Origin of the sequence: Paenibacillus sp. HWE-109, assembly GCF_022163125.1 — a bacterium.
In the GTDB taxonomy this organism is placed as follows: domain Bacteria; phylum Bacillota; class Bacilli; order Paenibacillales; family NBRC-103111; genus Paenibacillus_E.
This window is the reverse complement of the sequence record NZ_CP091881.1, coordinates 3,633,302-3,690,972: the sequence shown is the minus strand read 5'-3', so window position 1 is coordinate 3,690,972 and position 57,671 is coordinate 3,633,302. Positions and strand designations below refer to the sequence as shown.

Annotated in this window: 54 protein-coding genes and 1 other annotated feature (2 of these 55 running past the window's edge); of the genes, 45 read left to right on the top strand and 9 right to left on the bottom strand. The window is 46.3% G+C overall.

Features of this window, described 5'->3' with window-relative positions; genetic code table 11:
- Both LOZ80_RS15720 and LOZ80_RS15715 read left to right on the top strand, forming a co-directional pair.
- A protein-coding gene (locus LOZ80_RS15720; protein ID WP_238172271.1) for a hypothetical protein crosses the window boundary here: on the top strand, positions 1 to 215 show its 3' portion. It extends 79 nt beyond the left edge of the window; 215 of the gene's 294 nt are visible here — the last part of the coding sequence; the start codon falls outside the window, past its left edge; its stop codon occupies positions 213 to 215.
- Between the two features lie 186 nt (positions 216 to 401).
- Positions 402 to 548, top strand: coding sequence for a hypothetical protein (locus tag LOZ80_RS15715; RefSeq protein ID WP_238172270.1), 147 nt, complete (start codon positions 402 to 404; stop codon positions 546 to 548).
- Between the two features lie 43 nt (positions 549 to 591).
- Here the strand turns inward: LOZ80_RS15715 and LOZ80_RS15710 are convergent, their stop codons facing one another.
- Complete coding sequence (locus tag LOZ80_RS15710; protein WP_238172269.1) at positions 592 to 1,137, bottom strand: YhcN/YlaJ family sporulation lipoprotein; 546 nt, start codon at positions 1,135 to 1,137, stop codon at positions 592 to 594.
- Between the two features lie 112 nt (positions 1,138 to 1,249).
- On the opposite strand from LOZ80_RS15710, the gene LOZ80_RS15705 reads away from it, so the two are divergent.
- Positions 1,250 to 2,581 carry a PhoH family protein gene (locus LOZ80_RS15705; protein WP_238172268.1) on the top strand — a complete coding sequence of 444 codons (1,332 nt, stop codon included), beginning with the start codon at positions 1,250 to 1,252 and terminating at the stop codon, positions 2,579 to 2,581.
- Positions 2,582 to 2,627: 46 nt separating this feature from the next.
- Here LOZ80_RS15705 and LOZ80_RS15700 read toward each other — a convergent pair whose 3' ends face one another.
- The 3 genes from LOZ80_RS15700 to LOZ80_RS15690 all read right to left on the bottom strand — a co-directional run bounded on the left by LOZ80_RS15700 (position 2,628) and on the right by LOZ80_RS15690 (position 5,317).
- Positions 2,628 to 3,119 carry a hypothetical protein gene (locus tag LOZ80_RS15700; protein WP_238172267.1) on the bottom strand — a complete coding sequence of 164 codons (492 nt, stop codon included), beginning with the start codon at positions 3,117 to 3,119 and terminating at the stop codon, positions 2,628 to 2,630.
- A 37-nt stretch (positions 3,120 to 3,156) separates the two neighbouring features.
- Entirely contained in the window at positions 3,157 to 4,251 is a 1,095-nt protein-coding gene (locus tag LOZ80_RS15695; protein WP_238172266.1) for a coiled-coil domain-containing protein, read from the bottom strand.
- Positions 4,252 to 4,351: 100 nt separating this feature from the next.
- Positions 4,352 to 5,317: a hypothetical protein gene (locus LOZ80_RS15690; protein WP_238172265.1), complete on the bottom strand. Its 966-nt coding sequence runs from the start codon at positions 5,315 to 5,317 to the stop codon at positions 4,352 to 4,354.
- A 93-nt stretch (positions 5,318 to 5,410) separates the two neighbouring features.
- Here LOZ80_RS15690 and LOZ80_RS15685 point away from each other — a divergent pair, with 93 nt between their 5' ends.
- On the top strand, positions 5,411 to 6,535 hold the full coding sequence (locus LOZ80_RS15685) for a class I SAM-dependent methyltransferase (RefSeq protein WP_238173000.1): 1,125 nt from the start codon (positions 5,411 to 5,413) through the stop codon (positions 6,533 to 6,535).
- A 51-nt stretch (positions 6,536 to 6,586) separates the two neighbouring features.
- Here the strand turns inward: LOZ80_RS15685 and LOZ80_RS15680 are convergent, their stop codons facing one another.
- Positions 6,587 to 6,817: a DUF2626 domain-containing protein gene (locus LOZ80_RS15680; RefSeq protein ID WP_028558057.1), complete on the bottom strand. Its 231-nt coding sequence runs from the start codon at positions 6,815 to 6,817 to the stop codon at positions 6,587 to 6,589.
- 318 nt (positions 6,818 to 7,135) lie between these two features.
- Between LOZ80_RS15680 and LOZ80_RS15675 the strand changes: the two genes are divergently transcribed.
- From LOZ80_RS15675 to ileS, 38 genes are all read left to right on the top strand, one after another.
- The gene (locus tag LOZ80_RS15675; RefSeq protein WP_238172264.1) at positions 7,136 to 7,789 is read left to right on the top strand and encodes an RsfA family transcriptional regulator; all 654 of its coding nucleotides are present in this window, start codon (positions 7,136 to 7,138) and stop codon (positions 7,787 to 7,789) included.
- Positions 7,790 to 7,899: 110 nt separating this feature from the next.
- Positions 7,900 to 8,853 carry a ketopantoate reductase family protein gene (locus tag LOZ80_RS15670; protein ID WP_238172263.1) on the top strand — a complete coding sequence of 318 codons (954 nt, stop codon included), beginning with the start codon at positions 7,900 to 7,902 and terminating at the stop codon, positions 8,851 to 8,853.
- 13 nt (positions 8,854 to 8,866) lie between these two features.
- On the top strand, positions 8,867 to 9,268 hold the full coding sequence (locus LOZ80_RS15665) for a DUF3397 domain-containing protein (RefSeq protein ID WP_238172262.1): 402 nt from the start codon (positions 8,867 to 8,869) through the stop codon (positions 9,266 to 9,268).
- Positions 9,269 to 9,668: 400 nt separating this feature from the next.
- Complete coding sequence (locus tag LOZ80_RS15660) at positions 9,669 to 11,351, top strand: peptide ABC transporter substrate-binding protein (protein WP_238172261.1); 1,683 nt, start codon at positions 9,669 to 9,671, stop codon at positions 11,349 to 11,351.
- 106 nt (positions 11,352 to 11,457) lie between these two features.
- The gene (locus LOZ80_RS15655; RefSeq protein WP_189006255.1) at positions 11,458 to 12,390 is read left to right on the top strand and encodes an ABC transporter permease; all 933 of its coding nucleotides are present in this window, start codon (positions 11,458 to 11,460) and stop codon (positions 12,388 to 12,390) included.
- A gap of 3 nt (positions 12,391 to 12,393) precedes the next feature.
- Positions 12,394 to 13,326 (top strand): ABC transporter permease, encoded by a 933-nt coding sequence (locus LOZ80_RS15650; protein WP_238172260.1) that lies wholly within the window; start codon positions 12,394 to 12,396, stop codon positions 13,324 to 13,326.
- Positions 13,327 to 13,339: 13 nt separating this feature from the next.
- Positions 13,340 to 14,380, top strand: a complete 1,041-nt coding sequence (locus LOZ80_RS15645; protein ID WP_283214765.1) for an ABC transporter ATP-binding protein — start codon at positions 13,340 to 13,342, stop codon at positions 14,378 to 14,380.
- Entirely contained in the window at positions 14,370 to 15,326 is a 957-nt protein-coding gene (locus LOZ80_RS15640) for an ABC transporter ATP-binding protein (protein WP_238172259.1), read from the top strand. The genes LOZ80_RS15645 and LOZ80_RS15640 overlap by 11 nt, the downstream gene beginning before the upstream one ends.
- Positions 15,327 to 15,478: 152 nt before the next feature.
- Complete coding sequence (bshC, locus tag LOZ80_RS15635; RefSeq protein ID WP_238172258.1) at positions 15,479 to 17,113, top strand: bacillithiol biosynthesis cysteine-adding enzyme BshC; 1,635 nt, start codon at positions 15,479 to 15,481, stop codon at positions 17,111 to 17,113.
- Between the two features lie 12 nt (positions 17,114 to 17,125).
- Positions 17,126 to 18,388, top strand: coding sequence for an adenosylhomocysteinase (locus tag LOZ80_RS15630; RefSeq protein ID WP_238172257.1), 1,263 nt, complete (start codon positions 17,126 to 17,128; stop codon positions 18,386 to 18,388).
- A gap of 481 nt (positions 18,389 to 18,869) precedes the next feature.
- Positions 18,870 to 20,009, top strand: coding sequence for a DUF4349 domain-containing protein (locus LOZ80_RS15625; RefSeq protein WP_238172256.1), 1,140 nt, complete (start codon positions 18,870 to 18,872; stop codon positions 20,007 to 20,009).
- A 125-nt stretch (positions 20,010 to 20,134) separates the two neighbouring features.
- Entirely contained in the window at positions 20,135 to 20,572 is a 438-nt protein-coding gene (gene mraZ, locus LOZ80_RS15620; RefSeq protein WP_079420022.1) for a division/cell wall cluster transcriptional repressor MraZ, read from the top strand.
- 51 nt (positions 20,573 to 20,623) lie between these two features.
- Positions 20,624 to 21,574, top strand: a complete 951-nt coding sequence (gene rsmH, locus LOZ80_RS15615; protein ID WP_238172255.1) for a 16S rRNA (cytosine(1402)-N(4))-methyltransferase RsmH — start codon at positions 20,624 to 20,626, stop codon at positions 21,572 to 21,574.
- 21 nt (positions 21,575 to 21,595) lie between these two features.
- Entirely contained in the window at positions 21,596 to 22,027 is a 432-nt protein-coding gene (gene ftsL / locus LOZ80_RS15610) for a cell division protein FtsL (RefSeq protein ID WP_238172254.1), read from the top strand.
- Between the two features lie 15 nt (positions 22,028 to 22,042).
- Positions 22,043 to 24,325, top strand: coding sequence for a penicillin-binding transpeptidase domain-containing protein (locus LOZ80_RS15605; RefSeq protein WP_238172253.1), 2,283 nt, complete (start codon positions 22,043 to 22,045; stop codon positions 24,323 to 24,325).
- An 85-nt stretch (positions 24,326 to 24,410) separates the two neighbouring features.
- On the top strand, positions 24,411 to 26,339 hold the full coding sequence (locus tag LOZ80_RS15600) for a stage V sporulation protein D (protein ID WP_238172252.1): 1,929 nt from the start codon (positions 24,411 to 24,413) through the stop codon (positions 26,337 to 26,339).
- 109 nt (positions 26,340 to 26,448) lie between these two features.
- Positions 26,449 to 27,936 carry a UDP-N-acetylmuramoyl-L-alanyl-D-glutamate--2,6-diaminopimelate ligase gene (locus LOZ80_RS15595; RefSeq protein WP_238172251.1) on the top strand — a complete coding sequence of 496 codons (1,488 nt, stop codon included), beginning with the start codon at positions 26,449 to 26,451 and terminating at the stop codon, positions 27,934 to 27,936.
- Positions 27,933 to 29,312 (top strand): UDP-N-acetylmuramoyl-tripeptide--D-alanyl-D-alanine ligase, encoded by a 1,380-nt coding sequence (locus LOZ80_RS15590; RefSeq protein ID WP_238172250.1) that lies wholly within the window; start codon positions 27,933 to 27,935, stop codon positions 29,310 to 29,312. The genes LOZ80_RS15595 and LOZ80_RS15590 overlap by 4 nt, the downstream gene beginning before the upstream one ends.
- Before the next feature lie 98 nt (positions 29,313 to 29,410).
- Complete coding sequence (gene mraY / locus LOZ80_RS15585; RefSeq protein ID WP_238172998.1) at positions 29,411 to 30,346, top strand: phospho-N-acetylmuramoyl-pentapeptide-transferase; 936 nt, start codon at positions 29,411 to 29,413, stop codon at positions 30,344 to 30,346.
- Between the two features lie 3 nt (positions 30,347 to 30,349).
- On the top strand, positions 30,350 to 31,744 hold the full coding sequence (gene murD, locus LOZ80_RS15580) for a UDP-N-acetylmuramoyl-L-alanine--D-glutamate ligase (RefSeq protein WP_238172249.1): 1,395 nt from the start codon (positions 30,350 to 30,352) through the stop codon (positions 31,742 to 31,744).
- A gap of 95 nt (positions 31,745 to 31,839) precedes the next feature.
- Positions 31,840 to 32,937, top strand: coding sequence for a stage V sporulation protein E (gene spoVE, locus LOZ80_RS15575; RefSeq protein WP_238172248.1), 1,098 nt, complete (start codon positions 31,840 to 31,842; stop codon positions 32,935 to 32,937).
- A 5-nt stretch (positions 32,938 to 32,942) separates the two neighbouring features.
- Positions 32,943 to 34,013: an undecaprenyldiphospho-muramoylpentapeptide beta-N-acetylglucosaminyltransferase gene (locus LOZ80_RS15570; protein ID WP_238172247.1), complete on the top strand. Its 1,071-nt coding sequence runs from the start codon at positions 32,943 to 32,945 to the stop codon at positions 34,011 to 34,013.
- 206 nt (positions 34,014 to 34,219) lie between these two features.
- Positions 34,220 to 35,125 carry a UDP-N-acetylmuramate dehydrogenase gene (gene murB, locus LOZ80_RS15565; RefSeq protein ID WP_238172246.1) on the top strand — a complete coding sequence of 302 codons (906 nt, stop codon included), beginning with the start codon at positions 34,220 to 34,222 and terminating at the stop codon, positions 35,123 to 35,125.
- 15 nt (positions 35,126 to 35,140) lie between these two features.
- Positions 35,141 to 36,409 carry a UDP-N-acetylglucosamine 1-carboxyvinyltransferase gene (gene murA, locus LOZ80_RS15560; RefSeq protein ID WP_189006211.1) on the top strand — a complete coding sequence of 423 codons (1,269 nt, stop codon included), beginning with the start codon at positions 35,141 to 35,143 and terminating at the stop codon, positions 36,407 to 36,409.
- 124 nt (positions 36,410 to 36,533) lie between these two features.
- Positions 36,534 to 37,448: a cell division protein FtsQ/DivIB gene (locus LOZ80_RS15555; protein WP_238172245.1), complete on the top strand. Its 915-nt coding sequence runs from the start codon at positions 36,534 to 36,536 to the stop codon at positions 37,446 to 37,448.
- 273 nt (positions 37,449 to 37,721) lie between these two features.
- A complete protein-coding gene (ftsA, locus tag LOZ80_RS15550) occupies positions 37,722 to 38,969 on the top strand; it encodes a cell division protein FtsA (RefSeq protein ID WP_238172244.1) in 1,248 nt (415 codons plus the stop codon).
- Positions 38,970 to 38,999: 30 nt separating this feature from the next.
- Positions 39,000 to 40,124 carry a cell division protein FtsZ gene (ftsZ, locus tag LOZ80_RS15545; protein ID WP_238172243.1) on the top strand — a complete coding sequence of 375 codons (1,125 nt, stop codon included), beginning with the start codon at positions 39,000 to 39,002 and terminating at the stop codon, positions 40,122 to 40,124.
- A gap of 233 nt (positions 40,125 to 40,357) precedes the next feature.
- Entirely contained in the window at positions 40,358 to 41,281 is a 924-nt protein-coding gene (gene spoIIGA, locus LOZ80_RS15540) for a sigma-E processing peptidase SpoIIGA (RefSeq protein ID WP_238172242.1), read from the top strand.
- A gap of 92 nt (positions 41,282 to 41,373) precedes the next feature.
- Positions 41,374 to 42,096 (top strand): RNA polymerase sporulation sigma factor SigE, encoded by a 723-nt coding sequence (gene sigE, locus LOZ80_RS15535; protein ID WP_189006197.1) that lies wholly within the window; start codon positions 41,374 to 41,376, stop codon positions 42,094 to 42,096.
- Between the two features lie 216 nt (positions 42,097 to 42,312).
- Complete coding sequence (sigG, locus tag LOZ80_RS15530; protein WP_189006194.1) at positions 42,313 to 43,095, top strand: RNA polymerase sporulation sigma factor SigG; 783 nt, start codon at positions 42,313 to 42,315, stop codon at positions 43,093 to 43,095.
- 137 nt (positions 43,096 to 43,232) lie between these two features.
- Complete coding sequence (locus LOZ80_RS15525; RefSeq protein WP_238172241.1) at positions 43,233 to 43,532, top strand: YlmC/YmxH family sporulation protein; 300 nt, start codon at positions 43,233 to 43,235, stop codon at positions 43,530 to 43,532.
- 112 nt (positions 43,533 to 43,644) lie between these two features.
- Complete coding sequence (pgeF, locus tag LOZ80_RS15520; protein ID WP_238172240.1) at positions 43,645 to 44,490, top strand: peptidoglycan editing factor PgeF; 846 nt, start codon at positions 43,645 to 43,647, stop codon at positions 44,488 to 44,490.
- A gap of 42 nt (positions 44,491 to 44,532) precedes the next feature.
- Positions 44,533 to 45,219, top strand: a complete 687-nt coding sequence (locus tag LOZ80_RS15515; protein WP_238172239.1) for a YggS family pyridoxal phosphate-dependent enzyme — start codon at positions 44,533 to 44,535, stop codon at positions 45,217 to 45,219.
- Positions 45,220 to 45,260: 41 nt separating this feature from the next.
- Positions 45,261 to 45,683, top strand: a complete 423-nt coding sequence (locus LOZ80_RS15510; RefSeq protein ID WP_189006182.1) for a cell division protein SepF — start codon at positions 45,261 to 45,263, stop codon at positions 45,681 to 45,683.
- Between the two features lie 65 nt (positions 45,684 to 45,748).
- Complete coding sequence (locus LOZ80_RS15505) at positions 45,749 to 45,988, top strand: YggT family protein (RefSeq protein ID WP_189007025.1); 240 nt, start codon at positions 45,749 to 45,751, stop codon at positions 45,986 to 45,988.
- Between the two features lie 2 nt (positions 45,989 to 45,990).
- A complete protein-coding gene (locus LOZ80_RS15500) occupies positions 45,991 to 46,773 on the top strand; it encodes a YlmH family RNA-binding protein (RefSeq protein WP_443147035.1) in 783 nt (260 codons plus the stop codon).
- Between the two features lie 153 nt (positions 46,774 to 46,926).
- Positions 46,927 to 47,403, top strand: coding sequence for a DivIVA domain-containing protein (locus tag LOZ80_RS15495; protein WP_238172238.1), 477 nt, complete (start codon positions 46,927 to 46,929; stop codon positions 47,401 to 47,403).
- 73 nt (positions 47,404 to 47,476) lie between these two features.
- Positions 47,477 to 47,719 (top strand) — a binding site (T-box leader).
- Positions 47,720 to 47,787: 68 nt separating this feature from the next.
- Entirely contained in the window at positions 47,788 to 50,550 is a 2,763-nt protein-coding gene (gene ileS / locus LOZ80_RS15490; RefSeq protein ID WP_238172237.1) for an isoleucine--tRNA ligase, read from the top strand.
- A gap of 56 nt (positions 50,551 to 50,606) precedes the next feature.
- On the opposite strand, the gene LOZ80_RS15485 is transcribed toward ileS, so the two are convergent.
- Positions 50,607 to 51,350: a TraR/DksA C4-type zinc finger protein gene (locus tag LOZ80_RS15485; protein ID WP_238172236.1), complete on the bottom strand. Its 744-nt coding sequence runs from the start codon at positions 51,348 to 51,350 to the stop codon at positions 50,607 to 50,609.
- A 129-nt stretch (positions 51,351 to 51,479) separates the two neighbouring features.
- Between LOZ80_RS15485 and lspA the strand changes: the two genes are divergently transcribed.
- From lspA to LOZ80_RS15470, 3 genes are read left to right on the top strand one after another with little or no spacing between them, the layout of a single operon-like run.
- Entirely contained in the window at positions 51,480 to 51,998 is a 519-nt protein-coding gene (gene lspA, locus LOZ80_RS15480; RefSeq protein ID WP_238172235.1) for a signal peptidase II, read from the top strand.
- Positions 51,973 to 52,923, top strand: coding sequence for an RluA family pseudouridine synthase (locus LOZ80_RS15475; protein WP_238172234.1), 951 nt, complete (start codon positions 51,973 to 51,975; stop codon positions 52,921 to 52,923). Before lspA ends, LOZ80_RS15475 begins: the two co-directional genes overlap by 26 nt.
- Positions 52,924 to 52,955: 32 nt before the next feature.
- Positions 52,956 to 54,113, top strand: coding sequence for an aminotransferase A (locus tag LOZ80_RS15470; RefSeq protein WP_238172233.1), 1,158 nt, complete (start codon positions 52,956 to 52,958; stop codon positions 54,111 to 54,113).
- A 238-nt stretch (positions 54,114 to 54,351) separates the two neighbouring features.
- Here the strand turns inward: LOZ80_RS15470 and LOZ80_RS15465 are convergent, their stop codons facing one another.
- The 3 genes from LOZ80_RS15465 to LOZ80_RS15455 all read right to left on the bottom strand — a co-directional run.
- A complete protein-coding gene (locus LOZ80_RS15465) occupies positions 54,352 to 55,473 on the bottom strand; it encodes an N-acetyldiaminopimelate deacetylase (RefSeq protein ID WP_238172232.1) in 1,122 nt (373 codons plus the stop codon).
- 21 nt (positions 55,474 to 55,494) lie between these two features.
- Complete coding sequence (gene dapD / locus LOZ80_RS15460) at positions 55,495 to 56,205, bottom strand: 2,3,4,5-tetrahydropyridine-2,6-dicarboxylate N-acetyltransferase (RefSeq protein ID WP_238172231.1); 711 nt, start codon at positions 56,203 to 56,205, stop codon at positions 55,495 to 55,497.
- A 1,204-nt stretch (positions 56,206 to 57,409) separates the two neighbouring features.
- A protein-coding gene (locus LOZ80_RS15455; RefSeq protein WP_443147034.1) for an ABC transporter ATP-binding protein crosses the window boundary here: on the bottom strand, positions 57,410 to 57,671 show its end. The gene runs 1,622 nt beyond the window's last position; 262 of the gene's 1,884 nt are visible here — the last part of the coding sequence; its start codon lies beyond the right edge, outside the window; it ends in the stop codon at positions 57,410 to 57,412.

Genomic DNA, 57,671 nt, shown 5'->3' with positions numbered 1-57,671 from the left:
ATGAAGCAGCCAAAGAAACCCTGGATTTTTTTGCGCTTATTTTGCGCGAAGATCATGGGGTTCGTCAAATCCAATTTGTAAATGAAGAAGATCGCCGGAAAATTCACATTGCCTTTGAACGAGAAGGCGGTAGCCATACACAGAGCTTCGAACGAGAAGCCGCAGAAAAGCTGTTGGATGATATTAATTCAAATCCCATATACAATAATCAATAATAATCAATAAGTGGACAATGACTCATAACTTCTTGAATCAGACGTACAATAAGGTATATCTGGTAAGTAAAGGAGTGTTCCCATGCATTGAAAATAGATACATAAAGGTGGAACGCTTGCCACCGGCTATGCTATACTGTAAGTGTAAGCAGCGTTTTCAACCACCTAGTAGGAGGCGCAATCGATATGGCTGAACACATCCCAGCTTTACCGGAGCAAATGATTGTACGCGCCCACTTCATGATCATGACAGCTGAATATGAGAAAACTTGCGCAAGCCGAGTTCATGTATCTATACCCGGCCAAGTTTTTGATGCGATAAAAAAAGCCTAGATCTGCATGTTTGCAGTCAGGCTTTTTGTTATCTTACCGCGAATTAAGGGGTAGGATTACCTGCTGTATTCGCGTCATTAGTTCCATGATTATGGGTTGGATTGCGAATGTCGCGCGGCAGTTGTGGCATCACACGGCCTACGATATCCGCCATTTGTTCAGCGAACCCGGTAATGGGTCTACCTGCTTGGATGTTATCCCGAATGTTGCGCAGACGTTCGTCTAAGTCCAAATCGGCTGTAACGACCGCATTGACACCATAAGGGTCTTTTTTGAGGGCCTCAGCAACGGAGTATTTGACCGTTCCCACTTTGGCGCGATCCAAGTCCTTCTTGATATTAATGCCCACTACTGCCGTATTGCCGAAGACAACACAATGCGCGCTCTCGACCATAGGGATACTGGTGGCTAGCTGCTCCAAACGCTGCGCAACTGCTTTCGAATCTTTGATCTCGAGCTTTTGTGGAGCGATCTGTTGTACTTTCACTTGCCTTTGATTCGGATCTTGAGAGGGGGCACCACTTTTCGGCGCTTGACTACAGCCAACCGCGAGGGTCAGTACCAACAAAAATACGCACAATAGTCTCACTAGAATCGATCCTTTCCTCAATCTCGCGTTTAGTTTGTCCTGCACAGCTAGGTTGTATGTATCATCAAATATAACCAATGATCTAACGCCAAATCTGGGAGGGGACACACCAATGAAAAAAATTTACGTGTTAGATACCAATGTACTGCTTCAGGACCCTAATGCTTTATTCGCATTTGAAGACAATGAAGTAGTCATACCCGCCGTGGTGTTGGAGGAAATCGATTCGAAGAAACGGAATGCGGAGGAAATTGGCCGTAATGCCAGACATGTGTCGAGATTGCTTGACGGACTCAGAACCAAGGGTAATTTATCCGATGGGATCACACTCGAACATGGCGGCAGCATCAAAGTGGAGCTCAATCATCGCAGCTTTGCGAAGCTGCAAGATACATTTGCGGAATTAACGAATGATAATCGAATCCTGGCGGTCGCGCTCAATTACCATTTGGAAGAGCAGGAGAATGAAGCTCCTAGACCGGTTGTGATCGTAAGCAAAGATACATTAGTACGTATTAAAGCGGATGTTCTCGGTATTCCTGCACAGGACTACTTAACAGATCGCATTGTGGCGCAAACGGATATGTACACGGGTTACATCACCCTTTTTGTACATCCTTCTGTCATTGATGAATTCTACTCCTATCGTTTCTTGACGGTTACCTCGCTTAATCTGGGATACATGCTGCATCCCAATGAATTTGTTATTCTGCGGGATGAGCTTGGATCTTCCAAGTCAGCCTTGCTGAAAGTGACTACGGATGCCAAAAAACTGGAACCGCTCTATATGAGCAATGATCCCATTTGGGGAATTGCCGCGCGCAATGCGCAGCAACGCATGGCTCTTGAGCTCCTGCTCAATGACGATATCCCGCTCGTCACCCTGACTGGGAAAGCGGGTACAGGTAAGACGCTGCTGACATTAGCCGCAGGGCTAATGAAGATTGAGGATGATCGCAAGTACAAGAAGTTGTTGATTGCTCGGCCTGTTGTACCGATGGGGAAAGATATAGGTTACCTGCCTGGTGAAAAAGATGAAAAGCTGCGGCCATGGATGCAGCCGATCTACGATAATTTGGAGTACTTGTTCGACACCAAAAAACCCGGAGACATTGAGAAAATACTTGCCGGACTCGGCAGCATCCAAGTTGAGGCCTTGACGTACATTCGCGGACGTTCCATCCCTGGGCAATTCATTATCATTGATGAAGCCCAGAACTTATCCAAACACGAAGTGAAAACAATCGTTTCACGCGTGGGGGAAGGCAGTAAAATTGTTCTCCTAGGCGACCCAGATCAAATTGACCATCCATATTTGGATGCTTCCAGCAATGGTTTGACTTATGTTGTGGAACGATTTAAGCAAGAAGGAATCAGCGGACACATCACGCTCGAACGTGGTGAACGTTCACATCTGGCGCAATTAGCGGCCGATTTGCTCTGAAATAAGAAATCCCTCATCCCGGTAATCGGGGTGAGGGATTTCTTATTTAGGAAAGCATTTCGATGCGGCAGCGGTAAGCCTTGGCGATACCGTGCATCAATTCTCCGAGCTGCCGGTCCGCGATGAAGACTTCGCCGTTTTCTTCGTCTTGGTACTGAACGAGAAGGTGCTCTTCCATCTGAAGAGCCGCTTGATCGACTTCGGCCTGAGGGCTGCCTGGAGCAAAACGGAAGAAAATGACTAATTTATCGTAGAGGTAGTCGTTACCGGCGTGGCTTGTAAATCCGTAATCACTGAAGAGATCTGTTAGTTCCGCATCAGGTGGCAGCAGGCGAAGATCCATAAGGTCCGCTTCGATGCCCAACTCCTTGATAACGGCCAATACGGCTGTTTGTTGTTCCTTATTACTGACGATCAACATCTCGTTGTCATGATCGAATAAGGCCACGCTGCCAGCAAGCGCTTTGGTGATCTGTGCATAAAAACCGGGCAGTTTGCTTTCCGGCAAATCGATTAACAGGCCAATTTTTGATTCCATGGGAAGTCCTCACTTTGCTTTAGCATCCACTGCTAGTTTACAGGGATAGTTTAAGTTTCACTACGGCGACGCCATTTTTGGTTTCAACGCTAACAACATCGAGATAATTAACTATTTTCTTGGGAATAAAACCTAGCTGAAATTCTTTGGTAAAATCTTCGATTGTGGTATCCGGCAGAGTAAATCCGTTGAATTCCAGCTTCTCCACAACGAAGCGGACTTCATTCATATCGGGATTTTCTTTCAAAAGAAACTTGCCTTCCAACGTAACTTCGATGTTCTCTTTTTTGCCTTTGGCAATGATGTTTCCATCAGCAAATTTGAAATTGAGATTTTTCAGAAGGTCATTTTTGGTGTGAATATACGTATTGAAATCCGTATCACTGATGGTGATAACCGGGTTTTTAATGGATGACAGGTCCATAAATTTACTTTCGTTGGTTACGTATTGCGGCAATTCGCGGAAAGCTGTAGATAAGCTGTTCAAGTACTCGCGGAATAAAGGAACGCCTTCTTGTTTCCATTGCTCATTTAAGCTTTTGATTTGGCTCTCGATGACTTGTGCCTGGGCGCTGACAGCCAATTGTTTGTCCAATTCCTCTTGGAGCTTCACGAGGCGTTCGCGCTGTAAGAGAAACTTATCTTTCGTCTGCTGAAGCTCAGCCCGCGAGGTTTCCAGTTCTGTCTTGAGGCTCTTTAAGTTATTGAATGAGTCCGTAAAAGTGGATAAAGCGCGATGATCGTTTGTGATAATCATTTGCAGATATTCAAACATCCGCAGCGCATCTGCGAAGGAGCTGACGCTGAAGATCAGCATCCAGATAGAATCGCGGTCTCCCGTATAATAAGCTCTCATGACTTTGCCGGCGTGTTTGCGAGTGCTCTCAACATTGCTGTTCTGCTTGGCGATATCTTGTTCATTTTGCTGGATTTGAACAACTATTTTGGCGTCTTGTTCATTTAAACGGCTGACTTCTTTGTCGATTTCGAAAATGGTAAGTCCCTTCTGCACGAGTTCCTTAGCTTCATCCGTTGCAGGGCTCGTTTCAACGGCGAATGCCGGTTGGAAAGGAATGGTGAGTTGTGTAAGTAAAAAAGCAGTCATTAGGATAAGTATGATTTTATATTTCATTGAACGAATTCTCCCCCTATGAACAGATTATCATATTTCTATTAAATGAAGCACAAAAAAATACTTACCTCTGGGGAAGAGGTAAGTATTTGCCTTACATCTATTTCTTGGCCGGTGTGATTAATTTGAGAATATCATTGAAACTCTTTACATTTTTGGGCACTTCTTTGGTGAGCGGTGATGCTTGATTAATAGCCTCGTAGCTCTGATGAAGCAGGATGTGATTATCTTGTGCTTTGCCATCCGCTGTAACCGTAAAGTTGATATCGATTGTTTGATCGCGGATAAAACCTTTGTCATCGATAGCGACCACTAGCTTGCCGGGCGCTTTAAGCTGTAAGCCATTAAGCTGAGTTTTCTTGAACTGGTCAGCTTGTTCGGTTGTGAGGAAACCGTTCGTTTGCAGCGTACCAATAAATTCGGGCAGCTTGGCTTGCAGCGCGGTGTTGACTTCTTTTTCATTTTTGCTTGTGAGTTCTACGCTGATGGACTTGGCTGAAGAGCCATCCTTCAGTTTGGTTGGTTCTTTGGCTTCTTTGAACCATTTGGCATCCATGCCGCTAAATACAAGATTGCTAAGCGACGTTGACAATTGCGAAGTGTTTTTCAAGCTGTCCAGGGATAAAGGGCTTTTGCCAGTTTGGCTTAATTGCTGCATATCAATGGCATAGAACTCATCTGGTGTCTTATTTAATGCTGGCATATTAAAATACAATTTGCTATCTTTAATGAGAATTGGTATCTCAAAAGGCGATGTAGAGCCCTTGGGCGTTATTTTCAAGTCAGTTTGAAATTGGAGGGGCTCCACGTTGCTGATCCCTTTCCAATCGATCGTGCTTTCTTTGATAAGCGATAATAGGCCATTAGTTAAAGGGTTGGATGATTTCAACAAACCATCGCTGATTGATAACGTAGTACCCCCATCGAATGTGTACGATGTCATTTCTTTTTGTTTGCTAATTGCTTGATCCAAAGCCTCTTTTACTTTGTTGTTGTCTGTACAGGCAGTCAACGAAACAAGGCTGATCGCCGTTACTGCTGTTAAAGTTACCCACTTTTTTGACATGCTTTTCTGTCTCTCCTTCCATAATCCTACTTTATTATAATGGTTTCCTTTAGGTTTGTCTTTAAGTAAACAATTGGAGGTTACGCTGTGAACATGAAACAACAGTTGGGCCACCCTGAAGTGGTGAATGCTCTCATAGAAGCGATGGATTTAAATGATGATAAGGCCATACCTTTTCACGAGTATATGGCAATTTGCCTATACAGTGAACCTTACGGTTATTATCGCAATGAGAATCCTAAGATAGGTAAACAAGGCGATTTCTATACGAGCTCCTCCATTGGATCTGTGATGGGTGAAATGATAGCTGCTTTTGTAACGAAACAGGCAGCTTCGGCTTCTAGTGATCAGTTGGTCCTTCACCTTGTTGAATGGGGAGGAGGGTCTGGCCGGATGGCCTTTCATATTATGGAGGAAATAAAAAACACGAGCCCTGCCATATATGACCGGGTCCGCTACACATTGATTGAATCGAGTGCCTATCACCGGGAACTGCAACGAACTGCGCTGCAGGATCATGCTGCCAATATTGAGTTCGCGCAAGCGGGGGAGTGGCTTGCACAAGAACCTCAGGAGCATCTCTACGTGCTTGCTAACGAGCTTCTTGATGCCTTTCCTGTTCATCGTATTCGCTATAAAAACTCGGATTTTCAAGAATCTTATGTCCATTGGCGCCCCGAAGAGCAGGAATTTCAAGAAATCTGGCGTCCCATTCGCTCGGAACGTCTATTAGACTTCCTTGCACAAAGTAAAGTTCAATGGCTGGACGGGCAAATCGGCGAGATTAATCTTGAGGCCGAGGTATGGATCGCGGGAATTGCCAGTCGAATGGAAAACGGAAGTCTGCTTGTCATTGATTATGGAGATGTTGAAGCTGAACTATATGCTCCTCATCGCTATCAAGGCACTTTCATGTGTTATCGGCAGCATCAAGCTCACGATAACCCATGGATTCATCAAGGAGAACAAGACATGACTGCTCATATAGACTTTAGTTTTATTGAAAAGGTAGCACTCCAGAGCGGCTTTGCGGATGTCACGCTCCAGACGCAGCGGGAGTTCCTGGTCGAACAGGGGATTTTGCAAAAGCTGCAGGATCACTTCGATCCGAATCCATTCAGCGAGGTATCCAAAAGGAATCGTGCGATTCGTCAATTATTGCTCAGTGATCATATGAGTGAGCTGTTCAAAGTCTTAATTGCAACGAAAAAAAGGTGAGCCGCTGATTAAGCGGTCCACCTTTTTGCTTTGTTGTTAAGGTTGTGGGAATTAGATGGACATTTTGAAAAATGACCAGTACGTAAAGCCGCTGAAGGAAATAATCATATATCCCCAGAACAACAATATGTAAGTGCGTTCTGACAAGCGCATATAGCCTAGAATGACGAATACGGCTGTTTGAAAAAAGAAAATCAGAGACATAGGTATCATATCGCCTGCTAAGCTCATAAGCGCGATAACAAGTGTCCAAAAACCTAGAACCCGAAACATGCGATCCATTCTCGTTACATCCCCCTCTCGTACCACGTTGCACTTTAACTACAACACATTATACCTTTTGAACTGAGCGGTGTAAACCGTCAAACGGTGACGAAATTCAAAACATTTCATCAGATAGTAGTAGTATGTCTTTTTATCCGAATCCCATGTATGAGTGTCAAAAAATTTGGCAATACCATTTAGTATCAAATAGATTCTATGAACTCTAGTACGGGCATAGAAATAGTACTAATGGCACGAATCAATTTATACCTGTTATCTACGAATTGATTCTTCTTTTAACTGCATCTGTACATTATGATTGGGAGGTTTGACCATATGTCGGCAATTAGACAAGATGCTTGGAGCGATGAAGACGACTTGATCTTAGCGGAAGTGACACTGCGTCACATACGAGAAGGCAGCACACAATTATCTGCGTTTGAGGAAGTTGGAGAACGCATTGGACGTACAGCGGCGGCTTGTGGATTTCGCTGGAATAGCTTTGTCAGAAAGAAATATGAAGCGGCTATACAAATTGCCAAAGCGCAACGTCAAAAGAGAACGCAGCTCAAGAAGCATGCGGCAGTGTCCATCTCTGGCTCGACTTCCATAGGGCTATTGGATAATCCGGAGTTATCGCAGGGGAAATCAGAATCCTTTACAGAAGAAACGCTGTCGATTGACGCAGTGATCCGGTTCTTGCGACAGTGGAGAAGCACGTATCAAGATATGAATCGACATATTAAAAGCTTGGAGAAAGAGCTGCAGGACAAAGAGGATGAGTTAGATAGACTAGGCAGGGAAAACAACAAGTTGAACAAGCAAGTGAATGAAGTTGAAACGGATTATCGCGTCGTGAATGACGATTATAAAGCGTTGATTCAAATTATGGATCGAGCGCGCAAGATGGCCTTTTTAGTGGAAGAAGAGGAAGAAGAGAAGCCGCGGTTTAAGATGGATGCAAACGGCAATTTAGAAAGAGTAGACTAGTTAGCAACCTTCAACTTTACGATATGCCTAATATAGAAGCTTCGGAACAGGGTAAACCCTTGGACTGAAGCTTTTTTATTGTATAATAAGGTCTGTGAGGGGATGATTAGATGCGTATAATGATTGTCGGAGCAGGTTCTTTGGGCCTGTTGTATGCAGCGAAACTGGCGGCCTATTGTGAACGACTAACAGTAATTACGAGGACAAGAGCGCAAGCTGGGGAGTTGGCTGGGCAGGGGCTTGAGTTCAACGATGCAGATGGACGTCAAAAAATAAAACAAAATGAGAGCCTTGAATTCGGCTATTTTATAGAAGAAGTACAAACAGCGGCAGTTGCCGAAAACGGAAAACCTTATGATTATATCTTTCTTATGGTGAAACAGCCTGCGATTACGAAAGAACTTGTCGATTACCTGGATAATCACATGGATGAACGGACTTATCTAATCTGTTTTCAAAATGGCGTGGGTCATGAAGAAATGCTGGGTGAAGTGATTGATTCGCATCGTTTACTGCTCGCTGTGACTACGGAAGGGGCAAGACGAGATGGGTTCACACGGGTTTCGCATACGGGTCATGGCGTAACCTACATAGGGACCATGCAGCATTCTGAAGAAATAGATCCTTCTGCACATTTTTTGTTAGTAGAACTGCTTGGGAAGGCAGGATTTCAATCGGAGATGTCGAAGAACATGGATGTAAGAATATGGAGCAAGTTGATTATCAATGCCGTTATCAACCCGCTTACGGCTATTATGCGTGTGACGAACGGTGAATTGCTGCGCACGGCTTCGTCAATGTCTTTGATGGAAGCTTTGTATCAAGAAGCATGTGCGGTGGCACTAGCACAAGGCGTAGCGCTTCCAGATCGCTTGTGGGAAAGTCTGCTGGGAGTCTGCACAGCTACAAGTCAAAATCATTCATCGATGCTTCAAGATATTGAGAATTCCCGACCTACAGAGATAGATCGTATTAACGGAAGCTTATTGGCAATAGCGAATAAGTTGAATATGAAGCTTCCAACGCACGAGACCGTGTATCTTCTCGTTAAAGCTCTAGAATAAGAAGGTGATTTCGATGTGGAACATGATAGCCAGTTGGTTAATGAACTTATATGCTGTATTGACAGTGGCGCCTTTTATTACGTTTGCGATACTGTGGTTTTTGGCTTATGTTTTTCTGCGTGATAAAAAAATGACAACAAGACTAACGATGGATGTTACAACCTTGTTTTTACTTGGCTCTGTTTCTGTCATGTGGAATAAGTTGTTTCATACCCAATTTGGCTTTTGGCTGATTACCCTAGTGCTGCTGATTGCTTTCGGCATTATTGGAGGTTATCAAACGCATATTAAAGGACAAACTGATTTGTTGAGGGTGAGCAGGGTCGTTTGGAGATTAGGTTTTCTGGGTTTATCGGCTTTATATATCCTGTTGTTTTTTTTGCACGTCGGAAAAAATTACATTTTTTCGACGTAGCAAGTTGTTTGATATGCCGGATTCGTAAGAAAAATTCTTTTTTTTATTGATATTTTGTAATATTTATTTCAGTTTTGTAGAAAATAACAATGAAATTCGTCTAGATTTTATTGACCGTTGGTTGTATAATTAGAAACCGTGAGACTCATTTTCTCACTCTTTTATTATAACATTATTCTTCCAAAGGTAAATTAATTGTGGACAAAGTTTGGTTATATGTTATAATTCCTTGCGTAGACTCTAGTAAATTTTTTTACCAGAGATTTGAGTTAGATATTATAACATTGATGAAGCGGTTACATGGTGATGTTGGTAAATGGTGTGATGTTTATGTGAGTAAACTTATCGAAACACCTAACCATAGATGTCTAGACATACATAATTTTAGAGGAGGAGTTTTATGAAAGCGACAAAGTGGGTTTCAACAGCAGTAGCATTAACCCTGATGGGTAGCGTAGCAATTGGTTGTGCGAAAAGTGAGGAAAGTCCTTCAACATCTCCTACTGGGGATACAAAAGGTACAGCAGCTCCAGCATCTAACAAACCACAAGAGATGAAAATTAACTTTACAGCTGAGCCGCCTGTAATGGATAGCTCCAAAACAACGGCAAATGCAGCGTTCACATTCCTTGGCGCATTTAACGAAGGACTTTATCGTACAGATAAAGATGGTAAAGCAACACCAGCACTTGCCAAAGATTTCCCTAAAATTTCAGCTGATGGTTTGACATACACATTCGATATTCGTGACAATGCGAACTGGTCCGATGGACAACCTGTAAAAGCACAGGATTTCGTTTATTCTTTCAAACGTACTCTTGATCCTACTACTAAAGCTCAATACAGCTTCATCGTTGCTTGGATTAAAGGTGGAGAAGCTGTTACCAAAGCAAAAACGCCGGATGAAATCAAAGCAGCACAAGATGCTCTAGGTGTAAAAGCAATTAATGATAAACAACTTGAAGTTAAGCTTGAAAAACCGGTAGCGTTCTTTACACAATTGCTTGCATTCGCAACATTCTTCCCGCAAAGAGAAGATTTCGTTACGAAAGCCGGTGACAAATACGGCGCTGAAGTTGATAAAGTTATTGGTGCGGGTCCGTTCGTTCTGAGCAAATGGGATCACGGCCAAACGCTTGAACTTGTTAAAAACGATAAATATTGGGACGCAGCTAACGTGAAGCTTACAAAAGTTACAGCTAACATCGTTAAAGATTCCAATACAGGTCTTAACTTATATGAAACAGATGCAGCTGATTTGACAGAAATCAACCGCGATCAACTGACGCTTTACAAAGGTAAACCGGACAACCTGCCAAAACCAGAGTTGACGAACTCCTACTTGATGTACCAAACGAAAAAAGTTCCAGCTCTAGGCAACAAGAAAATTCGTCAAGCATTAGGTCTGGCGATTGACCGTCAAGCTTATGTAGATACAGTTCTTGCTAATGGTTCTGTTGCATCCACAGGTCTAGTGCCTGGTGGTACTTCTGATGGCGCCGGCGGAGATTTCCGTAAATCTGCTGGTGAAACACAACCTAAGTTCGACGCGGCGAAAGCTAAGCAATTGCTTGCTGAAGGTTTGAAAGAGCTAGGCTTAACTGAGCTTCCAAAAATGAAAGTGAATGCAGATGATACAGAAACTGCGAAAAAATCACTTGAGTTCATCTTAGCGCAATGGAAACAAAACCTTGGTTATGATGCTGTAGCGAACCCAGTTCCACATGCTCTGCGTATCGAGCTTTCCTCCAAAAAAGATTTCGATATCGTATTGTCCCTATGGGGTGCTGATTACAACGATCCAATGACGTTCTTGGATATGTGGGTAACAGGCGGAGAATTTGACGAAGGCGACTACAGCAATCCAGAATACGATAAATTGATTAAATCCGCTCAAACAGAAGTTGATGCTTCCAAGCGTTCCAAAGCATTGATCGATGCTGAGAAAATCCTGATGGATGATCAAGGTGTAGCGCCGCTGTACTTCCGTACTCGTGCTTACTTGAAGAAAGAAAATGTTACTGGCCTGATCCTGCCTGCCTTTGGACAAGAGTGGGAATTGAAATGGGCTTCTATCAAGTAAGGTAAGTTTTGAATAGCAAGTCTTGTCAAGAAGAGGCCGTTCGCACCTCGTGGGAGCGGCCTCTTCTAAATTTCTCGATTGTTAATTTTAATAAAGGAGGAGCAATATGGTTAAGTTCATTCTTCGCCGTTTCTTATATGCGCTTATCACGTTATGGCTAATTGCATCATTTACATTCGTATTGATGAAAAACTTACCAGGTAATCCACTTGGAGAAGGCGCCGAACGGATTCCGAAAGCTACGAAAGAGATGTTGCTGAAGCAATACGGTTTGGATAAGCCATTGTGGGAACAGTACTTGACATTCATGAACAATATCATCCATGGCGATCTAGGAGCTTCCTTTCAATTTCCTGCTCACAAAGTTACGGATATTATCAAGCAAGCATTCCCGTCTTCCCTTAAACTTGGCTTGATTGCCATTGTTATTGCTATCGTAGTTGGTTTGACGCTTGGTATCATCGCAGCCTTGAAACATAATAAAGCAGGCGATTATACAGCTATGTTCATTGCTATTTTGGGTGTATCCATTCCATCCTTCGTATTAGGACCGCTGTTATCTTATTATGTCGGGGTCAAATGGGGCATACTTCCAGCTGGTTTATGGAAAGGTCCCAAATATGTGATCTTACCGTCACTCGCGTTATCTTTCGGTACGATTGCGATTCTGGCTCGTTTAATGCGTACCTCCATGCTGGATGTACTGAATCAAGACTACATCAAAACAGCGAAATCGAAAGGGTTAACCAACTTTTCAGTCGTTGTAAAGCATACGATTCGCAATGCGATCTTACCGGTTATCACGATTATCGGCCCAATATTTGTAAACGTCATCACAGGCACACTCGTGGTAGAACAAATTTTCTCCGTGCCAGGTTTGGGTAAACACTTTGTTTCATCGGTTTATTCCAATGATTACACCATGATTTCTGGATTAACTATTTTCTATTCGGCCATCCTTATTTTGGTAATCTTCATCACAGACATTGTGTATGGCTTTGTAGACCCTAGAATTCGTCTTGGGAAAGGCGGGAAATAACGCATGCAAACTCCAAATAACACATCAGAGGCTAACTTCAAGTTTGCTCCCGTATCAAATAAATCTATAGCTGGCGATAGAATTGTAAGACCTTCGCTCAATTATTGGCAGGACGCATGGAGACGACTTAAGAAAAATAGACTGGCTATGGCTGGCTTAATTATATTGGTAGCATTAATTCTGTTATCGGTTATTGCACCTCTGGTCTCAAGCTATGATTATCAGACGCAGAATTTGAAGTTGAAAAATGCTTGGCCAAGTGCTGATCATTGGTTTGGAACGGATGATTTCGGTCGCGATTTATGGACGCGTGTCTGGATTGGTACGCGAATCTCCCTTTTCATTGGTATTACGGCTGCTTTGATTGATTTGGTGGTCGGCGTTATCTATGGCGGGATTTCTGCCTACTATGGCGGTAAAGTTGATGAGTTCATGCAGCGTGCCATTGAGATTGTCTATGCGATTCCATTTTTGCTGATCGCCATTCTTTTGATCATGGTAATCGGTTCAGGGATTTCCTCGATTATCTTGGCTTATAGTATTACAGGGTGGGTGCCGATGGCACGCTTAGTGCGTGGTCAGATGCTAACTCTGAAAGAACAGGAATTCGTACTTGCTTCCCGTACATTAGGTGCTTCTCCGATGAGAATCATCATGCGTAGTCTGATCCCGAATGCACTCGGAATCATTATTGTACAGATTACGTTCGTTGTACCTTCTGCGATCTTCACGGAAGCTTTCCTAAGCTTTATTGGACTAGGTGTCAGACCGCCACTGGCCTCACTCGGCAATTTGTTATCTGATGGAGCAAACGTCATCCGTTTATACGCATATCGCTTGCTTATTCCAACGGCGATTTTCAGTTTGATCCTAATCAGCTTCAATACGCTGGGCGACGGGCTTCGCGACGCGCTTGATCCAAAAATGCGCAAGTAAGAAGGGGTGAATAATGATGAGCATCAAAGACAATTTGCTTGAAGTTAAAGATTTGCGAGTTTCTTTCCAAACGTATGCGGGGGAAGTTCAAGCTGTTCGCGGCGTATCTTTTTCTTTGAAAAAAGGTGAAGTGTTGGCGATTGTAGGTGAGTCCGGCTGCGGGAAATCCGTTACGGCACAAACGCTCATGCGTTTAATTCCTACTCCGCCTAGCTATATAAAAAGCGGTTCTATCCTGTTTGATGGGAAAATGGACATTACCAAACTTTCCAATAAACAAATGGAGAAAATCCGCGGATCCGAAATCGGGATGATTTTCCAAGATCCGATGACGTCGCTGAACCCGACGATGAAAGTCGGCGATCAAATTACAGAAGGCTTGATCAAGCACGAAGGTTTGAGCAAGAAAGCGGCAACGGAGAAGGCGATCGAGATTCTCAAACTGGTGGGCATCAACTCGCCGGAGGGGCGTATTCATCAATATCCGCATGAGCTTTCCGGCGGTATGCGTCAACGTGTGATGATTGCCATCGCGCTGGCTTGTTCGCCTAAGCTGCTTATCGCAGATGAACCAACAACGGCTTTGGATGTTACGATTCAAGCCCAAATCATTGATTTGATGAAGACGATTTCCGAAAAAACGGATTCCTCCATTATATTAATTACTCATGATCTCGGCGTTGTAGCTGATATGGCTAGAAGAGTTGTCGTAATGTATGCAGGTAAAATTGTCGAGCAAGGGACTGTGGATGAAATTTTCTACGATCCACAGCATCCGTATACATGGGGCTTGCTTCGCTCGGTGCCTCGTTTGGATACGAATAGCAATGAGGAGCTTGTACCGATTCCGGGCACGCCGCCAGATCTATTCGCACCGCCAAAAGGGTGTGCTTTTGCAGCCAGATGTCCATATGCCATGAATCATTGCTTGGAAGAGGATCCGGAACATACGACGCTTTCGGAGACACATAGTTCGGCATGTTGGCTGTTGCATCCTGATGCACCGAAAGTTGAACGTCCTGTAGGAGTGGGAGGTCATCAACATGTCCAATAAACCTATTTTGCAAATTCGCAATATGAAGAAGCATTTTAATCTTGGCAACGGCAAGATTCTTAAAGCTGTTGACAATTTCTCCATAGAAATCAACCGCGGTGAAACGTTTGGTCTTGTAGGGGAATCCGGCTGTGGGAAATCTACCGCTGGCCGGACGATTATCAATCTCTATGACGCTACCGAAGGCGAAGTCATCTTCGACGGCGAGAACGTTCATAAGATGAAGGGCAAGAAGTTAAAGGATTTTAACCGCAATATGCAAATGGTATTCCAGGATCCTTACGCTTCCTTGAACCCGCGTATGACGGTAGGCAACATCATTGCCGAGGGTATCGACATCCATGGTCTCTACAAAGGGGCCAAACGCAAAGAACGCGTGATGGAACTGCTGCGCGCGGTAGGTCTGAATGATGAGCACGCGAACCGCTTTCCGCATGAGTTCTCCGGCGGCCAACGCCAACGTATCGGGATTGCCCGCGCGCTTGCGATTGAACCTAAGTTTATTATTGCGGATGAGCCGATCTCGGCATTGGACGTTTCGGTTCAAGCACAAGTGGTCAATTTGTTCAAACGTCTGCAAAAAGAAATGGGTTTGACGTATTTATTCATTGCGCATGACTTGGCGATGGTCAAGCATATTTCCGACCGCATTGGCGTTATGTATTTGGGCAATTTGGTTGAAGTAACAACTTCGGATGATCTTTATGCCAAACCGCTGCATCCTTATACGCAGTCGTTGCTGTCTGCGATTCCGATTCCAGATCCGGAAATTGAGCGTACGCGTGAGCGCATCATCCTTCAAGGTGATGTTCCGAGTCCGTTGAACCCGCCTAGCGGCTGTCCATTCCGTACGCGCTGTCCGCAAGCGATGGCGAAGTGCGCAGATTCGATGCCGCCTAGCAAAGAAGTGGAACCGAACCATTTTGTAGCTTGCCATCTGTATTAAATGTTTGCTGGCCGTCCCATTAGGGGCGGCTTTTTAGCGTATCGCTGATCAATTGTAATTATTTAAAATACAGTTTTGACGATTGCTGGCCTTACGTGTACAATCAGAACATAGTTGTTTTATTTGTTGTGAAAAGGAGACACAAGTCGCATATGCAAATGGAAACTTTTCATTGGAAGAAAAATCAGATTCTGGCTGAGGACTACATCGTTCAAGCTGATCAAGCACAAACGTTATTTCCCTATCATTTCGGGAACACAGATGACTGGCAGTCCCGTGTACAGTGGCTGGAGAGAGGCAATCATCCATTAATCGCTGATCGTGGCCAATTGGTTGGAGTTTTGCAAGCCTACAATGAACGTATTGGCAATTCGCAGGCTGCGCTGGATCAAGTTGCCGCTCTTTCTGATAAAAAAGCGTTGGCCGTCGTTGGCGGACAGCAAGCGGGATTGTTTGGCGGTTCGCTCCTGGTATTGTATAAAGCGATAACCCTGATTCAATCGGCTCGTCAGTGGAGTGCCAAATTGGCAAGGCCGGTAGTTCCTGTTTTCTGGATTGCTGGCGAAGACCATGATTTTGATGAGGTAAACCATATATATACACTGACACAAGCGCAGCAGATTGACAAAATCAAGATCGATCATCCCACAGGGATTCGCACATCGGTCAGTAAGCTGCCTATTGCTCCTGAAACGTGGAGAGAAGCGCTGGAAGCCTTGGATCAATCCCTCATGGATACAGAGTTCAAAGCGTCCTTGCTGGCCAAGCTGGAACAGGCTGCGGTAGGCGGAGCCTCTTTGTCCGATGCCTTTGCGCGCTGGATGGCAGTTATTTTTGGTGAATACGGACTTGTCCTTATCGATTCGGATGAGCCGGCGCTGCGCGCGTTGGAATCGTCCATGTTCGAACAAATTGTTCTTCAGAATGAAGCATTGACAGCTTCGCTGCTGAAAAGTCAAGACGAGGTCAAGCAGGCTGGCTATCAAGTTCAGGCAGATGTTGCGGAGGACGGAGCCAATATTTTCGTGTTTGCCGGAGGACAGCGTCTGCTCTTGCGACGTGAAGGAGAGTTTTTTACCGATAAGAAGAATGACTTTCAGTATACCAAAGAACAGCTGCATGATATCGCGGTGACTACGCCGGAACAACTGAGCAACAACGTTATGTCGCGCCCTTTGATGCAAGAATTTCTGTTCCCTGTTCTCGCGACGGTGTTGGGGCCAGGTGAAATTGCTTACTGGGCTTTGACGAAACAGGCTTTTGAGCAATTTGGAATGAAAATGCCGATCATCGTGCCGCGTTTAGAATTCACCCTCATTGAAGGTACGGTTCAGAAGCAAATGAATAAGTACGATTTTGCATTAGAGGACGTGCTTGAGCGTTTTGAGGAAAAGAAACAGGCGTGGTTGGATGCACAGGATACTTTGCAATTGAACGAGCGTTTCGATGCTGTGAAAAAGGATTTCCGTGATAGTTATGCGCCAATAGTCGAGTCGTTAGCTGTTATTAATCCCGGTGTCAAAAAGCTGGGGGATACGAATCTGCTAAAAATACTTGAGCAAATCGACTATTTGCAAAATAAAGCTGGTGATGCGTACAAAACACAATTTGACGCCGCGCTGAGACAGTTGGAACGAATTCGACTTACGATCTTTCCGTTAGCAAAGCCGCAAGAAAGAGTGTATAATGGGTGTGCTTATATGAATCGATATGGGAATGATTGGCTTCGTGATTTAGTGGAGACTTCAATACCTGTAGATGGCTTGCATCGCGTTTATTATTTATAGGAGGAAACATACATGACAACCGTAGCAAAAAGCATTGTAACTGATATGGCGTTAGCGCCAGAAGGTCATTTGAAAATTGATTGGGTACAGGCGCATATGCCTGTTTTGAATCGTATTCGCGAGCAATTCGAGAAAGAACAACCTTTTAAAGGTCTGAAAGTAGCTATTTCTCTGCATTTAGAAGCGAAGACGGCTTATTTGGCTAAAGTTGTGAAAGCGGGCGGCGCAGAAGTTACGATTACTGGCAGTAATCCACTTTCTACGCAAGATGATGTCTGTGCGGCATTGGTAGAAGACGGCATTACCGTATTTGCCAAGTACAACCCGAGTCCGGAAGAGTACAAGGAACTGTTGATCAAAGCGCTTGAAACAAAGCCGGATCTTATCATTGATGATGGCGGGGATCTGGTTTCTATTCTGCATTCCGAGCGTAAAGATTTGGCTGTTCAAGTTCGCGGTGGAGCGGAAGAAACGACGACGGGTATTCTTCGCTTGAAAGCGATGGAGAAAGAAGGCAAGCTCGAGTTCCCGATGGTAGCTGTGAATGATGCTTTCTGTAAATACTTGTTCGATAACCGTTATGGAACGGGTCAATCCGTGTGGGACGGGATTAATCGTACAACGAACTTGGTTGTTGCGGGTAAAACGGTTGTTGTTGTCGGCTACGGCTGGTGCGGCAAAGGTGTTGCTATGCGGGCCAAAGGTCTTGGCGCGAATGTTATCGTTACCGAAATTGACGCAATCAAAGGCGTTGAAGCCTACATGGACGGCTTTGCCGTTATGCCGATGTTGGAAGCGGCTAAATTAGGCGATTTCTTCGTAACGGTAACGGGCAACCGTGATGTCATTCGCGGGGAGCACTACAAAGTAATGAAAGATGGCGCGATTCTTTCGAATGCCGGCCACTTTGACGTTGAAGTAAACAAACCAGAATTAGAGGCAATGTCCTCTTCCAAACGCACAGTTAGACGCAACATTGAAGAATATCAATTAACAGATGGCCGCAAAGTCTACATTCTGGCGGAAGGTCGTCTTGTCAACCTTGCGGCTGGCGATGGTCACCCGGCGGAAATTATGGATATGACATTTGCGCTTCAAGCGATGTCTTTGAAATATGTGAACGATGAATATGAAAAACTAGGTAAAACAGTTGTGAATGTTCCTTATGTTCTGGATGAGCAAGTAGCGAGATTCAAGCTGGAGTCGCTTGGAACCAGCATCGATTTCTTGACGGAAGAACAAAAAATGTATTTAGACAGCTGGGCCGAGCATTAAGATTGAATTGAAGCCTTTCAGACCACTTTGGTGGACTGGAGGGCTTTTTTTAATGGGGAGGCGAAGCTCACTCCTTATTTATTGACGTCCACCACAGGCTTCTTTGCTATGCGGTTTCGGTCTCCACAAGGGCATCTAACTGAACTGTATGATGCTTATAGACCGGAAAATGGCTACTATGGCGATTTAATGAACAGGGTTGGCGCTATCGAGTATTTTATTGGCGAAATGGTGATCATTTGCTTGAAATAGAGCATCTGGAGTTCACTAGATTTTCAGAAGGAGCGATTCTGAGCGAATAAAGGGCGTGGAGTTCGTTAGTGGCAAGGGCTGGCTTCATGGTTCATTGACTGGATGACACCCCACACGCTGAACTTCCTGATCCGGAGGTTTTTTAATTGACGGGATGTGTGCAACCTTTTGCAGGGTATCCCCGTTTAAAGGGGGTATATCCTATATTTGGAAACGAAGGGGTGCTTGTATGGGGGTATTTAAGCGTAAAGCAAGCAAGGATTTGAAGCAGTCCGTGACGCGTGGTCGAGTAGGCAAGGGATTGACAGTGCTGATAGCGACAGCTGTGCTGCTGGCTGCGCTGCTGGCAGGCTGCAGCTCCGCCAAAGATTCATCGAAATCTTCTTCAGCATCTGAAATGAAGAACGATGCGATGGCCGACAGTATGCAGCTTAGTGTAACGAAGCAATCGGATGCGAAGGCGGCGGGAGCCCCCGCGGCGCAAGCTGCTGCGAGCACACAAAAAGAAGGGGAGAAGTCATCGGCGGATACAGCACCTGGAGGTAGTAAATCCTCGGCAATCACGGTGATGCCAGCCACGGGCAGCGATGAAGCGGCAGGTTTTAATCGCAAATTGATTTATCGGGCTAATTTGGTTATGCCAGTAGAGGATTATAGCAAGTCTCAGACAGCTCTTCGGGACTTAGTCGCACTTAGCGGCGCTTATATCCTTCAATTCTCGGAGAATGCCAATACAGGGGAACGTGGAGGCACGTATACCATCAAAGTAGCAGCGAATGGCTTTGTCTCTTTGCTGGACGGCTTGGAGAAAATGAGTCCTTCCCTCCAGAGAAGTGTGCAAGGTCAGGATGTGACGGAACAATACGTCGATTTAAGTTCCCGGCTGAAGGCAAAGCAGCTAGTTGAAACCCGCTTGCTTAGTTTCATGGAGAAAGCTGTGAAAACAGATGATTTGTTGGCGTTTTCCAATGAACTGTCCAAGGTGCAAGAGACGATTGAACAGATCAAAGGGCAAATGAGATATTTGGATCAAAATGTTGCTTTTTCCACTATTGAACTTCGCATGTATCAACAAACGGGCAATAAGCCGCTGCTCTCTGATCCCAATAAGTCAACGTTAGAAGAGCGGATTCAAAAAGCGTGGAACTCCAGTCTGAATGTACTGGTTGCTGTGATGCAAGGGATCCTCGTTTTCCTGGCGGCAGCTTTCCCGGTTATCGTTATTGGTCTCATCATTGGAGGACCTATTTGGGCCTACAGACGCAAACGGAATAAACAATTGGTCGCGATGCGAAATGAGCTTAAAGCGCAAAATGCATCTTTGAACGCATTGGATGATGAGCAGCAAGCAACAAAAGACATAGAATAGACCCATAATTGAAAATAATTTTGAAAATCCTGCTCTTGTAGCAGGATTTCTTTCATTTTTAGCGAATTATGATTAAAAAGTGGTGGAAAGTGGTACAAAGTGGAGGGAAAGGGGGCGCGCATGCTATGTTCATGGGTGAATATCAACATAGCATCGACGAAAAGGGGCGTATGATCATTCCGGCCAAATTTCGTGAAGCCCTCGGAGAGTCCTTTGTTATCACCCGTGGTCTAGATCAATGCTTATTCGTGTACCCGCAGTCAGAATGGGCGATACTCGAACAGAAGCTTAAAGCGCTGCCCCTTATGAAATCAGATGCCCGTGCTTTTACCCGCTTCTTCTTCTCCGGTGCTACCGAGTGCGACCTAGATAAACAGGGAAGAGCCAACATCCCCGGGAATCTCGTTGATCACGCCAAGCTTGAGAAAGATTGCGTTGTTATCGGCGTTTCGAACCGAGTTGAGATTTGGAGTAAGCAAATTTGGGAAAGCTATGCCAATGAATCGGAACAATCCTTTAATGAAATAGCAGAGAAACTCGTCGATTTCAATTTTGATTTATAGATACTTACGAAGTGAGCTTTGCTCCAAGCAAAGTTCTTAGGAGGACACCAAGTGTTTCATCATGTGACGGTACTTAAGGAAGAATCTGTTGAAGGTTTACATATAAAGCCAGATGGCGTTTACGTGGATTGTACGATGGGAGGAGCAGGTCATAGCTCCTTGATTGCATCCAAGTTAAGTCCTGAAGGCTTGCTGATTGCGTTAGATCAAGATGATATTGCATTAGCCAACGCCCAGACGGTGCTGGCTCCTTATCTGGATCGCGTGAAAATAGTGAAAAGCAATTTTCGAGAGTTGGAAAAGGTGCTCCAGAATGAGCCCAGAGCTTTGCGAGACGGTGTACCGCAAGTAGACGGTATCCTCTTTGATCTTGGCGTTTCGTCCCCACAGCTAGATGATGGCGAGCGGGGCTTTAGTTATAATCATGATGCTGAACTCGATATGAGAATGGATCGTTCCACCGTGTTAACAGCCAAAACGATTGTCAATGAGTGGCCGCAAGAGCAAATTGCACGCATCTTGTTTGAATACGGCGAAGAGAAGTTTTCTAGACGTATCGCAGGTGTCATTGCCGAAGCGAGAACGAAAAAGACGATTGAAACAACTGGTGAATTGGTAGAGTTGATCAAAGAAGGGATACCCGCAGCTGCAAGAAGAACAGGAGGTCATCCGGCTAAACGGAGTTTCCAGGCATTACGTATCGCGGTAAATGATGAGTTAGGAGCTTTTGAAGAAGCGTTAGTGCAATCGGTTCGTTGTCTTGCACCGCAGGGGCGCGTTGCAGTGATTACTTTCCACTCGTTGGAGGATCGCATTTGCAAGCAATTTTTTGTGAAAAATGTAGAGAAGTGTACATGTCCACCTGATCTTCCATTTTGTGTTTGTGTGAAAACAGGAACGGTTAAATTGGTGACTCGCAAACCGATTATACCAAGTGAGCATGAGCTCGATGTTAATCAGAGAGCCAGATCCGCCAAACTGCGGATCGCTGAGAAGCTTTGATACAAGGGGAGGAAAGAATGAATGCCATCTTACATCCAAGGCAATTTAGCTCTTGATCAAAAACGCACCGTTGCGAAACCCAAGGTTAAAATAAAGGAAACAACGAAGGTTGTTTATCGAAATAAATCCTTGCCGACACAAGAAAAAATGCTGTATCTTTTTACAGTCGTACTTTGTGTCATTGTTGCCGGTGTGATTATTTGGCGCTATGCGGCCATTTATCAGATGAATACAAGTATTTTGAAAATGCAAAGTGAGATTAAAGAAATTCAAGCGCAAAACAGCGCTTTGAAACAAGAAGTGGAAAAGCTGCAAAGTCCTGATCGTTTAAAAGGGGAGGCTACGCGTCTCGGGTTTAATTTGCAAGATGAGAAGCAAGTAAGCCTGGTGACGCCTCCGAAAGCAAAGACGAACTCCAGCAGCAAAAATACGAAAAATGCTTCTAAACCGTAACGGGCAGGTATCGATATGACAAAAAAAATTAAGCTGCGTTCACTACTCATCGGAGGGTTCTTCACCCTTCTTTTTGTTGTCCTTATTGCTAAAGTTTATTGGATCCAAGTAGTAGAAGCTTCCTGGTTGCTGGAAGGCGCAGAGAAGAAATGGGAGACTGATAGAGTCATAGCGCCGGTCAGAGGAACGATTATGGATCGAAACGACAAAGCGCTGGCTGTGGAAGCGACCGCCTACACCGTTGCGCTTAATCCCAAAATCATAGATGGCTATCATATTGCTGAAGAAATTGTGCAAGGACTAGCTGGCATTTTGAAAGAATCGGATGAAACTAAACCTGCGCTTGTGAACAAAATCCGCGATCGGGCTACGAAAATGAAGCCGGATGGGACTGATTTTGCCGTAAGTGTAGAAATTCGGAATGAAGGTTGGAAGATTGATAAGGAGAAAGCTGATCAAGTCCGCGCTTTTATTACAACCTTGCAAACGAAGCTCAATAAATCGGCGAAAACGAATGTTGGGATTAGTATCTTAGAAGAGAAGAAACGCTACTATCCCGGGGAATCGCTAGCTTCTCATATTCTCGGTTATACGAATAAAGAAGGCGAGGCTGCACTAGGTTTGGAGTTGAAACTCAACGATACACTCAAAGGCGTGCCTGGCATGCTAAGCTATGAGAAAGATGGCAAAGGCGTAGAACTGCCTGATGCCAAGGTCGATTTCAAGCCAGCGGAAGATGGCAATAATGTTAGACTGACGATTGATAAGAATATTCAATTTTACTTGGAAAGTGCGCTGGCCAAAGTGAATGACAAGTGGCATCCTAAGAGTTTGACGGCGATTGCTGTTGATCCGCAGACGATGGAAATATTAGGAATGGCGAATACGCCGACTTTTAATCCCAATACCTATTGGAATATTAAGGATCAGGCTGATTTCAAAAATGGCGCTGTGGCTTCACGCTATGAGCCAGGATCGACATTCAAACTTGTAACGCTGGCAGGCGCTGTCGAAGAAGGGGTTTTCAACCCTGCAGAAATGTATCAATCCGGTCAAATTCAAGTAGCGGATCGCGTGCTTCATGACCACAACTATGTGGGTTGGGGGAAAATCTCATTTCTGGACGGCTTGAAACGCTCAAGTAACGTGGCTTTCGTTAAGCTCGGTTTAGAGAAATTGACTGAAGCCAAATTTAGAAATTATATTACCAAATTTGGTTTTGAGGAAAAAACGAATATTGATATGCCGAACGAAGTTTCGGGATTGGTCGATATGAAATATAAGCCTGAAATTGCAACCGCGACCTATGGTCAGGGGAAAGTTGTGGTTACGGCAATTCAGCAAACTGCTGCCTATGCGGCGATTGCTAACGGCGGGAAATTGATGTGGCCGCATATTGTCAAAGACATTGTCGATCCGAAAACAGGGAAAACAATTCAATCTTTTCCTCCCAAAGTAGTAAGACAAGTCGTTAGCGAGAAAACAGCCAATCTGGTAAGCGGATATCTAGAGCAAGTTGTCTCTGACCAAGAGATCGGTACAGGCAAACTTGCCTATATGGAAGGTTATCGTATAGCAGGAAAGACCGGCACTGCGAATCTCGTTCGACCTGGTGAAAAAACGTATTCGCCGAATACATGGGTTATATCCTTTATCGGGTATGCCCCTGTAGAGAATCCCAAAATCTTAGTTACCTTAATCGCAGATCAACCTGATTTGGGAGGGAACTATCATTTAGGGGGCCAAGTCTTAGCGCCGGCTTTCAAAGAAATCGTAGGAGAGTCCCTGCAATATATGGGTGTGGCTTCCAGTAAGCAAACTCAGATGATAGCCAAAGAAGCGAACAAGCTGACGGTTCCCAATTTGGCCGATGCAACAGCGGAAAGCGCCAAAGCAACAGCCAAAGAAAGCGGGTTGTCTCTGGAAGTATTCGGTAAAGGCGCGAAGGTTGTTGAACAATTTCCGAAAGCAGGAACTGAAATCTTGTCCGCGCAACGAATTTATGTGGCTATGCAATCTGTGGATGAAATGCCGCTGCCGAACTTGGTTGGTCGATCCCTGCGGGATGCGGTCGAGGCCTGCTCTTTCTTCAAAGTGGATTGCAAAACATCCGGTGAGGGGTACGTTTCGGAGCAGACAGCGGCTGGCGATGGAGAAGGGCGCAACGTAACATTGCAGCTCAAACCGCTTAGTGAGAAGTCGGCGGGAACGGATGCGCAGAACGCGTCATCTACACCGGTGCCTGCGCCAAAAGGAAAACTAGAAGATCAGCGTACGGCCGGGAAAAAAACACCTTAACGGAGAGCTTGTTCTAACCCCTGTTTGTCCCGAATAGTCATGTTAGGAATGACTTGATTTATTTGGGAAGGGAGATTGAACGTTCATGCGTGTTTCTAACGTTACCGTTCGTCGCAGATTGTTCACTGCGCTCATCATTGGCACTGTCATCTTCACCGCTCTTATCTTCCGTCTGGCCTATGTCCAGCTCTGGATTGGACAAGACTTGGCGAACAAAGCAGAAGACAGCTGGCGAAGGGAAATTCCATTCGCGCCCAAACGAGGCGAAATTCAAGATCGCAATGGCATTGCATTGACTTATAGTATGAGCACCCCAACGATTCTAGCCATACCGGTACAACTACAGGATCCTCGCAGCGTAGCGGCCAAACTGGCTGAAGTGCTGCAGGGCAATGAAGAAGACATTTACAAGCAGATTACGAAAAAAGCATCCAAAAACTATATAAAACCATCTGGACGCAAAATAACGGTTGAGAAAGCGCAGGAAGTTCGCGATCTTCATATTCCGGGAATTGTCGTGGCAGAGGATAACAAAAGATACTACCCGTTTGGCACTTTGGCAGCGCACATTCTTGGTTTTGCCGGCATTGATAAAGGGTTGACAGGTATTGAGGCGAAGTACGACAGTCAATTAACGGGAATTCCAGGCAGTATTTCTTATATGGCGGATGCAGCTGGCAGAGTTCTTCAAGGGACGACAGATACCTACAGAAGTCCGAAGGATGGGCTCAATGTGAAATTGACGATCGACAGCCATCTGCAATCCGTCATGGAGAGAGAGCTGGATCAAGCGATGGTTCAGTATCAGGCGCAGAATGTCGTGGCGATTATGATGGATCCTAACAATGGAGAGATTCTGGCTATGGGCAGCAGACCGACCTATGAGCCAGGCAATTATAAGGAGTATGCGGCCGAAACCTACAACAGGAACTTGCCGATTTGGAAAACGTACGAGCCGGGTTCCACGTTCAAAATTATTACGCTGGCAGCCGCTTTAGAGGAAAAAAAGGTAGATCTCAAAAATGAACAATTTTATGATCCAGGTTTTATAGAAGTTGGCGGAGCGAGGCTGCGCTGCTGGAAGCGTGGGGGTCATGGCAGTGAAACCATGCTGCAAGTAGTGCAAAATTCTTGCAACCCAGGTTTCGTTGTGATGGGTCAACGGTTAGGCAAGGAAAAGTTGTTTGATTACATATCCAAATTCGGCTTTGGTAAAAAGACGGGCATTGATCTTGCCGGGGAAGAGAACGGCATTATGTTCAAACCGTCTCAGGTTGGTCCTGTAGAATTGGCTACTACGGCATTCGGTCAAGGGGTTTCTGTGACGCCGATTCAACAAATCACTGCGGTATCTGCGGCGATTAATGGAGGGAAGCTGTTTAAACCTTACGTTGCTAAGTCGTTTACGAATCCAGATACAGGTGAGGTTGTCGATGTTGTGGAGCCTGAACTTGTGAGAAATGTGATTTCGGAGGGAACTTCGAAGCAGGTAAGAGAGGCGCTGGAGAGTGTAGTAGCGCTCGGTACGGGACGCAATGCATTCATCGACGGCTATCGTGTCGGGGGCAAGACAGGGACTGCGCAGAAGGTTGTAAATGGACGTTATTCACCGGATGAGCATATCGTTTCGTTCATTGGCTTTGCGCCGGCGGATAATCCCAAAGTGGTCATCTATGCCGCTGTGGATGATCCGAAAGGCATTCAATTCGGCGGTCTGATCGCAGCGCCTCTAGTTAAGAATATGATGGCTGACGCCCTGCGTTATATGAAGGTTGAACCGGACAAAGCACAGCTCAACAAAGAGTACCGGTACGGTGAAATTCCGATTGTGGAAGTACCGGACTTGGTTGGAGCGTCAGTTGATGATATATTAGAAGATCTGAACATGAATTTTAAGCTGGCGAAGTCCGGAAACGGGAAATATGTCATCAGTCAGGCGCCGAAAGCAGGGTCTAGGGTCGATCAAGGCTCAACGATTCGGATTTTCCTCTCAGATAACGCGCCTCCGCAGTAAGGCAGTGGAGTGACGGTGGAAAAAGATTTTCAAATAAGACATGTTTCGCTTTTCCATCTGCATAAAATTGTCCATAATAGATACAAAACTCGTAAGGAGAGGGTTGCTCATGAAACTCCAGGAGCTTGCTTCCGCATTGCTCATTACCCATATACATGGAAATGCTGAAACAGACATTACGGGGATTGAAGCAGACTCTCGTAAAATAAAGCCGGGCGACTTGTTCCTATGTATCCCCGGCTTAACCGCAGACGGCCATGATTATGCCCCAAAAGCGATTGCGCTTGGGGCTTCTGCACTTGTCACTGAAAGAGTGCTTGATCTCCCGATCCCGCAGTTGGTCGTCAAAGATGCCAGATATGCGATGGCGGTGTTATCCGCTCATTTCTATGGCTATCCTAGTAAAGAAATGAAAATAATCGGATTTACGGGAACGAATGGTAAAACGACATCGACGTATTTGCTGGAGCGAATCTTGCGTGATCAAGGCTTTGTGACAGGTCTCATGGGGACCATTGAGATGAAGATCGGCGATACCTACTATGAGATGGAACGGACGACGCAGGAAGCGGTTGATCTGCAACGCAGCTTTCGCAAAATGTGCGATCAGAAGACGGACTATTGCCTTATGGAAGTATCCAGTCATGCGTTAGAATTAGGTCGCGTGAAGGGGATTCATTTCCGTTCGGGGATTTTTACGAATTTATCGCAGGATCACTTGGATTACCACGGAACAATGGAAGCTTATGCTGCGGCCAAAGGGCTCTTGTTCTCCAGACTCGGGAACGGCTTCTCACTGAACCCCGAGGAAAGGCAATATGCCATTCTGAACGCGGATGATGCAGTTTCCCTAACGTTAAGCAGGCTGACAGCTGCACAGATTATTACATATGGTATCGAAAATGATTGCGATGTGCGCGCGACAGATATCCAAATCACGTCCAAAGGCACGTCATTTAAGCTTGTGTCGTTCGCGGGCGAAGCCTATTTCCAAATGAAATTAGTGGGGAAATTCAATGTGTATAATGCCCTCGGGGCGATTGCCTCAGCTTTGGCAGAGAACGTTCCACTTGAAGCGATTCGGAATAGCTTAGAGAGTATTGCTGTTGTAGATGGCCGCATGGAAGTTGTTAATGAAGGTCAGGAATTCTTAGTTTTGGTTGATTATGCGCACACACCTGACGGATTAGAGAATGCCTTGTCTACGATCGCAGAATTCGCAGAAGGCAAGGTCATTACCGTTTTTGGCTGCGGCGGTGACCGCGACAAGACCAAACGTCCTATCATGGGAAAGGTGACAGCTGCGTACAGCGACCTTCTGTACGTAACTTCGGATAACCCGCGAACGGAAGATCCAGCGGCCATTCTGGAAGATATTCGTCCAGGATTGGAAGAAGTTAACTATCCCGCAGAAAAAGTTGAATTCATCGTGGATCGCAAAAAAGCGATACAAAAGGCTATTGATGGGGCAGGCCCCAAAGATGTAATATTGATAGCGGGAAAAGGCCACGAAACGTATCAGGATATCATGGGTGTCAAGCATGATTTCGACGATCGGTTAGTGGCTAAGGCTGCGATAAGGGGGAGAGGACGATGATCCAACGCACATTAGAGCAAGTGGCCGTGATGTTGGGGAGTGAAGTATCTGAGGGCAATGGCGCAATAGCGATTAACGGCGTTTCAACAGATACACGCTCTATCCCGGCAGGCAGCTTATTCATTCCGTTAATCGGAGAAAATTTTGACGGACATGTATATGTCGAAGAAGCCCACCTCAAAGGAGCAGCGGCTATTTTATGGCAGGATGACCACGGTGCTGGTCCGGCAGGCATTCCGCATATCCGGGTGGCTGATACCTTAGCAGCGCTGCAGCGTTTGGCCAAAGCTTATCGCAATCAATTGCCAGTGCGAATCATTGGTATTACGGGAAGCAACGGCAAGACGACGACCAAGGATTTGGTAGCGGCGGTTCTGGGCAGTACGTATGAGGTGCATAAAACCAAAGGGAATTTAAATAATCATATTGGCTTACCGCTAACATTGCTTCAATTGGAGGAGACTACGCAATTCGCTGTGGTCGAGATGGGCATGAGCGGCAGGGGCGAGATCGAACTGTTATCCGATCTGGCGGAACCGGAAGCAGCGATCATCACCATGATCGGGGAATCGCATTTACTCCAGCTAGGCTCGCGGGAAGAAATCGCTCGCGCCAAAGTGGAGATCGTCAGCGGCATGCCTAAGGACGGATGGCTCGTCTACAATGGCGATGAGCCCCTGATTGCTCAAGCGCTCGAGGAGCGAAGCGTTGAGGGGCTTCGCCGCATTCACTTCGGCAGCGGCGATGGCAATGATTTGTTCCCGACCGACATCCGCATGGATGCGGATGGGGCGTACTTCCAGATCAATTCGCCGGGCTATCCGGAATTGTTCATTCCGTTGCTAGGCACGCATAATGTCATTAATGCGCTAGCGGCTATTGCCATCGGCGAGACCTTCGGTGTCTCGCCCCTCGCGATTGCAGCGGGGCTGCGCTCGCTGCAGATGACGAGCATGCGCATCGAGAAATTGACGGCAGCCTCTGGGCTGACCGTATTGAACGATGCGTACAACGCCAGCCCGGCCTCGATGCGGGCGGCCATTACGCTGACCGAGCAGCTGGGCGGCTTCGGTCGCAAGTTCCTCGTGCTCGGCGACATGCTGGAGCTTGGCGAGCACGAAGAGCAGTTCCATCGCGGCATTGGCGCGATGCTGTCTGCGGAACGTGTAGACTACGTCTTCACGTTCGGGCGGTTGGGCCGCTTCATCGCGGAGGAAGCGGAGGCTCGCTTCCCGCAGGGGCGGGTGCGCGCCTACGAGGAGAAGGAGCAGCTTGCTGCCGAACTAAGCACACTAGCTGATAAGGATGATCTCGTGCTCGTGAAAGGCTCGCGCGGCATGCGGCTTGAGCAAGTTGTCAATGCTTTGCTCGCCTGAGTAGTTGGAGAGTTATCTATATTATGAAACAGTAGATCGTTTTCGGAAGGCGGAAACGAGCAGGGGGAACCGACGTGGAAAACGCAATTTTATTAACAATGGGCGTAGCCTTTGTGCTGGCGCTAATTATGGGGCCGCTTTTTATCCCGATTCTGAGAAGGATGAAATTTGGTCAACAAATTCGTGAGGATGGCCCTCAGGGGCATTTGAAAAAGCAAGGGACCCCAACGATGGGCGGCGTCATTATTTTACTGGCTCTTGCTCTGGCTACGCTTCGTTTTGCCGATAAGAATACGGATTTGTTGATCCTGCTGATTGCTTCACTCGGCTACGGTCTCGTCGGATTTCTGGACGATTATATCAAAATTATTTTCAAACGCTCACTCGGACTGACAGCGAAGCAAAAGTTATTCGGACAATTGCTGATTTCAGCCATTGTTTGTTACCTGCTCGTAATGGAAGGTCATAGCACGGACTTATATATTCCTTTTGTCGAGTTTCACTTCAACCCAGGCTGGCTGTATTTCCCATTAATGGCGATTCTTATGTTAGGTGCTTCCAACGCGGTTAACTTCACAGATGGACTGGATGGTTTGCTTGCTGGAACAAGTGCGATCGCTTTTGGAGCGTATACGGTTATTGCGATGAATAATACGCAGCCAGAAGCAGCTATTTTCTCGGCAGCCATGGTTGGGGCTGTGCTAGGATTTCTGGTTTTTAATGCGCATCCGGCCAAAGTATTCATGGGGGACACAGGGTCGCTTGGCATCGGCGGCGGACTTGTCGCTGTGGCTATTCTGACCAAAGCAGAACTTTTGTTAGCGATCGTTGGCGGCGTATTTCTGATCGAAATTTTGTCTGTTGTCATTCAGGTCGTATCGTTTAAAACAAGAGGGAAGCGCGTTTTCAAAATGAGCCCGATTCATCACCATTTTGAATTGGTCGGTTGGTCGGAATGGCGTGTTGTTATTACTTTCTGGGTTGTCGGCTTGATCCTTGCCGTACTTGGATTATATATGAATGAGGTGTTGTAGAGTATGAAACATCCGCGGGAATATCGTGGACTTGAAGTGATTGTATTAGGCTTGGCTCGGAGCGGTGTCGCTGCAGCTAAGCTTTTTCACCAAAAAGGAGCCATCGTTACAGTCAATGATAAAAAAGAGCGGAGCGCATGCCCTGAAGCCGACGAACTGGAGGCTCTGGGTATTTCTGTTGTCTGCGGCTTTCATCCGGACACCTTGGTGCATGCCGGTGTAGCGCTTGTCGTGAAGAATCCAGGGATTCCCTATTCGGTTGAGCCGATTCGCCAAGCGCTTGAGCTGGGGATTGAGGTCATCACGGAGGTAGAGGTTGCCTACCAATTCTGTGAAGCGCCGATTATCGGGATTACAGGCTCGAACGGCAAAACCACAACGACGACCTTAATTGGATTAATGTTGGATCAGGCAGGACTATCGCCAGTTGTTGCAGGCAATATTGGTCGTGCGCTCACGGAAGCAGCGCCAGAGGTAACAGCAGACAACTGGATGGTCGTAGAACTCAGCAGCTTTCAGTTGAAAGGAACCACATCGTTTCGACCGAAAATTGCCATGCTGCTGAATTTATATGAGACTCATTTGGATTATCATGGCACTATGGATGATTATATAGCGTCTAAAGCCAAAATATTTGCGAATCAAACGGAAGCGGATACCGCGATTTTGAATTGGGATGATGCGGTATGCCGTGCCCTGATTCCTACGCTTCGCGCGCAGGTTTTGCCTTTTTCCATGATCGAAACGCTTGACCATGGCGTCTATTTTGAGAGTGAATCTGAGATGCTTGTTTATGCGAACGGTCAAGGTCAAATTCGTCCGATTATGCGAGCCAGTGAAATGGGAATGCCAGGCAGCTTCAATGTAGAAAATGCATTGGCAGCCGCAGCGGCAGCCCTTACAGCCGGTGTTCAGCCTTCGGTGATAGCAGACGTACTAAGAAGCTTCCGCGGCGTGGAACATCGTCTAGAACTCGTGAGAGAGCTTGAAGGGGTTACTTTCTACAATAACTCGAAGGCAACCAATTCCGCGGCTGCTATTAAATCAATCGAAGCCTTCGATCAACAAGTAGTGCTCATTGCCGGCGGCTTGGACCGTGGCTCGGATTATATGGAGCTGCTGCCTACTTTTCGTGACCGCATCAAAGGCGTTGTCACCATGGGGCAAACGCGGGAGAAAATTACGCATATTGCTGAGCTGGCAGGGATTAGCCGCTTGGAAACCGTCGATACTGCTAAGGATGCAGCGGACGCGGTGATTCAAGCCGTACAGCTTGCTTGGCAAATGTGTGAACCTGGCGATATCGTCCTGCTTTCACCTGCTTGCGCAAGTTGGGATATGTTCCCCTCTTATGAGGACAGGGGACGCATGTTTAAGGAGTCCGTGCATAACCTTTAAGTAGGGCTTATCCACCTGTCTGGCGAGTGTGCAATATGACCTCCTCGTTAGTGTAGATTTGGATAAAGTCCACATCACACAAAGAGGTGTCTGTTATGGGTAAAGCGCGGTCCGCTCCTGACATTTGGATTATTATTCCAACCTTGTTGCTTTTGACAATTGGTATTATTATGGTTTACAGCGCAAGTTCTGTACTAGCTTTTCGCGAGTTCGGCGATTCGCTGTACTACCTCAAGCGGCAATTTATTTTTGCTGTTTTAGGGGTTATCGCGATGTTTTTTACGATGAATGTGGATTATTTGGTTTGGAAAAAGATTTCCAAGATCACGTTGTTCATTTGTTTCGGAATGTTGATTATCGTGCTGATTCCCGGTCTTGGAGTTGTTCGTGGCGGTGCGCGAAGCTGGCTCGGTATTGGTGCTTTCGGGATTCAACCTTCCGAATTCATGAAAATCGGGATGATTCTCTATCTATCCAAAATGCTGTCTGAGCAGCAGTCCAAAATTACGCTCTTCACGAAAGGGCTGCTCCCGCCACTTGGCATTATGGGGTTAGCTTTCGGACTGATCATGCTTCAGCCAGATCTCGGTACAGGGGCTGTGCTCGTAGGAGCCTCACTTTTGATCATTTTTACTTCAGGTGCAAGATTGCTTCATCTCTCGTATCTAGGTATGATAGGAATTGCTGGTTTTATTGGACTTGTCGTAGCGGCTCCCTATCGATTAAAGCGGATCACTGCTTTTCTGGATCCTTGGCAGGATCCGTTAGGGGCGGGTTATCAATCCATTCAATCCCTGTACGCAATCGGGCCAGGTGGCTTGGTGGGGCTTGGTTTAGGGATGAGCCGGCAGAAATACAGCTATTTGCCAGAGCCGCAGACGGACTTTATTTTTTCCATTATTGCCGAGGAACTTGGTTTTATTGGGGGGACACTAGTCCTGCTGCTCTTCACAATTCTGGTTTGGCGAGGCATGCGGGCAGCGATTACTGCGCCGGATACATTTGCCAGTTTGATCGCAGTCGGGATTATCGGCATGATTGCCGTTCAGGTTATTATTAATATCGGCGTCGTGATCGGCATGTTCCCGGTGACCGGCATCACATTGCCTTTCATAAGTGCAGGAGGGTCTTCCTTGACGCTCATGCTGACTTCAGTCGGCATCCTGCTTAATATATCCCGCTATTCGAGGTGACAGAAATGAAAACAATTGTCTTCACCGGAGGAGGCTCCGCTGGACATGTGACACCTAACATTGCGCTCATGCATCGGCTTGAGCAGCTAGGTTGGGAAATTAAATATATCGGGTCAGCGACAGGCATCGAGAAAGATATCATCGAACGGGAAGGGGTTTCCTTTTATCCCATTTCATCAGGGAAGCTGCGTCGATACTTTGATCTCAAAAATTTCAAAGACCCTTTCAAAGTGATGAAAGGCGTATATGAGTCTTATAGATTGCTTCGTCGTTTGAAACCCGCCATCGTTTTTTCGAAGGGCGGGTTCGTTTCCGTCCCGGTCGTTCTGGGAAGTCGGATGAATAAGGTGCCTGTTATCATTCATGAATCCGATATGACTCCAGGATTGGCGAATAAGCTGTCCATTCCTTTCGCAACCAAGGTTTGCGTGACCTTTCCGGAGTCGCTGCAGCATGTTCAGAAAGAGAAGGCCGTCTTAACCGGCTTGCCGATTCGTGAGCATATAATGAGCGGGAAAGCGTCTCGTGGATACCAACTTTGCGACTTTCATACGCAGAAACCGGTGATTTTGGTTATGGGTGGAAGTTTGGGCTCCCAGATCATTAATCAAGCGGTTCGCGATAACCTGGATAGACTGCTTGGACAGTTTCAAATTGTGCATCTCTGCGGCAAAGGGAATATTTCATCTGAACATGCCAAAACACGCGGATACAAGCAATTTGAATATCTGAATGATGAGCTTCCGGATGTATTGGCAATGACAGATCTTGTTATTTCTCGCGCAGGAGCTACATCTATTTATGAGTTTTTGGTTTTGGAAAAGCCGATGCTGCTCATTCCGCTATCCCTCCAAGCCAGCCGAGGCGACCAAATTCTGAATGCCAAATCATTTCAGAAAGCGGGCTATGCGGATGTGCTGCAAGAAGAAGAACTGACAGCTGCAATGCTTGCTGCCCATGTAGAAGCTCTCCATGAGAACCGTGAGTCCTACAAGAGAGCTATGCAGTCACGTAAAGTGAATGATGCCGTTGCTTCTATTATTGAATTGATTGAAACGCACAGCTTAACATCTTGATTTTGTTAAAGCGTATAGGCGATTGTCACACTCTATCCGATTTTACATAAACTACACTATAACCGTGACAGACACCTACGGGCTTGATACAGCACCTGACCAAGAAGACCGGCCATCTTCCTTAAGGTTTGTATCTTTGAAATTGTGATGCTTGAAGCTGGAATTCAAGATCATTTCGCCCTACGTTCTGTGAAGGAGGTTTTCCCATGCAACAGTTAATATCCGACTTACAGGCAGCAAATATTGGCGAGATTCGAACGAATGAACGACTGGCCCCCTTTACAACTTGGAAAATCGGTGGTCCGGCCGATTGTCTGATTCTCCCCAAATCCAAAGAGCAGGCAGCTGCGGCTATCCGTTTCTTGTATGAACGCGGTGTTCCATGGACGGTTATCGGTCGTGGATCTAACTTGCTGATCAGTGACAAAGGGATTAGAGGTGTCGTCATTAAACTTGGCTCTGCGCTCGAAACACTGCGCTTCGAAGGAGCGACGGTCTACGCAGGAGGTTCCTATTCGTTCATTAAATTGTCCGTACTAGCAGCCAAAGAAGGTTTAACCGGACTGGAGTTTGCTTCTGGCATTCCCGGTTCTGTGGGAGGCGCCGTCTATATGAATGCAGGGGCTCACGGGTCCGATGTGTCACGCATACTCAAGCAGGCTGAAGTCATCCTGGACACAGGGGAATTGGTCACGATGCAAGCGGAGGATTTGCAGTATGCTTATCGACATTCCATTCTGCACACGCTGCCTGGCATTGTAACGGAAGCTGTCTTTGAATTACAGGTTGGAGATCGCAAAGAAATCGCCGGAGCCATGGCGGCTTACCGCGATCGGCGTCGACGCACGCAACCTGGCCACTTAGCTTGCGCAGGAAGCGTATTCCGCAACCCCGCAGGGGGATTCGCAGCTAAACTTATCGAAGAGGCAGGCTTGAAAGGCAAACGTGTCGGTGGAGCGGAAATCTCTACCTTGCACGCCAATTTCATTGTTAACACCGGAGATGCTACAGCCGAGGACGTTCTTACCCTTATCAACGAAGTGCAGCAGATCGTACAGCAACAGTACGGGATCTCGCTTGTGCCTGAAGTTTTGGTGATGGGTGAGAGGTAAATCGGAGGTGGAACTTTGGAGAAGCTCGTTATCGAAGGTGGAAGACCTCTTACGGGAGCCATCCAGATACACGGCGCGAAAAACGCCGCATTACCAATCTTAGCAGCCTGCATCCTGGCTAGCGGCACTCACACACTGCATAATGTTCCTAATTTGCTCGATATCGACACCATGCTGCGAATTCTTCGCGCATTGGGTTGTCGGGCCGAGCAGCAGGGACACAGTGTATCCATTACAACATCCACAGCTCATTCCTCACATATCCCCGAAGAATTGATGGGACAGATGCGTTCATCTATTTTTCTCATGGGTCCGCTACTCGCTAGATTCGGCAGTGTCACTGTGTATCAACCAGGTGGCTGCGCGATCGGCGAACGTAAAATCGATTTGCACATAAAAGGTTTGCAGGCTCTTGGAGCCAACATTGAAGAATTCGCTAACAAAATTGTTTGTACCGCTGATTCGCTGCAGGGCAGCGAGATCGTGCTGGACTTTCCAAGTGTCGGAGCTACGGAAAATATTATGATGGCTGCTGTTCGGGCTGAAGGTATTACAACGATTTATAATGCAGCACGCGAGCCGGAAATTCAGGATTTGCAAAATTTCCTGAATGCCATGGGAGCTGACATCATCGGAGCGGGTACAGATACCATTACGATTCGCGGCGTTGAATCTTTGTCTCCTTGCACGTATGAAATCATACCTGACCGCATTGTTGCGGGCACCTTTCTAGTTGCAGCTGCTGCAACGAAAGGGAATATTACCTTGGAGAAGGTAAACCCGGCGCATTTGACATCCGTTATTCATGTCCTCAAGCGTGCAGGTGTTCAAATCATTACCGACGGTGATATAATACATGTAAGCTGCCCGACAAGACCTAAGGCGGTGGAACGAATCGTGACCTCACCGCATCCGTCTTTCCCTACCGATCTTCAATCGCAAGTCATGGTGCTGCTGTCACTTGCAGATGGGCTTAGTGTGATGAAGGAAACGATCTTCGAAGGCAGGTTCAAACATGTAGATGAACTGTCCCGCATGGGCGCTGATATCCGTGTGGATTTGAGCTCAGCCTTTATACGAGGCGTTCCGAGGTTGTATGGAGCTACCGTTGAAGCGACTGATTTGCGAGCTGGCGCCGCACTTGTTATCGCCGGTCTGGCTGCGCATGGCACGACGATTGTTGAGCAAATTCATCATATTGATAGAGGTTATGATAGAATTGAACATATGCTTTCAAGGTTAGGGGCTTCCGTACATCGCCAAGCTCCCGTACCGAGTGAGTAGAACACGGCATGAATTCCGCGGATCCCTTCCTGATTACAGGTGGGGATACACGGCTTTCTTCGTCTTGGCATCTGGATAATTTCTCTGTCAAACTTTCATATGAACCTATTAGGTGGTGCCCATTTTGTCAGAAGACCGCAAAGTACCCGCGCTGCCCGCTGTCCCCAAGCCGCGCGCGCGTACCAATCGGAAGCTGCTCATTTTTTTGTTTCTCTTTTTTATAACCATTCTGGTTATTCTTTTTTTTCAGTCTTCACTTAGCCGCATAAGCACGATTGATATACAGGGAAATGAACTCATGGCATCCGATGCAATTGGACAAGCTAGTCAGGTTGCTGTAGGAGATCGCTTTTTTGCCGTAAGTTCAACGACGATCCAACAGCGTATAGCGACATTGCCTATGATCAAAACAGCTGAAGTAAAGAAACATTTTCCTGGCGTCATCCGAATCACCGTGCAGGAGTTTCCTAAAGTCGCTTTTCAAATAGGAACTGAAGGCAGGAAGCAGGCTGTTCTGGCTGACGGTGCGGTTGTGGAGCTCGCTGCCGGAAGCAGCGTCCCTTTGGATATGCCTATTCTAACGGGGTGGACCGACGGAGATCCCAACAAAGCAGCCTTGTGCAAAGTGCTGGGAGAAATTCCCGAAAGTGCCTTGTCGGATATTTCGGAGATAAAGCCCGATCCTTCAGAATCGTATCCCGACAAGATCAAGCTTTATACGAGATCTCAATTTGAAGTGTATACAACAATTGCTTATTTGCCTGAGAAAATTGACAATCTCCCTGCTTATATAGCAAGCTTACAAGAGGATCATATTACAAGTGGTGTGATCAAAATGCTAGAGGTCGAGTATCACGCTCCGTTTGAGCCGAATGAAGATTCCAAAAGTGAGAAAGAGGCTGGAGCCAATTCGAAGGCTGCTGCCAATTCTCCTAGTCCTACAGTGGATACAGGCAAGGATGCAGGCAAAACAGGCGCGAAGGCCACACCGAAACCGACCCCAAAACCAACGCCAAAGGAAACCGTACGTCCTTCTTGACAAAAAAACGTTTTGTTGGACTACTCAATCCGTTAAATTAATGTTAAAATTAGATTTATGGTTAAAAAGGTATCTATTAGAACTTATTGGCGTACAAGCAACTACTAGACGAGATTTAACTCATCATTATTGACAATGATTAATTATGTTAACAACTTTTTTTCCGGCAAAAAAATGTAGAAAAAAGAGGGAATATGGCGGTTGTGTGGAATACGTATAGAAGAAATTGTGAAGAATTCACGTTAATACCCAAGTTACAGGAGGTGCCAGGGCTTGAGCAACAATGACATCATTGTTAGTTTAGACATCGGTACATCCAAGGTTCGTGCTATTATTGGGGAAGTTGTCAACGGAACCATTAATATAATAGGAGTGGGATCTGCCGAGTCAGAGGGTATTCGTAAGGGTGCAATCGTTGACATTGATCAAACAGTGAATTCGATTCGCAGCGCTGTTGATCATGCGGAACGCATGGTCGGGGTTCAAATATCCGAAGTTTATGTAGGAATTTCAGGGAATCATATCGCTCTTCAATCCAGTCATGGCGTAGTAGCTGTCTCTAATGAAGACCGAGAAATCGGTGAAGAGGATATCGATCGTGTTATTCAAGCGGCCAGAGTCATTGCATTACCTCCGGAGCGTGAAATTATTGGAGTCGTACCGAAACAATATCTCGTTGATGGACAAGAAGGAATTAACGATCCTCGCGGCATGATCGGCGTTCGCTTAGAAGTGGAAGCGACCATCATCACTGGCGCTAAGACGGGGATACATAATTTACTCCGCGTTGTGGAAAAATCCGAATTGAAGGTTGCAGGACTAATCCTGATGTCGCTTGCTTCCGGACAGCTTGCCTTATCCAAGGATGAGAAAGCCGTTGGAACCGTTTTGGTCGATGTTGGAGCAGGAGCAGCTACCATTGCTGTTTTTGAACAAGGGAATCTACTGGCAACTTCGACAATTCAAATTGGTGGCGAATACATCAGTAATGATATATCGATAGGGCTTCGGACGCAGCTTGAAATCGCAGAGAAAATAAAGCTGAAATACGGATGTGCATCGGTTGATGATTCAGCCGCCGATCAAGTGTTTAAAGTTACTAGAATGGGCAGCAATGTGGAAAAAGAGTTTTCGCAAGTCGATCTTGCGAATATCATTGAACCCCGCGTTGAAGAAATCTTTCAGATGATCCGTGCTGAAGTACATCGTTTGGGTTATGGCGATTTAGCCGGCGGGTACGTCCTAACGGGTGGAACCGTATGTATGCCTGGCATTCTTGCCATCGCTCAATCTGAACTGGCAACATCCGTGCGGATTGCTGTTCCGGATTTCATCGGGGTGCGCGACCCTTCTTATACAAGTGGAGTAGGCATCATTCAATTCGTCTCCAAATATATGAAAAATCGCAATTCAGGTTTCTCAAAGAAAGTAGCTACGAAATCTACAACCAAAAAATCCTCCGAAAGCAACAAACCAGGTTTTCTAGAACGTGTAAAAAATTTTTTTAGTGAATTTATATAGTGAACGCAAAGTTAGGGGGATATGACTCACATGTTTGAATTTGATATGGATTTAGATCAATTGGCTCAAATCAAAGTCATTGGTGTAGGTGGCGGCGGAAGCAATGCAGTCAACCGGATGATCGAGAATGGTGTAAAAGGCGTTGAGTTTATTACGGTGAATACCGATGCTCAAGCCTTGCACTTGGCGAAATCCGTGCATAAATTGCAAATTGGGGATAAACTTACGCGTGGTCTTGGCGCAGGTGCTAATCCAGAAGTTGGTAAAAAAGCGGCAGAAGAGTCAAGGGAGACAATTCTGAATACGCTTCGCGGAGCCGATATGGTATTCGTCACAGCTGGTATGGGTGGCGGTACAGGAACTGGCGCTGCACCGGTGATTGCAGAAATCGCCAAGGAAGTAGGCGCTTTAACAGTTGGTGTTGTAACACGTCCCTTCACATTCGAAGGACGCAAACGTTCTTTGCAAGCTGAGCAAGGTATTGCAGCGCTGAAAGAAAAAGTAGATACACTGATTATCATCCCGAACGATCGGCTTTTGGAAATCGTAGATAAGAAGACACCTATGCTGGAAGCTTTCCGTGAAGCGGATAATGTCCTTCGTCAAGGTGTACAAGGGATTTCAGACTTGATTGCGGTACCAGGTCTTATTAACTTGGACTTTGCTGATGTCAAAACGATTATGACCGAACGCGGTTCAGCCCTTATGGGGATTGGCGTAGCTACCGGTGAGAATCGTGCGGCGGAAGCAGCCAAAAAAGCGATCTCCAGTCCGTTGCTGGAAACTTCCATCGAAGGTGCTCGCGGGGTTCTTATGAACATTACGGGCGGCGTCAACCTCAGCTTATACGAAGTCAATGAAGCGGCTGACATCGTGGCTTCTGCTTCCGATATTGAAGTTAACATGATCTTCGGAGCGGTTATCGACGATAAGCTGAAGGATGAAATTCTTGTAACGGTTATTGCCACAGGCTTCGAGCATAAAGCTCCGCCTCAACATGCCTCCGTGAAGCGTCCTGTAACTGGACAAGCGCCGGAAGCTCCGGCGGCCGATAATCGTTTGAATAACTTAAAGCCATTTGGCGCACAACCTTCGAATGACCAATTAGATATTCCGACGTTTCTTCGCAATCGCGGGCGGAATACTGACAAATAGTTACACTATAGTTGTAAAGAGACCGAAGCCCTACTTCATGTAGAGGCTTCGGTTTTTTTGTGTTTCGGGGCTTTTCTAGTGAATTGGACACCGCACCAACTGACAAAAAAAGTAATAGCCTACTAGCAAGTTTAGACAGACTTTGAAATTGGATTCCCCTATACTGATTTAGAACCTTAAAGTTTTGTCAGGAAAGTGCTTAAATAAGCATCACTCATGGAGGTGAGGAAATTGTGGTCGTCTATGCGGATCTCATTTTCCTACTGAACTTTCTGATGGATGCGGCCATGCTGATCGTAACGGCTAAAACGCGGAAAATATCGTTCAAGTGGTGGAGAATCGTAGGTTCGTCGTTTTTGGGAGCCGCCTATGTCGTGATCATGTTCCTTCCTGTGCCCTTATTTCTATTTACATTTTCTGTGAAATGTATGTTCTGTATCGGTATGATTATGACAGCTTTTGGCTTTGGGTCCTTACAAAATTTACTCAGAAACCTTGGAACGTTCCTTTTAGTAAATTTTGCGGTGGCTGGCGGTATGTTCGGCATTCATTATGTACTGGCATCCTCCTCTGACGTTATGAACGGGATTGTGTTCACACAATCCGGTGTGGCTTTGTTCCAATTGAACATAGGCAGCATGCTGTTTGTCCTTGCGCTCTTAATTCCCTTGTTATGGTGGTTTAAAACTGTATTTCAAAGTACTAAGCAGCGTGAAGTCATGACAAGCTTTTTGGCAGAGATAACAATTCATGTAGGCGATTATACGGCCTCGTGCAAAGGCTTAATTGATACAGGGAATCAACTCTATGATCCTTTGACGCGCACGCCTGTAATGGTGATGGAAGTATCGGAATGGGGCGATGTCTTTCCCGAAGAGTGGCTGAAGCGAATCCGCTCAGCAGATGTTGATCAGATCATCAGCGGCTTAGGGGAGGAAGCGTTCGAATGGCAGGATCGGTTGCGACTCGTGCCGTACCGTGGGGTGAATCGGAATACCCAATTCATGCTGGCTATTAAACCCGATAAGGTGGTGATCACCCATAATGAAGTTCAAACCGAAGCGTTCAAAGTGCTTATCGGGCTCGATGGAGGTAAGCTTTGCCATGACGGCTCCTATCAAGCTATTATCCATCCTGCTTTAATTTCAGCTGTCTAGCGCTTACATACAATGCAAGTTTTGCATAGCAAAGCTGAGCAAATGCTTACGACACAAGTTTTCCTACGGAAAACTCTTAGGAGGAAACTAACATGTTCTTGAAGTGGAAAATGCTTTTTCAACTAGTGTATTATCGCATTCTGATGTTCTTGGGTCTTAAAGGAGAAGAAATCTATTACATTGGTGGCAGTGAAGCTTTGCCGCCGCCACTTACGAGAGAAGAAGAAGAATACTTATTGGAAAAGTTACCGTCCGGGGATGCAGCGATTCGCGCCATGCTGATCGAGCGCAACCTCAGATTGGTTGTCTATATAGCCAGGAAATTCGAGAATACCGGAATCAATATCGAGGACTTGGTCTCTATCGGCGCGATCGGCTTAATTAAAGCTGTGAACACGTTTGATCCTGAGAAGAAGATTAAGCTAGCTACTTATGCTTCGCGATGTATTGAGAATGAGATTTTGATGTATTTGCGTCGAAACAGCAAGATCCGTACAGAGGTTTCTTTTGATGAACCCCTTAACATTGATTGGGATGGCAATGAACTTCTGCTTTCCGATGTCCTTGGAACCGAGAATGATACGATTTATCGTAACATCGAAGAGCAGGTAGATCGCAAGTTGCTGCATAAAGCGCTTGACAAGCTAAGTGAGCGTGAACGAATCATCATGGAGCTTCGGTTCGGTTTGCAAGACGGGGAGGAGAAGACGCAGAAGGACGTCGCTGACTTGCTGGGTATTTCTCAATCGTACATATCTAGGTTGGAAAAGCGAATCATTAAGCGCTTGCGCAAGGAATTTAACAAGATGGTGTAAAGATTAACGGAAGCCTGTGATGGTGTTGCCATCTGGCTTCTTTTTTTTAGATTGAAAAAAATTTTTTGACGGCTGATGTCGAAATTGTTCAGCAGTCACGGGAGGGAGCGAGTCGCAGACCTTTTGTCAAGTGCTCGGACAGGCGATCGGGCAGGAATAAATCGGTCACTCACGGGGATAATTAACAGTAATGTTTCTCCTTGGGAGGTAATCACGGTGACCCGAAATAAAGTTGAGATATGTGGTGTTGATACATCCAAACTGCCAGTTCTGACCAACGCTGAAATGCGCGAGCTGTTCACTGATTTGCAGACGAAACAGGAACGGGCAGCCAGAGAGAAATTGGTCAATGGAAACCTTAGGTTGGTTCTAAGCGTGATCCAGCGGTTCAACAATCGCGGAGAGTATGTGGACGATCTCTTCCAAGTTGGTTGTATTGGCTTGATGAAGGCCATTGATAATTTTGATTTAAGCCAAAACGTCAAATTCTCGACCTATGCTGTACCGATGATTATAGGTGAGATACGCCGCTACTTACGTGACAATAACCCGATTCGCGTTTCTCGTTCCTTGAGAGATATTGCTTACAAGGCTTTGCAAGTCAGAGACAGCTTGACGAACCAGAACTCTCGCGAACCAACGATTTATGAAATTTCTGAAGCGCTTAATGTCCCCAAAGAAGATGTCGTCTTCGCACTGGATGCAATCCAAGATCCGGTATCCTTGTTCGAACCTATTTATCACGATGGGGGAGATCCCATCTATGTGATGGATCAGATCAGCGATGAGCGGAATAAAGATATGTCCTGGATTGAAGGAATTGCGCTTCGGGAAGCGATGAGGAAACTGAATGCTCGGGAGAAAATGATCCTTTCTATGCGGTTCTTCGAAGGGAAGACGCAAATGGAGGTTGCCGATGAAATTGGCATTTCCCAAGCCCAAGTATCGCGACTTGAGAAATCAGCCATTTGTCAGATGCAGAAACATGTGAAATCGTAATGTACTTACATAAAGACCGGATCGGCTGTGACAAGCCGTGAAGGTCTTTTTTTGAGTTTCAGGACATTTTGCCCACTCCGCACATATACTAGTACAAAATCAGTTAAAATCTATTGAGATTCGTGGTGAATGGCCTCATGAAAATATCTGATTTTCAGACGAAGGATGTCATTAATATTGTAGATGGCAAGAAGCTCGGGCAAATCAGTGATTTGGAGCTTGATTTGCGTCAAGGCCGGATTGAATCGATTGTTGTGCCGAACCAGAGCCGATTTTTTGGCCTGTTTGGCTCAGGGACAGATGTCATTATTCCGTGGAAACACATCGTAAAAATAGGCGCCGATGTTGTTCTTGTGAAGCTCGAAGATGCGCGTCCATACCGTCAAACGGATGACAACGAGGGAGTCTATGAACTTAATCGGCAATTTCGCAACTGATGAATAACACACGAGCGAAGGCTGTTGCGAAGCGCAATGGCTAAGCAGATATCGTGTGTTTTTTTGTTTTGTGCTAAAGTAAGAGCAAACGGATACGTAAGGAGAGAGTGCAGTGGAACCATTCGTGAAACTGGAGAAACCGAATAGGCCTGTCCTATTTACTATAGAAAGCTGGATGGAGCAGTTTAGTGAGTTGACAGTTGGTTTTACTTCCCGCAATGGCGGCGTGAGTTTGGAGCCGTTCACAACGCTGAATTGTGGACTGCACGTTAACGATGTGCCGGAACATGTGGTGAGGAACCGAGAGTTGGTTGCAGAGGCGCTGGAGCAGCCCTTTGAAGCCTTTACCTATGCGGAGCAGGTACATGGCAACGAGGTGACGATTGTAAGCCTCGAAGAGCGAGGGAGTGGCAGAGCATCCAGAGAAGCGGCCATTCAAGCCAAGGATGGTTTCATTACGAAGGAGACGGGGATTGTGCTCTGTGCCCAATTCGCCGATTGTGTTCCTTTATTTTTCTATGATCCCATTAAGCGTGTGGTCGGCCTGGCTCATGCAGGTTGGAAAGGCACGGTGCTAAACATTTCCAAGGCTACAATAGCCTTAATGACAAATACTTTTGGTAGCAGCGCATCAGATATTCGCACGGCCATTGGCCCTTCCATTGGGGCATGCTGTTATGAGGTCGACCAGTCAGTTGCAGATCGGGTCAAAGCAGTTCTTGATGAGGTTCAAGCTGCTCCGGAAGAGCATTCAACTGTCATAGTGGCGAAAGAAAATAGCAAGTACATGCTGAATTTGCAAGAATTGAACCGAAAATTGTTACAGCAAGCAGGAATTTTGTCGTCCCATATCGAAGTATCACAGTTATGTACCAGTTGTAACACAGATAAGTTCTTTTCCCATCGAAAAGAGGGCGGGGCAACAGGTAGAATGATTGCTTGGATTGGGCTCACCTAAAAGGCCGTTCAAGGCATGTGTTGAAGTGAGGTGTCTGTATTAATGAGTATACGAAATCGAAAAGAAGCGGTTGAAGCACGAGTTGCCGCAGCATGCAAGCGGTCCGACCGTCCGTTGGAAGATGTGAATATCATAGCGGTAACGAAATATGTTTCTCTGGAAACAACCCGGTGTGTACTTGACGAAGGGTTATCCCATATTGGTGAAAATCGTTGGCAGGATGTCAAACCGAAGTGGGAAGCGCTGCATGAGCGCGGAACCTGGCATTTCATTGGGCACCTGCAGACGAACAAGGTGAAAGACGTAATCGGCAGATTTGCCTATATTCATTCCTTGGACCGGATGTCGCTAGCCAAAGAGCTGGACAAGCAGGCTGCTGTCCTTGGCTTGAAAGTAAAGTGTCTCTTGCAAGTGAATGTCTCGGGTGAAGAGTCCAAGTATGGCGTTGCGCCTGAGCAATTCTTTGAGTTAGCTGAAGAAGTTAGTAAGCTGTCACATATACATATTACCGGTTTGATGACAATGGCCCCATATGAGATGGAAGCCGATGCAACTCGTCCTGTATTTCGCGGGCTAAGAGAATTGCGCGATCAATTGAATGAACGCAACCTTTTTCCTTATGAGATCAAGGAATTATCGATGGGGATGTCCGGAGATTTTGAAGTAGCGATTGAAGAAGGAGCTACTTGGGTAAGATTGGGTACTGTTCTGGTTGGAAAAGAGGAATAAGACCGTAAGTGAAAGTAAGAATAAGACAGGAGGGATTTATCGTGGGTGTTTATAACCGATTTATGAATTTTCTTGGACTGCAAGAAGAGGAAGAGATTGTGGAACGCGAGCGGATTGTGGAAGCTGCCGAAGAACCTGAAACCAATCCGTATGAATTGCGTAATAAAAATAAGGCAAATGTCGTCAGCATACATTCACAGAAGAATGCGCGTGTCGTGCTTAGCGAGCCTCGAACATACGAAGAAACGCAGGACATTGCCGACCATCTTCGTTCAAGAAGAGCGGTGGTTGTCAATCTGCAGCGTGTTCGCGGCGATCAAGCAGTACGAATTGTAGATTTCTTGAGCGGTACGGTATATGCTTTGAATGGGTCTATCTCCAAACTTGGGCCGAATATCTTTCTTTGTACACCAGACTCAGTCGATATTCATGGTCACATCTCCGAGATGATGGGTGAGGAATAGGCGCATATCCTAACACAGAGGTGGATGCGTACGTGGCTTACGTTCACTATTACTTAAGTATTTTGATGGAAATTTATTATTTCATGATTATTGGCTACTTGATTCTCTCTTGGTTCCCGAATGCCAGAGAAAGCTTTATCGGCGGTTTGCTTAGTAAATTGGTCGAACCGTATTTAAGTCCATTTCGCAAAATTATTCCGAGCATCGGATTTATTGATCTTTCCCCGATCGTAGCCTTGATCGCTTTGCGATTCGTTGTTATGGGGATTGCGGCAGTGCTAGATTTTATTGTAGGGATGTTTTAATCTTGCCAAAAGAACTATATGGTCATTTTCACCCTGACGAACATCATTTTGTCGATAAAGCCTGGGATTGGATCGAGCGGGCGGCAGAGCAGCATGCTGTGAAGCTGACCGATTTTCTTGATCCCAGACAGGCTTTTATTCTTACCTCACTCGTTAACCGACATCCCGATGTCCACTGCCGTTTGGATGGCGGATACAGCGCTGCTGAACGGAAGAGAGCTTTAATAGCTCCCGATTACCGGATATTGGATGGGGAAGATATGGCGATGACGGTGTTGTCCGTTTCTTCGGGAGACGGCAAATTTCTAACTTTGGAACATGGAGATTACATGGGCGCCATTCTTGGACTCGGCATGAAGCGAGACAAGGTTGGCGATATTCACGTTATAGAGGGTGGCTGCCACTGCTTGGTTACCCAAGATGCTGCTGATTACTTGCACATGAACCTCTCCCAAGTACATAAGGTCCACGTGCAGACCGAATTGCTCCCGTTGGATAAGCTGGCACTGGCTAATGTGAATCTGGAAGAACTATCTTTATCTGTCGCTTCCATGCGGATGGACGGGATTGTCAGTGATGTCTTCCGGCTTAGCCGCGCCAAAGTATTAACCCCTATTCAAGCGGGCAGGTGCCGTGTGAACTGGAAGCTGGAAGAAGATCCAAGCAAGCCGCTGAAGGAAGGCGATATGGTGTCCCTGCAAGGATTCGGCCGTTTTAAGGTGCTGGAAGTCGAAGGCATTACGAAAAAAGGTCGAATTCGTGTGAAAATCGGCAAGTTTGCTTAGAGTGGAACATTTATCCACGAACTTTGCAGGAATTGCTTATTTTCTGTCGAACTGAACAGTATAGAGATGGGTGTAAGCGGGCTTTTTACGATGTGGCTCCGTTTATGCTTGCGAAGTCCGTTTTGCAAAGCAAAACGCTAAGGAGGGGCACTGATGCCATTAACACCGTTAGACATACATAATAAAGAATTTTCCCGCTCGTTTCGCGGTTATGATGAAGATCAGGTCAATGAATTCCTTGATCAAGTCATTAAAGATTACGAAGCGTTGATTCGCGAGAATAAAGACTTGCAGAATCAAACGGTGACGCTTCAAGAGCGGTTGGATCATTTTACGAATATTGAGGATTCGCTTAGCAAAACGATCATCGTAGCGCAAGAAGCAGCGGATGAAGTAAGAAGCAATGCGAAAAAAGAAGCTCAGCTGATTTTGAAAGAAGCCGAGAAGAACGCGGACCGGATTATTAATGAATCTTTGACACGTTCCCGGAAGGTAGCTTTAGAGATTGAAGAATTGAAGAAACAGGCGTCGATCTACCGAACACGATTCCGGACGCTGCTTGAAGCCCAACTGGAACTGCTTAATACAGAAGGTTGGCAAAGCATGCAGTTTGAGACCAAAGACGAGTAGAAATGCCCCGTAATGGAGGCCGTCTTATTGACTATGCCCAATGAATTGGGTATACTCCTGTTAAATGTATCTCAGTAAAGCTATGACTGGAACGAGTAGGTCGAGCATGCAGGGTCAGCGAATTAGGGTTATGGTGTGAGCCTAATCTCTGCAGTGTACCGAATATCCCCCAGGAGCGTCTCTTGAATGAAGTAGAGAGAAACGGGTCATGCCGTTACACATGATCGAGTGATGAAGTTGTGTTCTGCGCCTGCAAGGGCAGAGCGTTAGCTTTATAACGAGGGTGGTACCGCGAGCTGAGTTTCTCGTCCCTTTTTGGGGGATGAGAGGCTTTTTTTGTTTTTCAGGCATAACAAAGTTCAGGGTAAGATTGGAGAGGTCAACATGGATTATGGCAAAACGTTAAATCTATTACAAACCGAGTTTCCTATGCGGGGCAACCTGCCTCAGGCGGAACCGAAAATGCAGGAGCACTGGGAAGCTGAAGATATTTATGCCAAAGTGCAGGAAAGCCGCAAGGGCAGAACTAAATTTATTTTGCATGATGGGCCTCCGTACGCTAATGGTGATATTCATATCGGACATGCGCTTAACAAAGTTTTGAAGGATATTATCGTTCGTTTCAAAACGCTGCAAGGTTTCGACGCGCCTTATGTACCAGGTTGGGATACACATGGGCTGCCAATTGAACAAGTAATCACAAACAGCGGGAAAGTCGACCGCAAGAAAATGACGATCCCCGAATTCCGTGAATATTGCAAAGAATACGCGCTGCAGTCCGTTGAAAAGCAAAAAAGCCAGTTCAAGCGATTGGGGATCCGCGGAGACTGGAACAATCCCTACATCACCCTGCAACCGGACTATGAAGCGAATCAAATTCGCGTTTTTGGCAAAATGGTACAAAAGGGCTACATTTACAAAGGATTGAAACCTGTTTACTGGTCTCCTTCTTCCGAAAGTGCGCTCGCTGAAGCGGAGATCGAATACAAGGAGAAAACTTCCACCTCCATTTATGTAGCTTTCCCAGTCAAAGACGGCAAAGGCAAGCTGCCGCAAGATGCAGCAATTGTTATCTGGACGACAACAGCTTGGACACTCCCTGCCAATTTGGGAATTTCGCTGCATCCGGAGTTTGAGTATGCGGTTATCCAAACCGGTGGCAAGAAATATGTGCTTGCCCAAGGATTGCTGGCCTCTGCTGCCAAAGAAATAGGCTGGAGCGAATATGAAATCTTATCCACGGTGAAGGGCAGCGAACTGGAATATGTAACTTGCCAACATCCGTTCTACGATCGTGAATCGTTAGTTATGGTTGGTGAGCACGTTACACTTGAAGCCGGTACAGGCTGTGTTCATACAGCTCCTGGACATGGGGAAGATGACTTTGTGATTGGCCAGCGTTACAATATTGGGGTTCTGTGCCCGGTTGATGATCAAGGACACTTCACAGCGGAAGCGCCTGGCTATGAAGGCGTGTTCTATGAAAAAGGCGGCAAGCAAATTATCGAGAAGCTGCAAGAATCGGGGCTTTTACTGAAAGCGACGGATATTCAGCATCAGTATGCCCATGATTGGCGCACCAAAAAGCCGGTTATCTATCGTGCAACGGAACAATGGTTTGCTTCTATTGATAAATTCAGACAAGAGATGCTGGATGAAATCAAGCAAGTGAAGTGGACGCCAGAGTGGGGCGAAGTTCGCCTGCACAATATGATTGCAGACCGCGGAGACTGGTGTATTTCAAGACAGCGCGCATGGGGAGTGCCAATCCCGATCTTCTACTGCCGCAGCTGCAACGAACCTCTGGTGAATGAGCAAACGATTGAACATGTTGCTCAGCTTTTCGAGAGAGAGGGCTCGAATGCCTGGTTTATCAAGGAGGAGAAGGACCTGCTTCCTCCGGGTATCCACTGTGCCAAATGTGGACATGGCGAGTTCCGCAAGGAAACGGACATCATGGATGTATGGTTCGATTCCGGTTCCAGTCATATGGCTGTGCTGGAAGCGCGCCCTGAATTGCAATGGCCTGCCGATTTGTACTTGGAAGGCTCTGACCAGTATCGTGGCTGGTTCAACTCATCTCTCATCACTGGCGTTGCGACCAAAGAGAAATCGCCTTACAAAGGGATTCTCAGCCACGGTTTCACCCTTGATGGCGAAGGCCGCAAGATGTCCAAGTCCATCGGGAATACGATTGATCCGAATGCCGTCTGCGGGAAGTTGGGCGCTGATATCTTGCGTCTATGGGTATCTTCCGTCGACTATCAATCCGATCACCGGATTTCGGATAACATTTTGAATCAAACGACGGAAGTATACCGTAAAATCCGAAATACGATGCGTTTCTTGTTGGGGAACTTGAGTCAGTTTGATCCTGCAGCAGATCGTGTGGCGCCAGAGAATTTGTCTGAGCTGGATCGCTATGCTTTGATTCGTTTGAACCGGATGATTGAGAAAGTCGTAAAGGCTTATGAAGCGTATGAATTCCATGTCGTTTATCAAACGATTCATCACTTCTGCGCGGTTGAGATGAGCTCGTTCTACTTAGATATCATCAAAGATCGTTTGTATGCGAATGCTGCGCATGATCCTGCGCGTAAAGCATCCCAAACCGTGTTGTATGCCGCTGTGATCGCGATCACCAAGCTAATTTCACCGATTCTTCCGCATACGGCAGATGAAGTGTGGAAGTACATCCCGGGTGTTGAACTAAGCAGCGTGCAGCTTGCGGAGCTGCCTGAAGTGGATACTAGTTTATTCAATGAGCAGTTGGAGAATAAGTGGAACAGCTTCTTAAGTATCCGCGATGAAGTGTTGAAAGCATTAGAAGAAGCGCGCAAAGAGAAAGTGATCGGAAATTCGCTTGGAGCGGCTGTTCACTTATATCCGAACGAAGCAACATCCAGCTTGCTGGCTGAGCTTGGCCAGTTGGATCAGTTGTTCATCGTATCGGCAGTTGTCGTTCATCCAGCCGGCACAGATGTGCCTGAGGGTACTTACCAAGCGAAGGATGCCGCTATTGCGATTGCCGTTGCTGAGGGCGAGAAGTGCGAGCGCTGCTGGATAGTGACCCCGGAGGTTGGGCAAAGTAAAGAACATCCGTCCTTATGTAAAAGATGTAGTGACGTCGTGAGCGAACACGAGTAACAGCAAAGGAACAAACGAGCTTTCGCAGTTGGCGAAGCTCGTTTGTCCTGTTTGTTCTATCGCTGTTCGTCATCTGCGTCGGTGAGTTGTTCTGGCTCCAGAAAAGGATCGCCTTCACCGCTATGAATATAATCGCGGTATGCCTTGCTTCGCACGATTGTTACATGTTCACCGTATAAATCTGTGGCTATGAAACTTTCGAACGATTCCACGTATCCTTCGTGTTCGTCAGCTTCAATGTACATTTCATTGTAGTCTTCCACGTTGGCATTTTCACCGAAGGCAGGGGTATTGGATGTCCCCCAGCTTTCAACAATTTGCCAAGCGTCTTCGCCATCAAATTCAGTTTCATCGTTGCGTTCATCGAAGCTAGTTCGGCCAAAAGGCGGGAAGAGCACTTGTTCCTCAACGGGTCTTCTGAAAGATTGATCAGGATCAGGCACATGTTCCAAGCTGTAAAGTGTCGTCGGAATGGCTTCAAGACGTTCAAAAGGGATCGGTTGTTTGCTAAATACACATATCCCGTAATCACCGCTTTCCATGCGAGCCAAAGCTTCATTCACTTGCTCCAAATGCATTTCGGCATGTTCATTCAGCGAGATATCTTTCTCGCGTTCGTAGATTTCGGAAGCAATATCACCCGGATGATTGTCATACATGGATAGTTCGCCTGTACTGTCTGAGAACGAATTGGCTAAGCCAAAATGATCATTTGTGGCGAAATGTTTCTCAAGATCAAGCTTTTCCTCCAATAATTGCAAATATAATTGTTTAAGTTGCTCTTCGGTTAAATGGCTCATAGGTCGTACAGCTCCCTTCTAACAGCTGATCCATACCCTTATAATGCCGATTTAGCGCTATTTTTAGTGAGGTAATTCCTTGTAAATAAGGAACTGTTCTGGTTTGATGAATATTAGGAGGAAAAGAATGTGAAATATTATTTCTATGCGCTAATTGTATTTATCTTGGATCAAGTGTCCAAATGGTTTATTACCAAACGAATTCCGCTGGGCGAGGAACGTTCTGTCATTGGTGACTTCTTCATCATTACATCGCATCGCAACCGCGGCGCGGCATTCGGCATTTTGCAAGATCAAAGATGGTTTTTCATTGTCATTACGACGATTGTCGTTATCGGCATCATCTGGTACATTCGCAAAACGATTCGAGAAGGCAAGGTTCTGCTATCAACTGCGCTCAGTTTATTGCTGGGTGGAGCGCTTGGCAATTTCATCGACCGCGCTTTGTTCGGTGAGGTTGTGGACTTCCTTCAGTTTACATTTGATTTTAGCTTGTTTGGCAAAGCCATCTATTATATTTATCCGATTTTCAATTTAGCTGATTCAGCCATCGTGATTGGGGTTATCCTCATTTTCTTAGAATCAATCCTAGCTTGGAGAAAAGAAAAAAAAGGAGCAACACATGAACACAAATCAGACCTCGTCTGAGGCTGCAGTGAATGAGATCGTAGAATGGACAGTTGAAAAAGAGTATGCCAAAGAACGTATTGATAAATTCATTACAGAAGCTTGGGAAGAAGAGGTGTCCCGCACCTTGATCCAGCAATGGGTCAAAGACGGGCACGTGAAAGTCAACGGCAAAGCGATTAAACCCAATTATAAGCTTTCTGAGCAGGATGTTATTTCACTTCAAGTGCCAGAACCTCAAGGTGTTGAGCTGGGGGCAGAGGATATTCCGCTGAACGTTGTGTATGAGGATGCTGATCTTATTGTGATCAATAAGCAGCGTGGACTGGTTGTGCATCCGGCACCTGGGCACTACTCAGGTACGCTTGTTAATGCCCTGATGTATCATTGCAAGGATTTATCCGGCATTAACGGAGAACTACGTCCTGGTATCGTCCATAGGATCGATAAAGATACGTCTGGACTTATCATGTCCGCTAAAAATGACAAAGCACACGCCAGTTTGGCTGAGCAGTTAAAGGCGCATACCGTGAATCGCAAATATATCGCATTGGTGCATGGGCATTTGCAGCATGATCAAGGAACGATCGATGCTCCGATCGGCCGTGATTCGCATGATCGTAAAATGTATACCGTGACTGAGAAAAACAGCAAGACAGCTGTCACGCATTTCGTTGTTCTTGAACGTTTCGGTGATTTCACTTTAGTGGAATTGAAGCTGGAGACAGGAAGAACACATCAAATTCGTGTGCATATGAAATTTATCGGACATCCGCTGGTTGGCGATCCTATGTACGGGAAGAGCAAGGGGATGCTAATGAATGGACAAGCGCTCCATGCCGCTGTGCTGGGCTTTAAACACCCGCGTTCAGGGGAGTGGCTGCAATTTGAAGCGCCAATACCGGCTGACATGGATGAGCTGCTGCAAACGATACGAACAACCTAGCGGTTAGTTGAGCGGGAGAGGCGTGAAATCATATGGAGCATTTAATCAATCCTTTAGTAAGAGAGATTCAAATTTCAGGTATTCGCAAAATTTCTAATTTAGTCAGCACGATACCGGGTGCATTGACCTTAACGATCGGACAGCCGGATTTTCCGACGCCGCGGCACATCATTGAAGCGGGTCAGCGGGCTTTGGATCAAAATAAAACGGTCTACACACAGAATCCCGGCCTTCTGGAATTGCGAGAGGCTGTGGCCAATTTCGTTCATGTGAAATATGGACAAACCTATCGTCCTGCGGATGAAATTATTGTTACCGCAGGTGCAAGTCAAGCGGTGGACATTACGCTTAGGACAATTCTGACACCGGGTGCAGAAGTCATTATTCCAGCTCCGATTTATCCAGGCTATGAACCATTAATTCGCTTAGCTGGCGGGATTCCGGTGTATGTGGATACCCGCGACAACGGCTTGAAATTAACAGCCGATTTGTTGGAACCCTATTTAACGGACAAAACGCGATGTGTCATTCTTTGTTATCCGTCCAATCCGACGGGGCAAGTGCTATCGGAGAAAGAGTTGGCTGATCTTGCGCAGCTTCTGGCAGACCGCGAGCTATTCATTTTATCGGATGAAATTTATAGTGAGCTTGTTTATGGGCAGCAGCATCATTCCATATCAACACTCGGCAAGCTGCGCGAGAAAACAATTGTGATTAATGGATTATCCAAATCGCATGCGATGACAGGCTGGCGCATTGGCTTCACCTTAGCGCCTGCCTACCTCACAGAGCATATGACGAAGGTTCACCAGTATAATGTGACCTGCGCGAGCTCTGTGAGCCAGTATGCGGCACTGGAAGCCTTGACCGTTGGCGTGGACGATGCACTCCCGATGCGCAGCGCCTATGAAGCACGAAGAGATTATGTCTATGATCGACTGGTAGCCATGGGCATAGAATTAGAAAAGCCGGATGGAGCTTTTTACTTATTCCCTTCCATCGCAAAGTTCGGACTCAGTTCCATGGATTTTACGATGAAGCTGCTTCAGGACGAGCATGTGGCTGTCGTGCCGGGAGATGCGTTTACCTCTTTCGGAGAAGGCTTTATTCGGATATCTTACGCTTATTCCCAAGAAGTGCTTGAAGAGTCGCTGAATCGGTTGGAACGATTTGTCGGCAAGTTAAGATAATACAGATATAGCCTCCAAGCCCACTTTAAGAAGTGTACCTTTAGAATAGACATTGGAAAAAACTCCTGGGTTAAACCGATGAAAATTCTAGGAGGTGCACTTCTTTATACGTGGGTTGGAGGTTTTTTTGGGGAATGAATCCATTTGCCTCGAGCGTCCACTTAGGACAAGCAGAAAGAATGCTTCAACATCCCTAGCACGCGACATAAAAGAACCTAGCCCGGAGGCTAGGTTCTTTTTAGCTGGATTTATAAGTCAGATAAGCGGTTATGGTCGTTATCGCCACATCAATGGCGCCTTCATCCGGCTCAAGCTTGGCGTGATGCAGCCCATGTGGGGTATCAACACCTAACCAGAACATGAAGCCTGGAATTTGCTCAAGGAAATAGCCGAAATCCTCGCCGGTCATCGCCTCCGTGCATTCCACAAGCGTCACATTGTCACGTTCGCGCAGCCAATCCATGAATTCCACTGTCAGTGGCGGATCATTGAACACTTGGCGATAGTTGGAACCGTAATCGATTGATACACGGCACTCGAATGAACTCTCAACACCTGCTGCTACGGCTTCGATCCGCTTTTTGATCTTGCTCATCGAATCCGCGGAGAGGGTACGAATCGTACCTTCGAGACGAGCTTTTTCGGCGATGATATTCTGCTTCGTTCCCGCTTCCATTTTGCCAATCGTAATGACGGCTGAATCGAGCGGATTCACATTGCGGGACACGATTGTGTGCAGTTGTCCGACCATTTGGGTGGCAGCCACAATCATATCATTGGCTTGGTGCGGATAGGCAGCATGTCCGCCTTTGCCTAGCAAATCAATGAACAGCTCCGACGTATTCGCGAATAAAATTTCCGGCCGTGTCGCAATGGTGCCCACGGGGTATTCAGGCGCGATATGAAGGGCTATCATCTGATCAGGCTTCCAATCCTGCAGCTCCTCCGCTGCGAGCATAGGCAGAGCGCCTCCAGGACCTTCCTCCGCAGGTTGAAACAGCACGACTAAATCATCTCGCATAGGCTGCTGCACGAAATGGGTGACAACCCCCATGCCAATCGACATGTGAAAATCATGACCGCATGCGTGCATATAGCCAGAATGTTGGGAAGGAAAAGGAAGAGAAGTCTCTTCCTTAATCGGTAGTCCATCCATATCCGCGCGATAGCCAAAGCGCTTGGTAGGCTTCGTTCCCTTGATATATACTAGAATGCCTGTCCGCCAAGTCCGAATGGTCAACCGCTCTTGAGGCAGCTTGGCAAGCTCGTCCAGAAGCAATTGCTGCGTTTTGAACTCCTGAAAGCCAGGCTCCGGAATTTGGTGAAGCTGGCGGCGCAGTTCGATGAAAGGGCTAAGCATGGCGAATCCCTCCAGAATCCCTTACAGGGTACGCAGATCTTGTAAAATCTCGGTTTTGGATTTCGTTTTGTCATCTACTTTCTTGATGACGCGTGCTGGTGCTCCGGCAACAACGGTATACTCTTCAACGTCTTGCGTAACGACAGCGCCCGCAGCAACAACAGAGCCTTTACCAATGCGTACGCCTTCCAAAATAACGGCATTTGCACCAACAAGCACATCATCTTCAATCACACAAGGTTGTGCGGATGGAGGTTCAATAACGCCTGCAACGACTGCGCCTGCGCCAATGTGACACATTTTGCCGACTTGCGCTCTGCCGCCAAGAACAGCGTTCATGTCGATCATCGTACCGTCGCCAACGGATGCACCGATATTAATAAGCGCGCCCATCATGATAATGGCGTTGTCTCCGATATGTACTTTATCGCGAATAACCGCACCTGGCTCAATACGTGCATTGATGTGCTTGAGATCCAACATAGGGATAGCGGAGTTGCGGCGATCTGATTCTACAACGAAATCCTCGATTTGCGCTTTGTTAGCTTCCAGGATCGGCTGAATTTCGCTCCATTCACCGAAAACGATACCACTGTTGCCGGAAAGGAAGGATTGGCTGCTTTCTCCGAAGCTAATGCCTTCAAGGTTCCCTTTTACATATACTTTCACCGGAGTTTTTTTCTTGCTTTCTTTAATAAATTGGATAATTTCTAGCGTATTCATTTCGCTCATGGTGACATCTCCTTAAAATTAGATTGACTCTCCTATATTATCAGATAGGGCGCGTTTGAGCCAATGCGTTTCATAGAAAAGCTGAAAAAGATTGCGCAAAGCGTCGAATTAGCGCTTTGAACGAGTGCGCTCGAGCGTGGTGAATGCTCGGGAGGAGCGCGCAAGTGCTGGTCAAGCGCGCTGCTAGAGCACGTCAAGAGCGTGCTAAGAGCGTGCTAAGAGCGTGCAAGAGCGTGCAAGAGCGTGCCAAGAGTGTGCAAGAGTGTGCAAGAGTGTGCAAGAGTGTGCTAAAGAGCATGCCAAGAGCGTACTAGTAGCGTGCCAAGAGAGTGCCAAAGAGATAACGCTGAAAAACAGCGCTACAGCAGCGTAGTGGCGCCAAAGGCAAGAGTTAAGATTGAAAAACAGTCTTAACAGCAGGAAATTGCGCCGGAGAGAGGCGAAGCCGCATTAATAACGCTGAAAAACAGCGTTACAGCAGCAGAGTGGCGCTAGAACCAAGCGTTAAGACTGAAAAACAGTCTTAACCAACAGGAAAATGCGCCGGAGAGAAGCGAAGCCGCATTGATAACGCTGAAAAACAGCGTTACAGCAGTGGAGTGGCGCCAAAGGCAAGCGTTAAGACTGAAAAACAGTCGTAACAGCAGGAAATTGCGCCAGAGAGAGGCGAAGCCGCATTGATAACGCTGAAATACAGCGTTACAGCAACGTAGTGGCGCCAGAACCAAGCGTTAAGACTGAAAAACAGTCTTAACAGCAGGAAAATGTGCCGGAGAGAGGCGAAGCCGCATTGATAACGCTGAAAAACAGCGTTACAGCAGCGTAGTGGCGCCAAAGCCAAGCGTTAAGACTGAAAAACAATCTTAACAGCAGGGAATTGCGCCGAGAGAGGCGAAGCCGCATTGATAACGCTGAAAAACAGCGTTACAGCAGCAGAGTGGCGCCAAACCACATTTTCAGCAAACTAAGCCCACCTCCACCTCCAAAACATATAGCGGTAAGTCAATCCCTAATCTAACAAAAAAGGACCGTCAGGATGACCTGACAGTCCTTTTCTTAAGAAATAGCTTTTTGTGCGAAGCAGAGTGGCGCCAAACCACATTCTCAGCAAACTAAGCTCACCTCCACCTCCAAAACATATAGCGGTAAGTCAATCCCTAATCTAACAAAAAAGGACCGTCAGGATGACCTGACAGTCCTTTTTTTAAGAAATAGCTTTTTGTGCGAATTGGCTTTTATAGAGATCGGCATAGAAGCCTTGTTGCTCCAACAACTCTTCGTGTGTTCCTTGTTCGATGACGGTCCCTTGATTCATCACAAGGATGAGATCGGCATCGCGGATGGTGGAGAGGCGGTGAGCGATTACGAAACTGGTGCGATTGGCCATAAGATTGTTCATCGCTCTTTGGATGGACACTTCCGTTCTGGTATCCACGCTGCTGGTCGCTTCGTCGAGAATCAGAATG

Bases quoted from the DNA above. Each gene is read 5' to 3' on its own strand.
- LOZ80_RS15715 (WP_238172270.1), top strand. From the start codon at position 402: ATGGCTGAACACATCCCAGCTTTACCGGAGCAAATGATTGTACGCGCC.
- LOZ80_RS15705 (WP_238172268.1), top strand. From the start codon at position 1,250: ATGAAAAAAATTTACGTGTTAGATACCAATGTACTGCTTCAGGACCCT.
- LOZ80_RS15700 (WP_238172267.1), bottom strand. From the start codon at position 3,119: ATGGAATCAAAAATTGGCCTGTTAATCGATTTGCCGGAAAGCAAACTG.
- LOZ80_RS15695 (WP_238172266.1), bottom strand. From the start codon at position 4,251: ATGAAATATAAAATCATACTTATCCTAATGACTGCTTTTTTACTTACA.
- LOZ80_RS15690 (WP_238172265.1), bottom strand. From the start codon at position 5,317: ATGTCAAAAAAGTGGGTAACTTTAACAGCAGTAACGGCGATCAGCCTT.
- LOZ80_RS15685 (WP_238173000.1), top strand. From the start codon at position 5,411: ATGAAACAACAGTTGGGCCACCCTGAAGTGGTGAATGCTCTCATAGAA.
- LOZ80_RS15680 (WP_028558057.1), bottom strand. From the start codon at position 6,817: ATGGATCGCATGTTTCGGGTTCTAGGTTTTTGGACACTTGTTATCGCG.
- LOZ80_RS15675 (WP_238172264.1), top strand. From the start codon at position 7,136: ATGTCGGCAATTAGACAAGATGCTTGGAGCGATGAAGACGACTTGATC.
- LOZ80_RS15670 (WP_238172263.1), top strand. From the start codon at position 7,900: ATGCGTATAATGATTGTCGGAGCAGGTTCTTTGGGCCTGTTGTATGCA.
- LOZ80_RS15665 (WP_238172262.1), top strand. From the start codon at position 8,867: ATGTGGAACATGATAGCCAGTTGGTTAATGAACTTATATGCTGTATTG.
- LOZ80_RS15660 (WP_238172261.1), top strand. From the start codon at position 9,669: ATGAAAGCGACAAAGTGGGTTTCAACAGCAGTAGCATTAACCCTGATG.
- LOZ80_RS15655 (WP_189006255.1), top strand. From the start codon at position 11,458: ATGGTTAAGTTCATTCTTCGCCGTTTCTTATATGCGCTTATCACGTTA.
- LOZ80_RS15650 (WP_238172260.1), top strand. From the start codon at position 12,394: ATGCAAACTCCAAATAACACATCAGAGGCTAACTTCAAGTTTGCTCCC.
- LOZ80_RS15645 (WP_283214765.1), top strand. From the start codon at position 13,340: ATGATGAGCATCAAAGACAATTTGCTTGAAGTTAAAGATTTGCGAGTT.
- LOZ80_RS15640 (WP_238172259.1), top strand. From the start codon at position 14,370: ATGTCCAATAAACCTATTTTGCAAATTCGCAATATGAAGAAGCATTTT.
- bshC (WP_238172258.1), top strand. From the start codon at position 15,479: ATGCAAATGGAAACTTTTCATTGGAAGAAAAATCAGATTCTGGCTGAG.
- LOZ80_RS15630 (WP_238172257.1), top strand. From the start codon at position 17,126: ATGACAACCGTAGCAAAAAGCATTGTAACTGATATGGCGTTAGCGCCA.
- LOZ80_RS15625 (WP_238172256.1), top strand. From the start codon at position 18,870: ATGGGGGTATTTAAGCGTAAAGCAAGCAAGGATTTGAAGCAGTCCGTG.
- mraZ (WP_079420022.1), top strand. From the start codon at position 20,135: ATGTTCATGGGTGAATATCAACATAGCATCGACGAAAAGGGGCGTATG.
- ftsL (WP_238172254.1), top strand. From the start codon at position 21,596: ATGCCATCTTACATCCAAGGCAATTTAGCTCTTGATCAAAAACGCACC.
- LOZ80_RS15605 (WP_238172253.1), top strand. From the start codon at position 22,043: ATGACAAAAAAAATTAAGCTGCGTTCACTACTCATCGGAGGGTTCTTC.
- LOZ80_RS15600 (WP_238172252.1), top strand. From the start codon at position 24,411: ATGCGTGTTTCTAACGTTACCGTTCGTCGCAGATTGTTCACTGCGCTC.
- LOZ80_RS15595 (WP_238172251.1), top strand. From the start codon at position 26,449: ATGAAACTCCAGGAGCTTGCTTCCGCATTGCTCATTACCCATATACAT.
- LOZ80_RS15590 (WP_238172250.1), top strand. From the start codon at position 27,933: ATGATCCAACGCACATTAGAGCAAGTGGCCGTGATGTTGGGGAGTGAA.
- mraY (WP_238172998.1), top strand. From the start codon at position 29,411: ATGGGCGTAGCCTTTGTGCTGGCGCTAATTATGGGGCCGCTTTTTATC.
- murD (WP_238172249.1), top strand. From the start codon at position 30,350: ATGAAACATCCGCGGGAATATCGTGGACTTGAAGTGATTGTATTAGGC.
- spoVE (WP_238172248.1), top strand. From the start codon at position 31,840: ATGGGTAAAGCGCGGTCCGCTCCTGACATTTGGATTATTATTCCAACC.
- LOZ80_RS15570 (WP_238172247.1), top strand. From the start codon at position 32,943: ATGAAAACAATTGTCTTCACCGGAGGAGGCTCCGCTGGACATGTGACA.
- murB (WP_238172246.1), top strand. From the start codon at position 34,220: ATGCAACAGTTAATATCCGACTTACAGGCAGCAAATATTGGCGAGATT.
- ftsZ (WP_238172243.1), top strand. From the start codon at position 39,000: ATGTTTGAATTTGATATGGATTTAGATCAATTGGCTCAAATCAAAGTC.
- sigE (WP_189006197.1), top strand. From the start codon at position 41,374: ATGTTCTTGAAGTGGAAAATGCTTTTTCAACTAGTGTATTATCGCATT.
- LOZ80_RS15525 (WP_238172241.1), top strand. From the start codon at position 43,233: ATGAAAATATCTGATTTTCAGACGAAGGATGTCATTAATATTGTAGAT.
- LOZ80_RS15515 (WP_238172239.1), top strand. From the start codon at position 44,533: ATGAGTATACGAAATCGAAAAGAAGCGGTTGAAGCACGAGTTGCCGCA.
- LOZ80_RS15505 (WP_189007025.1), top strand. From the start codon at position 45,749: ATGGAAATTTATTATTTCATGATTATTGGCTACTTGATTCTCTCTTGG.
- LOZ80_RS15495 (WP_238172238.1), top strand. From the start codon at position 46,927: ATGCCATTAACACCGTTAGACATACATAATAAAGAATTTTCCCGCTCG.
- ileS (WP_238172237.1), top strand. From the start codon at position 47,788: ATGGATTATGGCAAAACGTTAAATCTATTACAAACCGAGTTTCCTATG.
- LOZ80_RS15485 (WP_238172236.1), bottom strand. From the start codon at position 51,350: ATGAGCCATTTAACCGAAGAGCAACTTAAACAATTATATTTGCAATTA.
- LOZ80_RS15475 (WP_238172234.1), top strand. From the start codon at position 51,973: ATGAACACAAATCAGACCTCGTCTGAGGCTGCAGTGAATGAGATCGTA.
- LOZ80_RS15470 (WP_238172233.1), top strand. From the start codon at position 52,956: ATGGAGCATTTAATCAATCCTTTAGTAAGAGAGATTCAAATTTCAGGT.
- LOZ80_RS15465 (WP_238172232.1), bottom strand. From the start codon at position 55,473: ATGCTTAGCCCTTTCATCGAACTGCGCCGCCAGCTTCACCAAATTCCG.
- dapD (WP_238172231.1), bottom strand. From the start codon at position 56,205: ATGAGCGAAATGAATACGCTAGAAATTATCCAATTTATTAAAGAAAGC.